48 protein-coding genes and 1 tRNA gene (2 of these 49 only partly in view) are annotated in these 57671 nt (G+C 59.7%); 26 read left to right on the top strand and 23 right to left on the bottom strand.

From position 1 onward, the window contains the following. Positions 1–1956: the 3' portion of an ATP-binding protein gene (locus FNT36_RS11540; RefSeq protein WP_144847708.1), read on the top strand. 243 nt of this gene lie to the left of the window's left edge; the window shows 1956 of its 2199 coding nt (coding positions 244–2199); the start codon falls outside the window, past its left edge; the stop codon is at positions 1954–1956. A gap of 35 nt (positions 1957–1991) precedes the next feature. Here the strand turns inward: FNT36_RS11540 and FNT36_RS11535 are convergent, their stop codons facing one another. Next, positions 1992–3107, bottom strand: a complete 1116-nt coding sequence (locus FNT36_RS11535) for a BT_3928 family protein (protein WP_144847706.1) — start codon at positions 3105–3107, stop codon at positions 1992–1994. A gap of 154 nt (positions 3108–3261) precedes the next feature. Further along, complete coding sequence (locus FNT36_RS11530) at positions 3262–3804, bottom strand: DUF1599 domain-containing protein (protein ID WP_233635851.1); 543 nt, start codon at positions 3802–3804, stop codon at positions 3262–3264. Positions 3805–3988: 184 nt separating this feature from the next. Here FNT36_RS11530 and folP point away from each other — a divergent pair, with 184 nt between their 5' ends. The 5 genes from folP (at position 3989) to FNT36_RS11505 (ending at position 11703) form a co-directional block, all read left to right on the top strand. After that, positions 3989–4867 (top strand): dihydropteroate synthase, encoded by an 879-nt coding sequence (gene folP / locus FNT36_RS11525; RefSeq protein ID WP_144847702.1) that lies wholly within the window; start codon positions 3989–3991, stop codon positions 4865–4867. A 76-nt stretch (positions 4868–4943) separates the two neighbouring features. Further along, positions 4944–5756 (top strand): diadenylate cyclase CdaA, encoded by an 813-nt coding sequence (gene cdaA, locus FNT36_RS11520; protein ID WP_144847700.1) that lies wholly within the window; start codon positions 4944–4946, stop codon positions 5754–5756. An 82-nt stretch (positions 5757–5838) separates the two neighbouring features. Next, on the top strand, positions 5839–7851 hold the full coding sequence (locus FNT36_RS11515) for an FAD-dependent oxidoreductase (RefSeq protein WP_144847698.1): 2013 nt from the start codon (positions 5839–5841) through the stop codon (positions 7849–7851). Positions 7852–8110: 259 nt separating this feature from the next. Continuing rightward, the gene (locus tag FNT36_RS11510) at positions 8111–11095 is read left to right on the top strand and encodes a response regulator (RefSeq protein WP_144847696.1); all 2985 of its coding nucleotides are present in this window, start codon (positions 8111–8113) and stop codon (positions 11093–11095) included. A 176-nt stretch (positions 11096–11271) separates the two neighbouring features. Next, positions 11272–11703, top strand: a complete 432-nt coding sequence (locus FNT36_RS11505) for a hypothetical protein (protein ID WP_144847694.1) — start codon at positions 11272–11274, stop codon at positions 11701–11703. 192 nt (positions 11704–11895) lie between these two features. Here the strand turns inward: FNT36_RS11505 and FNT36_RS11500 are convergent, their stop codons facing one another. Next, positions 11896–13341, bottom strand: a complete 1446-nt coding sequence (locus tag FNT36_RS11500; protein ID WP_144847692.1) for an aldehyde dehydrogenase family protein — start codon at positions 13339–13341, stop codon at positions 11896–11898. Between the two features lie 195 nt (positions 13342–13536). On the opposite strand from FNT36_RS11500, the gene FNT36_RS11495 reads away from it, so the two are divergent. After that, the gene (locus FNT36_RS11495; RefSeq protein ID WP_144847690.1) at positions 13537–14718 is read left to right on the top strand and encodes a phosphatase PAP2 family protein; all 1182 of its coding nucleotides are present in this window, start codon (positions 13537–13539) and stop codon (positions 14716–14718) included. Between the two features lie 98 nt (positions 14719–14816). Continuing rightward, positions 14817–15200, top strand: coding sequence for a hypothetical protein (locus FNT36_RS11490; protein WP_144847688.1), 384 nt, complete (start codon positions 14817–14819; stop codon positions 15198–15200). A 92-nt stretch (positions 15201–15292) separates the two neighbouring features. On the opposite strand, the gene FNT36_RS11485 is transcribed toward FNT36_RS11490, so the two are convergent. The 4 genes from FNT36_RS11485 to FNT36_RS11470 all read right to left on the bottom strand — a co-directional run bounded on the left by FNT36_RS11485 (position 15293) and on the right by FNT36_RS11470 (position 19276). Further along, positions 15293–15955, bottom strand: coding sequence for a hypothetical protein (locus tag FNT36_RS11485; protein WP_144847686.1), 663 nt, complete (start codon positions 15953–15955; stop codon positions 15293–15295). Between the two features lie 132 nt (positions 15956–16087). After that, on the bottom strand, positions 16088–16957 hold the full coding sequence (locus tag FNT36_RS11480; RefSeq protein WP_144847684.1) for an SDR family oxidoreductase: 870 nt from the start codon (positions 16955–16957) through the stop codon (positions 16088–16090). Positions 16958–17230: 273 nt separating this feature from the next. Beyond that, complete coding sequence (locus FNT36_RS11475; protein WP_144847682.1) at positions 17231–18340, bottom strand: toxin-antitoxin system YwqK family antitoxin; 1110 nt, start codon at positions 18338–18340, stop codon at positions 17231–17233. Between the two features lie 108 nt (positions 18341–18448). Then, on the bottom strand, positions 18449–19276 hold the full coding sequence (locus FNT36_RS11470) for a cyanophycinase (RefSeq protein WP_233635850.1): 828 nt from the start codon (positions 19274–19276) through the stop codon (positions 18449–18451). Between the two features lie 158 nt (positions 19277–19434). On the opposite strand from FNT36_RS11470, the gene mgtE reads away from it, so the two are divergent. Together mgtE and xrtX are read left to right on the top strand one after the other, a co-directional pair. Then, complete coding sequence (gene mgtE / locus FNT36_RS11465; protein ID WP_144847678.1) at positions 19435–20817, top strand: magnesium transporter; 1383 nt, start codon at positions 19435–19437, stop codon at positions 20815–20817. 103 nt (positions 20818–20920) lie between these two features. Beyond that, entirely contained in the window at positions 20921–22000 is a 1080-nt protein-coding gene (xrtX, locus tag FNT36_RS11460; protein ID WP_233635849.1) for an exosortase X, read from the top strand. On the opposite strand, the gene arfB is transcribed toward xrtX, so the two are convergent. Both arfB and FNT36_RS11450 read right to left on the bottom strand, forming a co-directional pair. Beyond that, positions 21997–22401: an alternative ribosome rescue aminoacyl-tRNA hydrolase ArfB gene (gene arfB / locus FNT36_RS11455; RefSeq protein ID WP_144847676.1), complete on the bottom strand. Its 405-nt coding sequence runs from the start codon at positions 22399–22401 to the stop codon at positions 21997–21999. The genes xrtX and arfB overlap by 4 nt on opposite strands. Before the next feature lie 56 nt (positions 22402–22457). Then, positions 22458–23417, bottom strand: coding sequence for a 3-oxoacyl-ACP synthase III family protein (locus FNT36_RS11450; protein ID WP_144847673.1), 960 nt, complete (start codon positions 23415–23417; stop codon positions 22458–22460). 197 nt (positions 23418–23614) lie between these two features. On the opposite strand from FNT36_RS11450, the gene FNT36_RS11445 reads away from it, so the two are divergent. After that, positions 23615–24100, top strand: coding sequence for a hypothetical protein (locus FNT36_RS11445; RefSeq protein ID WP_144847671.1), 486 nt, complete (start codon positions 23615–23617; stop codon positions 24098–24100). Between the two features lie 303 nt (positions 24101–24403). Continuing rightward, complete coding sequence (locus FNT36_RS11440) at positions 24404–29251, top strand: reprolysin-like metallopeptidase (RefSeq protein ID WP_144847669.1); 4848 nt, start codon at positions 24404–24406, stop codon at positions 29249–29251. Between the two features lie 135 nt (positions 29252–29386). Here the strand turns inward: FNT36_RS11440 and FNT36_RS11435 are convergent. After that, a tRNA-Phe gene (locus FNT36_RS11435) sits at positions 29387–29459 on the bottom strand. Positions 29460–29633: 174 nt separating this feature from the next. Between FNT36_RS11435 and FNT36_RS11430 the strand changes: the two genes are divergently transcribed. The 5 genes from FNT36_RS11430 to FNT36_RS11410 all read left to right on the top strand — a co-directional run bounded on the left by FNT36_RS11430 (position 29634) and on the right by FNT36_RS11410 (position 35761). Beyond that, on the top strand, positions 29634–31016 hold the full coding sequence (locus tag FNT36_RS11430) for a (Fe-S)-binding protein (protein WP_144847667.1): 1383 nt from the start codon (positions 29634–29636) through the stop codon (positions 31014–31016). Between the two features lie 30 nt (positions 31017–31046). After that, the gene (locus tag FNT36_RS11425) at positions 31047–31955 is read left to right on the top strand and encodes a (Fe-S)-binding protein (RefSeq protein WP_144847665.1); all 909 of its coding nucleotides are present in this window, start codon (positions 31047–31049) and stop codon (positions 31953–31955) included. Positions 31956–32185: 230 nt separating this feature from the next. Further along, positions 32186–32683 (top strand): hypothetical protein, encoded by a 498-nt coding sequence (locus FNT36_RS11420; RefSeq protein WP_144847663.1) that lies wholly within the window; start codon positions 32186–32188, stop codon positions 32681–32683. A gap of 98 nt (positions 32684–32781) precedes the next feature. Further along, on the top strand, positions 32782–34704 hold the full coding sequence (locus FNT36_RS11415; protein WP_144847661.1) for an OmpA family protein: 1923 nt from the start codon (positions 32782–32784) through the stop codon (positions 34702–34704). Positions 34705–34822: 118 nt separating this feature from the next. After that, positions 34823–35761: a DUF4476 domain-containing protein gene (locus tag FNT36_RS11410; RefSeq protein ID WP_144847659.1), complete on the top strand. Its 939-nt coding sequence runs from the start codon at positions 34823–34825 to the stop codon at positions 35759–35761. A 97-nt stretch (positions 35762–35858) separates the two neighbouring features. Here the strand turns inward: FNT36_RS11410 and FNT36_RS11405 are convergent, their stop codons facing one another. Then, positions 35859–36332 (bottom strand): DUF4293 family protein, encoded by a 474-nt coding sequence (locus FNT36_RS11405; RefSeq protein WP_144847657.1) that lies wholly within the window; start codon positions 36330–36332, stop codon positions 35859–35861. 97 nt (positions 36333–36429) lie between these two features. Here FNT36_RS11405 and FNT36_RS11400 point away from each other — a divergent pair, with 97 nt between their 5' ends. The 3 genes from FNT36_RS11400 (at position 36430) to FNT36_RS11390 (ending at position 39728) form a co-directional block, all read left to right on the top strand. Then, the gene (locus FNT36_RS11400; RefSeq protein ID WP_144847655.1) at positions 36430–37632 is read left to right on the top strand and encodes a thiolase family protein; all 1203 of its coding nucleotides are present in this window, start codon (positions 36430–36432) and stop codon (positions 37630–37632) included. Positions 37633–37707: 75 nt separating this feature from the next. Next, a complete protein-coding gene (gene kynU / locus FNT36_RS11395; RefSeq protein ID WP_144847653.1) occupies positions 37708–38982 on the top strand; it encodes a kynureninase in 1275 nt (424 codons plus the stop codon). An 86-nt stretch (positions 38983–39068) separates the two neighbouring features. Beyond that, a complete protein-coding gene (locus FNT36_RS11390; protein ID WP_144847651.1) occupies positions 39069–39728 on the top strand; it encodes a hypothetical protein in 660 nt (219 codons plus the stop codon). Between the two features lie 81 nt (positions 39729–39809). On the opposite strand, the gene FNT36_RS11385 is transcribed toward FNT36_RS11390, so the two are convergent. The 4 genes from FNT36_RS11385 to FNT36_RS11370 all read right to left on the bottom strand — a co-directional run bounded on the left by FNT36_RS11385 (position 39810) and on the right by FNT36_RS11370 (position 44036). Beyond that, positions 39810–40472 (bottom strand): phosphatidylserine decarboxylase family protein, encoded by a 663-nt coding sequence (locus FNT36_RS11385; protein WP_144849209.1) that lies wholly within the window; start codon positions 40470–40472, stop codon positions 39810–39812. A 236-nt stretch (positions 40473–40708) separates the two neighbouring features. Continuing rightward, a complete protein-coding gene (locus FNT36_RS11380; RefSeq protein ID WP_144847649.1) occupies positions 40709–41998 on the bottom strand; it encodes a Glu/Leu/Phe/Val family dehydrogenase in 1290 nt (429 codons plus the stop codon). A 151-nt stretch (positions 41999–42149) separates the two neighbouring features. After that, positions 42150–43088 (bottom strand): phosphatidate cytidylyltransferase, encoded by a 939-nt coding sequence (locus tag FNT36_RS11375; protein WP_144847647.1) that lies wholly within the window; start codon positions 43086–43088, stop codon positions 42150–42152. Between the two features lie 15 nt (positions 43089–43103). Continuing rightward, a complete protein-coding gene (locus tag FNT36_RS11370) occupies positions 43104–44036 on the bottom strand; it encodes a CPBP family intramembrane glutamic endopeptidase (RefSeq protein ID WP_233635848.1) in 933 nt (310 codons plus the stop codon). Between the two features lie 130 nt (positions 44037–44166). On the opposite strand from FNT36_RS11370, the gene dusB reads away from it, so the two are divergent. Next, positions 44167–45156 carry a tRNA dihydrouridine synthase DusB gene (gene dusB, locus FNT36_RS11365; protein WP_144847643.1) on the top strand — a complete coding sequence of 330 codons (990 nt, stop codon included), beginning with the start codon at positions 44167–44169 and terminating at the stop codon, positions 45154–45156. A gap of 46 nt (positions 45157–45202) precedes the next feature. Here dusB and FNT36_RS11360 read toward each other — a convergent pair whose 3' ends face one another. Then, positions 45203–45646, bottom strand: a complete 444-nt coding sequence (locus FNT36_RS11360) for a DUF4174 domain-containing protein (protein ID WP_144847641.1) — start codon at positions 45644–45646, stop codon at positions 45203–45205. An 86-nt stretch (positions 45647–45732) separates the two neighbouring features. Between FNT36_RS11360 and FNT36_RS11355 the strand changes: the two genes are divergently transcribed. Continuing rightward, the gene (locus tag FNT36_RS11355; protein WP_144847639.1) at positions 45733–46722 is read left to right on the top strand and encodes a DMT family transporter; all 990 of its coding nucleotides are present in this window, start codon (positions 45733–45735) and stop codon (positions 46720–46722) included. A gap of 23 nt (positions 46723–46745) precedes the next feature. On the opposite strand, the gene FNT36_RS11350 is transcribed toward FNT36_RS11355, so the two are convergent. From FNT36_RS11350 to FNT36_RS11335, 4 genes are all read right to left on the bottom strand, one after another. Continuing rightward, the gene (locus FNT36_RS11350) at positions 46746–47570 is read right to left on the bottom strand and encodes an AraC family transcriptional regulator (RefSeq protein WP_144847637.1); all 825 of its coding nucleotides are present in this window, start codon (positions 47568–47570) and stop codon (positions 46746–46748) included. 71 nt (positions 47571–47641) lie between these two features. Beyond that, a complete protein-coding gene (locus FNT36_RS11345) occupies positions 47642–48523 on the bottom strand; it encodes an SDR family oxidoreductase (protein ID WP_144847635.1) in 882 nt (293 codons plus the stop codon). Between the two features lie 310 nt (positions 48524–48833). Beyond that, the gene (locus tag FNT36_RS11340) at positions 48834–49169 is read right to left on the bottom strand and encodes a hypothetical protein (RefSeq protein WP_144847633.1); all 336 of its coding nucleotides are present in this window, start codon (positions 49167–49169) and stop codon (positions 48834–48836) included. A gap of 15 nt (positions 49170–49184) precedes the next feature. Then, positions 49185–50948, bottom strand: a complete 1764-nt coding sequence (locus FNT36_RS11335) for an amino acid permease (protein ID WP_144847631.1) — start codon at positions 50946–50948, stop codon at positions 49185–49187. A 114-nt stretch (positions 50949–51062) separates the two neighbouring features. Here FNT36_RS11335 and FNT36_RS11330 point away from each other — a divergent pair, with 114 nt between their 5' ends. The 4 genes from FNT36_RS11330 to FNT36_RS11315 all read left to right on the top strand — a co-directional run bounded on the left by FNT36_RS11330 (position 51063) and on the right by FNT36_RS11315 (position 54454). Continuing rightward, entirely contained in the window at positions 51063–51872 is an 810-nt protein-coding gene (locus FNT36_RS11330) for a carboxypeptidase-like regulatory domain-containing protein (RefSeq protein ID WP_233635847.1), read from the top strand. A 24-nt stretch (positions 51873–51896) separates the two neighbouring features. Further along, on the top strand, positions 51897–52439 hold the full coding sequence (locus FNT36_RS11325) for a carboxypeptidase-like regulatory domain-containing protein (RefSeq protein WP_144847629.1): 543 nt from the start codon (positions 51897–51899) through the stop codon (positions 52437–52439). A gap of 38 nt (positions 52440–52477) precedes the next feature. Continuing rightward, positions 52478–53572, top strand: coding sequence for a lipocalin-like domain-containing protein (locus tag FNT36_RS11320; RefSeq protein WP_144847627.1), 1095 nt, complete (start codon positions 52478–52480; stop codon positions 53570–53572). A 255-nt stretch (positions 53573–53827) separates the two neighbouring features. Continuing rightward, positions 53828–54454 (top strand): superoxide dismutase, encoded by a 627-nt coding sequence (locus tag FNT36_RS11315; RefSeq protein WP_233635938.1) that lies wholly within the window; start codon positions 53828–53830, stop codon positions 54452–54454. Between the two features lie 102 nt (positions 54455–54556). Here the strand turns inward: FNT36_RS11315 and chrA are convergent, their stop codons facing one another. The 3 genes from chrA to FNT36_RS11300 all read right to left on the bottom strand — a co-directional run. Continuing rightward, on the bottom strand, positions 54557–55849 hold the full coding sequence (gene chrA, locus FNT36_RS11310; protein WP_394348941.1) for a chromate efflux transporter: 1293 nt from the start codon (positions 55847–55849) through the stop codon (positions 54557–54559). Between the two features lie 159 nt (positions 55850–56008). Beyond that, positions 56009–57418, bottom strand: coding sequence for an aspartate ammonia-lyase (aspA, locus tag FNT36_RS11305; RefSeq protein ID WP_144847623.1), 1410 nt, complete (start codon positions 57416–57418; stop codon positions 56009–56011). Positions 57419–57557: 139 nt separating this feature from the next. Further along, a protein-coding gene (locus FNT36_RS11300) for an isopenicillin N synthase family dioxygenase (RefSeq protein WP_144847621.1) crosses the window boundary here: on the bottom strand, positions 57558–57671 show its final stretch. Its footprint extends 861 nt past the window's final position; only the last 114 of its 975 coding nucleotides appear in the window; its start codon lies off the right edge, out of view — the gene reads right to left on this strand; the stop codon is at positions 57558–57560.

The following is a 57671-nucleotide window of genomic DNA, read 5'->3' as shown; positions in this document are numbered from 1 at the left end:
GAAGGAAACATCTTAATTAGCTTGGCTACGGCCGCGCGGCGGCAAACTAACTATGCGCTGGCCCGGCGCTACACGCAGCAGGCCAAAACGTTATTTACGCGTAGCGCCGATAAAACCGGTTTGGCTAAAACGTACTTACAGCTGAGTGCCATCGAGATGGTGCAGGGCGTCTACACAGCGGCCATGCGTGCGGCCTTACAAGGGCTAACCTATGCCGAGCAAACGCCCGACCACACCACGAAAACGCAGTTGCAGATAATATTAGGCAGCATCTATGTGCAGCTCAATAACTACACGGATGCACTGCCAGTGCTGCGGGCAGCCCTCGGCAATGCACAGGCAATACACGATGAATATGCGATAGCCTCAGTACTCAATCTACTGGGCAACAGTTACAAGTCGTTAAAGAGGTGGCCACAGGCACTGACTTTCTTCCAGCGCTCGGCCAAGCTAAACCGCAAATTAGGTGATACTGAAAGTGCGACGATTGATGAAATAAATATTTCTGAACTCTACGCTAAGCAGCAGGCCTACTCACAGGCACTGCAACACGGCCTAGTAGCCCGCACCCTAGCAGCAGCCCACCAGGATGCTTACAATCTGCCGGGCGCCGAGCTTGCTCTGGCTCACGTGTATGTCAATTCGCAGCAGTTGGACAGCGCCATTTATTTAGCGCAGCACAGCTTTGAGCTAAGCAAACGCACGCGCAGCAACGAAAACCTCTACAATGCCAGCACTATACTAGCCCAGGCCTACGCCCAACTCGACTCGTTCAAGCAAGCCTACCGCTACCAGCAGCTGAGCATCGGCTACCGCGACTCGCTCTCGGGTGAGGAAACGCAGCGGCGCACCAGTGCCCTACGCTATGGCTACGAGCTAGACAAAAAACAGAGCCAGATAACGCTGCTCACGCAAGCGCGGCAGCTGCAACGGCAGCAGTTGGTCGGCCTGTTGGCGGGGCTGCTGGGCACAGTACTGGTGCTAGGCTTGCTGGGGCGCAACATCTACCTCAAGCAGCGCACCAACCGCGATTTAAACCTTAAAAACGAGCATATTGCGCAGCAGCGCGACGACCTCAACACCACCTTGCTAGCGCTGAAAGCCACCCAGAGCCAATTGGTGCAAAGCGAGAAGATGGTGGCCCTGGCCGCCCTCACGGCCGGCGTGGCTCACGAGATTCAAAACCCACTCAACTTCGTCAATAATTTCTCGGAGGTGAGCGCCGAGCTGGTGGCCGAGCTGCAAGAAGAAATCCAGCAGCCCGCACGCGACCCCGCCCTAGAAGCTAGCCTACTGAATGACCTAGCTCAGAACCTGCGCAAGATTCATCAGCACGGCGCCCGGGCGGGCGACATCGTGAAGGGCATGCTGGAGCACGCCCGCGCCGACGCTGGCCAGCGCCAAGCTGTAGACCTGAATGCTATGGTGCCCGATTTTCTGCGCCTAGCCTACCACGCCTTGCAAACCAAGCACCGCAACCTGCAGGTGACGCGCACCCTCGACCTCGCCCCCAACCTAGGGCTGCTGCACGTGGTGCCACAAGAGCTGGGCCGCGTACTGCTCAATTTGTTTGCCAATGCCTTTTATGCCGTGCAGCAGCAGGCGGCGCACCTAGGGTCCGGCTACGCACCCGAGGTGCGCGTGAGCACCCGCCGCCGCGGCGAGCACCTAGAACTGCGTGTGCGCGACAATGGCACGGGCATTCCGGCCGCCGTAGTCGAAAAAATCTACAACCCCTTCTTCACTACCAAGCCCGCCGGCGAAGGCACTGGCCTGGGGCTGTGGTTTAGCTACGACATCATCACGAAGGGCTACGGCGGCACGCTGACCGTAGAAACGCGCGAGGGCGAATTCACCGAGTTTGTGGTGACCCTGCCCGCAGCAGCCCCGCAGGAGGAGCCTGCCGAGGACGACGCATTGCGCGGCGAGCCTACGCACGTGGCCTGGGGCGCCTAGGCTCGCCGTGTCACCCCAGGCCACCCTAAGGAAGCTTAGAGCGCCTTCTCGATTTGATAAAGCGCCGGAATATCGTGGTAATGGTACTTGGCCATCACGGTGCCATTGTGCAGCACGATGAGGCCAGGATTGGCCCGAATCATGGTTTTGAGCACCGTGGCATCGGCGAAGTAGTAGGGCGTAGCCAAGTTGATGTCGTGGCGGAAGGCGTCGAACTTGCCCGCACCGGTGCTGGTAATGGTCATCACCCCAATGTTTTTGCGCGACTTGGCCGCGGCCGCAAACAGGGCATTGAACTGCTCGAATCGCTCGCGGTCGGTCTTGTTGGTGTTTTGCACCACCAGTACCAGCTTGTTACCGGTCAGCAGCTGCTGGGTAGCGTCGTTGCCCTCGGGGTCGGTCAGGCGCAAGTCCGTGATGACCGGGCGCGACTCCTCGGGGTTGAGCACGGTCATAGACTTGTACTTCCAGGTCGAATCAGTCGGAAACTCATCAAACTCCTTGGTTTCGTCTCCCTTCGTGAAGGTGTAGCGGTAGCGAGCGGGCGCGGCGGGCTTCATCAACTGGCCGATGTTATTACCCACTTTGTAGGGCAGAAAATCGAAGTACGGCAGGTGCCCCAAAGCCCGCACCCCAATGCCAATGGCGAGGGCACTGGCAAAGGTCATGGTCATGAGCCCTGCGGTGCCTTGCACAAAGCGGTGGCGCAAGAAGCGCTGCCCCGCAAATACAATAACCCACAACACCAGCAGCAGCAGGTCCTTGACAAACGAAGTCCAGGGAGTGAGCTTGATGAAATCGCCAAAGCAGCCGCAGTCCGTCACCTTGTTGAAGGCCGCCGAATAGAAAGTTAGGAAGCCAAAAAACACCAGCAGCGCCAGCAAAATGTAAAGCGTGCGGCGCAGGTACCAGCGCAGCAGCAGCGCCACCCCCAAAATGACCTCGAGCGAGCTAAGCGCAATGCTCAGAAAGCGGCTTTGGTTTTTAAACCACTCAAAAATCCCACCTAGGCTCGGTAGGTCGACGGCAAAAACCTCGAAGTACTCTTCCAGCTTGATGGCCGTGCCTACGGGGTCGTTGAGCTTGACTAAGCCGGAGAAGATGAAGACGATGCCAAGCAGCGCCCAGCAAATGCGGGTGAAGAGGCGCATGGGGTAAGTAGAAAGTAAGTAAAGAACAAGTGTGCGCGGCGGAAGAGCGAGGAAGCAACTTAGCCCAGCCGTTAGCTTACGTCAAAAGAGCCAACGCAAAGGAAAGGTTGCTTCTTTGTTTTGCCTCACCCTAACAGCCCTAGGGTTGCTTCTTTCAGCTGCCCGTCTTCCCACGCAAAATGAGCGCAAACACGGCGTAGTTCAGCATGTCGCGGTAGCCGCCTTCCACGCCTTCGCTCACGCGGGCCGCCCCACCTAGGTCTTCGAGCTGCTTGATGCGGTGCAGCTTCATCAGGATAAGGTCGGTGATGCTCGATACCCGCATCTGGCGCCAGGCTTCGCCGTAGTCGTGGTTTTTGGCCAGTAGCAGGTCGCGGTTGCGGGCGTTTTCCTCATCGTAGCTGGCGGCCACTTGGTCGGCGGGCAAGTCGAGCGGCGCATCGGCGGGCAGGCGCAGCTGCATGAGGGCAATGAGGCAGTAATTGATGATGGCCACAAATTCGCCGTCCACGTCGTCGGCTATCAGTTGCTGGCCCACTTCCTGAATCGTGCGAATGCGGTTGGCCTTGATAAAAATCTGGTCCGTGACCGAGGGCAGGCGCAAGATGCGCCACGCCGTGCCGTAGTCGTGGGTTTTGGCCAGGAATAGCTCGCGGCAGCGGGCCAGGATAAGGTCGTAGTGGGCAGCGGTGGTCAAGAGCGTGAAAAATGACGTAGTGAAGCAGAAAAGGCGTGCCGAGTAGGCTCCGGCGGCCTTCCGCGAGTGCTTTCGCGCCCTTGATAGGCGTAAAACCATCCGGCGCGAAGCGAGTACTCTTAAAGAAAGCTCCGGCAAGTTCGGCCCCAAAATCGGATATTTGGCCTGCCGTGTACCGCCGCCCATGCCCAACCCCACCCTGTTTCCTAGCTTCACCCACACCCTGCGCAGCCCCCACGGCCGCCTGCTCGACCTGCGCCAGCCGCAGATAATGGGCATTCTCAACCTCACGCCCGATTCGTTTTACCCCGGCTCGCGCCTCAGCCCCACCGACGAAACCGCGCTGCTGCACCGCGCCGAAGCCATGCTAACCGCTGGCGCGGCAGCCCTCGACGTGGGCGGCTACAGCTCGCGCCCCGGCGCCGAAGACATCGCGCCCGCCGAGGAGCTGCGGCGCCTGCTGCCCGCCATCGAGGTGCTGCGCCGCGAGTTTCCAGTCGCGTTTATCTCCGTCGATACCTTCCGAGCTGCCGTGGCTGCCGAGGCCGTGGCCGCTGGCGCCGACCTAGTAAATGACATCGGCGGGGGCACCCTCGATGCCGATATGCTGGCCACCGTGGCGCGCCTACGAGTGCCTTATTGCCTCATGCACCTGCGCGGCAATCCTCAAACTATGCGTACCCTCACGCACTACGACGAGGACTTGGTGCTGACCATCCTGCGCTTTTTCAGAGACCAGCTCGCGCGCCTGCGCCAGGCCAACGGCGGCCAGCCGCATCCCGATGTGCTGCTCGACCCTGGCTTTGGCTTTGCCAAAAACGCACCCCAAAACTTCGAGCTTTTGCGCCGCTTGCCCGAGCTGGCGCCCCTAGGGCACGGCCTGCTAGTGGGCCTATCGCGCAAGGCCATGGTGCACAAATTTTTGAACCTAAGCCCCGACACTGCCCTCAATGGCACCACTGCCTTGCACGCCTGGGCGCTGCGCGGCGGCGCCCGCCTGCTGCGCGTGCACGATGTGCCCGAAGCCCGGCAGGTGGTGCGGCTGTACGAGATGGTAGGATAAGCGTTTGGTATTGCCTGGGGCGCCCTCGGCAATACCAAACGCTTACCCACTGGCCTCCTTACTTCTCAACCTATCCATGGACCTCCCTTATCCCTTTCGCTTTCTGCATGTTGGGCTCGTCGATATAGCTGATGTGCTGCTGGTTACGGTGCTGCTTTACCAGCTCTATAAGCTGCTGCGCGGCTCGGTGGCGCTCAATGTAGCGCTCGGGGGCCTCAGCGTGTACCTCGTGTACTTGCTAGTGAATGTGCTGGGGCTAGGGTTGCTGTCATCCATTCTGGGTGAGGTGATGGATGTGGGCGTGCTGGCCAGCGTCATCCTGTTCCAGCAAGAAATTCGACGGTTTTTGGTGAATGTGGGCAAGGTGGCGCTGGAGGGCGGTGGCCCCCTAGGCTGGTGGCGCCGCGAAACCAACTCCGACACCCGCCTGCCCCTGGTGCCCTTCGTGGAAGCCGCCAAAACCCTGGCTACTCAAGAAACCGGCGCGCTCATCTGTTTTGCCCGCGCTTCCGACTTGAGCGCCTACGCCGAATCGGGCGACCTGCTAGACGCGGAGGTGAGCAAGCGCTTGCTACTGGCTATTTTTCAGAAAACTAGCCCTTTGCACGATGGCGCCGTCATTATTGCGCAGGGCCGGCTGCGGGCGGCGCGCTGCATCTTGCCCGTGAGCCAAAACCCCGAGGTGCCCGCAGCCCTAGGGCTGCGCCACCGGGCGGCCCTGGGCCTCACCGAAGCCACCGACGCCATTGTGCTGGTAGTGAGCGAAGAAACCGGCCAGGTAAGCCTCGTGCGCCAAGGTGAAATTTACCGCAACCTGACGCCAGTAGAAGTCAAGAGCCGCTTGGGCGAATGGCTGCACCCCGGCGGCCTGGCCGCCACGGCCACCTAAGAAGCCTACCTAAACTATTCGGCACGCCTACTACTTTGGGCACTACGCCGTACCTTTTGGGCTGTTTAGTAGCACCCAAAAGATGTTCACGCTCACGCCCGCTCGCCAAGCCACACTCAGTGCCGTTGCCGACACGTTTATCCCGGCCAGCGCGGGGCCACTAGCGCTGCCAGCTGGTTCGGTGCTGCTTGACTTTGAGCAGGCTACGCAGGCCATTCAGGCGCAGCCCCTAGGTACGCAAGCAGAGTTTGGTAAGCTGCTCGACCTACTCGATAAGCCCCTGTTGGGTTTGAGTTGGCTAGGGCCGCTGCGGCCGTTTGGGCAACTGGCGCCGGCGCAACGCGAGCAGGTGCTGCTGAGCTGGGCCCGCTCGCGGTTGCCCGCGCTGCGCAAGGGGTTTCAGGCCCTGCGCAAGCTCTGCATGTTCTTGTACTACGGCAGCAGCCCAGCCGATGGCCGCCCCCACCCAGCCTGGGCGGCGCTGGGCTATCCTGGCCCGGGGCTACCGCTGGGCAGCAGCGGCCCACCGGTATCCCCGGCTCGGCCCCTCCCAACGCTGGCGCCGCTCGCCGATACCACCTACGACTGCGAAGTGCTCGTCATTGGCTCGGGGGCGGGCGGCGGCGTGATGGCAGGCGAGCTGGCCCAAGCCGGCCACGACGTACTCGTACTGGAAAAAGGCCCTTACTTCGACGCAGCCGACTTTACGCAGCGCGAAGCCGACATGCTGAGCCAGCTTTACGAAGCGCGCGGCGCTCTCAGCACCCAAGATGGCGGCATCAGCCTACTAGCGGGCGCGTGCCTAGGGGGCGGCACCACTGTCAACTGGGCCGGGGCTTTTCGCACGCCCGATTACATCTTGGAGGAATGGGCCCGCGAGCACGCCGCCCCACACTTCTTGTCGCCCGCTTTTCAGGCCAGCCTCGATGCGGTGAGCCAAGCCTTGAGCGTCAATACTGACTACCCGCGCCACAACGGCCAGAACCAGGCACTGCGCGACGGCTCGGCCCAGCTTGGGCAAGCCACGCATCTCATTCCGCGCAACGAGAAGGGCCTTACCGATTCCGACGCCCATTTTCAGAACCTAGGGTACTCCTCCTTGGGCGACGCGCAGGGCACCAAACAAGGCACCCTAAATACCTACCTGCGCACGGCCGTGGCGCACGGCGCGCGCCTCTTGCCCAGCACGCAGGCCGTGCGCGTAACCACGGCCGCCGGCCGGGCCACTGGCGCCGAAGCCGTGCATACTACGGCCACAGGCCAGCCGGTGCGTGTGGTGGTGCGGGCGCGGGTAGTAGTAGTGGCCGGGGGCGCCGTGCACACGCCCACCTTGTTACTGCGCAGCGGCCTGCGCCACCCGCACCTAGGGCAGCACCTGCACTTGCACCCCACGGTGGTAGTGGCCGCACACTACCCGCACGCCATGCACTCGTGGCACGGCCCCAGCATGAGCATTGTCAACGATACCTACACCCGGCTGCACGGCACCAACTTTGGCGTAAAGCTCGAAACCCCGCCCACGCACCCCGGCCTGCTGGCCATGGTGCTGCCGTGGCGCGGCGGCCAGGCCCACCGCCAGCTGCTGCAAGGCGCCGACCACCTAGGCTCGTTTATCGTGCTCACCCGCGACCGCGATGGGGGCCGCGTGCGCATCGATAAGCACGGCGCCCCGCTGGTAGACTACACCCTGTCGGACTTCGACCGCGCCAATATGCTGGTGGGCGTGCAGGCGGCCGCCGACATCCACGTGGCGGCTGGGGCCCACACCGTGCACTTGCCCCACAGTACCCTGCCCACACTACGCGCCACCGCTGGCGTGCCCCACAACCCCGAGGTGCTTGCCCAACTGCCGCAGCTTGGGTGGCGGCCCAACCAGTTTGGCCTCTACAGCGCCCACCAGATGAGCACTTGCCGCCTAGGTGGCCAAGCCGCCACCCACCCACTGCGCCCCAATGGCGAAACGGTAGAGGTACGTGGCCTTTTCGTGGCCGACGGCTCGGCTTTTCCGGCCTGTAGCGGTGCCAACCCCATGCTCACTATTATGGCACTGGCGCACTATTTAGCGCAGGATTTAAAAAATAATTGGCCCTCTTAGGGCTTCTAGGGGCTTTTTATTGTGCTTGCCACCTAGGTGGCACTAGCGGCGCTATGGCTGCCGCACCGCTGCGCCACCACTTCACTGCCAGCGAGTAAGCTAATGGGTCTAACTAAAAAGAGGAAAAAGAGGGCTTATTTTATTTAAAATTTTATCTTAAAAGTGCAAATTGCATTATTTTTAAACGTAAGAAAACTAGTACGTTAACTTTAGTACTGCTACTTATATTTGCTATTCATACGCCTATGCTATAATTTTTATGTCTATTGATTCTGGTACTGTTATCCCTGCAGCTTTGCCTACCCCACCCGATGAGGAGCACGCCCGGCAGGCCTATGCCGAGTTGCAACTAGCAGAACTTCAGCAGGCCTTAGCGCAAGCGCAGGCTCAGGTTGCTTTCCAGAATAATCGCTACCGAGCACTGCTCGAGCAGCTGCCGCCCGGCTCGGGGCCGCCGCATCCTAGCAGCCAAGTGCTGTGCTATCCCATGTACAACCCCGAGGCGGCGGGGCCAGTGGTTCCGGCACCTGGGCCATCCTTGGCGAGCAGCTCCGCACACATGCCTTTGCTCACGCGCTTGCTCGAGCAAAACCCCAACCCCGTGCTGCTGCTAACGGCCACCGGCGAAACCCGCTACGCCAATGCCGCCGCCCAGGCCCTAGGTCCAGCCCTGCGGCACGAGTCGCAGCCCAACGGCTATCTGCTGCCGCTGGTGCGCAAGGCCCTGCGCACGGGCAGCGCACAGCAGCAAGAGATAGCGCTAGCCGACCGCTGGTATTTGCTACAAGCTGTGCCCGGCCCCGGCGAAACCTGCGCCACCCTATATTTAACCGATTGCACTTCAGTATATTGCGCCGAGCAGCGCTTGGCTGAGCAGCGCGAGTTTTACGAGACCATTCTGCACGAGCTACCCATTGATGTAGCCGCCCTCGATGCCGAGCGTCGCTACCGCTTTGCCAATGCCAGCGAGGTGCCCGACCCGGTGGTGCGCGAGTGGATGATAGGCAAAACCAACCAGGCTGCCTGCACCCACCGCCAACTGCCCGAGGAGCTAGCCGCCGAGCGCGACCGACGCTTCGACCTAGCCGTGCAGCAGCGCAGCGAGGTGCAGTGGGAAGAGCTGCTTATGACCCCCACAGGTACCCAACGCATACTGCGCCAGCTGCGGCCGGTGTATGGCCCAGGCGGCGAGCTGCGCCTGCTGGTGAGCATGGGCCTCAACGTAACCGAGCGCTACCAAGCTGAGAAGCAGCTGGTAGAGCAACGTGCCTTTTACGAGTTCATTTTCAACCAGCTGCCCTGCGACATCGGCATTTTCGATGCGCAGTTCCGCTACCTATTTGTTAATGAGCGCGGTATCTCCGACCCCGCAGTGCGCGACTGGGTTATCGGGCGCGATAACTTCGAATACTTTGCCCGCACTGGCCGGCCTCGCAGCATGGCCGAAGAGCGCCATGCCCGCTTCGAGCAGGCCGTGCGCGAGCGCCGGCTCGTGACCTATGCCGAAAGCTTTACCCGGCCCGAGGGCACGCGCCACCTCATGCGGTTTTTACAGCCGGTGTTTCATGCCGATGGCTCGCTGTATTTGCTCCTAGGCTATGGGCACGACATTACGGAGCAGGTGCTGGCTGAGCAAGCACTCACGCAAGCCAAGCTGGTGGCCGAAGAGTCGGTGCGGGTGAAGGAAACCTTCTTGGCCAATATGAGCCACGAAATCCGCACGCCCATGAACGCCATTCTGGGCATGAGCCAGCTGCTGGCCAAAACGCCGCTGAGCCCCACGCAGCTCAACTACCAGCAAGCCATTGCCACCTCGGCCGATAACCTCTTAGTTATCATCAACGATGTGCTGGATTTATCGAAGCTCGAAATGGGCAAGCTCACGCTCGAAACCATTGGCTTTGCGCCCACCGAGCTGCTGTCGCAAATAGAGCAAACCTTGCACTTTAAGGCCGCCGAGAAGGGCCTGAGCCTTGTAATGGAGCTGGGAGCGCAGGTGCCACCTGTGCTGCTGGGCGACCCCTACCGCATCCGGCAAGTGCTGCTCAACCTGGCCGGCAACGCGCTCAAATTCACTGAGAAAGGCAACGTTACCATCACGTGCGCGCTGCAGGCAGCTGACTTCAACGGCTCGCACGGCATGGTGTCGGTCGAGTTCCGGGTGTCGGACACGGGCATTGGCATCGAGCCAGAATACCTAGAAACGATTTTCCACGAGTTTAGCCAAGCCGACTCGTCGGTATCGCGCAAGTTTGGCGGCACTGGCCTAGGGCTCAGCATTTGCCGCAACCTAGTGGAGCTGATGGGCAGCGAGATAAAAGTGGCCAGCCGCAAACACAAGGGCACGACTACGCGCTTTACGCTGCGCTTGCCCGTGGGCGCCGCCCACGACCTGCCGCAGCCCGAGCACCCCACCGCCGAAGCGGCCATCCTACGCGAGCACCTGCGCCACAAGCATGTGCTGCTGGTAGAAGACAACTTATTCAATCGTCAGATTGCGAAATCGTTCCTGGCCCAGGCCGACGTGCAGGTAACTGAGGCTGAACACGGCAGCCGGGCCGTAGAGCTGGTCCGCCGCCAAGACTTCGACCTTATTCTGATGGATGTGCAGATGCCTGTGATGGATGGCTACGCCGCCACCGCCGTACTGCGCCAGCAGCTGGGCATCACTACACCTATCATCGCTCTCACGGCCAACGCCATCAATGGCGAGCGCGAAAAATGCTTGGCGGCGGGCATGAATGGCTACCTCGCCAAACCCTTCCAAGAAGCGCAACTCCTGCACGTGTTGAGCGACTGGCTGCTGCCCGGCGAGTACGCCGGTTCGGTAATGCTGCCTTCTCTGGGTGGCCCTGAGCGCCTCGCTGGGAACGCACCTAGCCTCTACTGTATCAATGACTTGCTGCAGGCCGGGCAGGGAGACCCCGAATTTGTGGTATTTATGCTGCACACCTTCTTGGAAAGCTGCCAAGAAGCCTTGCAAGAGCTGCACCAAGGCCTGCGCGAAGCCAACTTGGCGCTGCTCAAAGGCACAGCCCACATGCTCAAGCCCAGCTTGCAGCACCTCAATGCCTGGCAGGCCCTGCCTCCAGTGGAGAAGCTCAACAAGTGGGATGGTGAGTTTCAGCCTGAGCCCTTGCAGGGCCTTGTAAAATCAGTAGAAGGTCTCCTAGGTGAGGTAATGGCCCAAATCAACCTCGACCTGCAAGAAGAGCGGGTGCTGACGCGCACGATAGCCGCGTAGCTGAGTTTAGTAGGAGTGGGTAGTAAGCAGCTTTGTAGGAGCCCGCACAACTAGCAACTACCCATTAGCCAGCACCCATTAACTACTCAATAACTAGCTCGACCTAGGTACTACGCAAAAAGCCGGCGCGCCATGCGCCGGCTTTTTGCGTAGTAGTGCTTTTACCTCGCTCTTCCATGCTTACACCTCGTCTATTCGGCCAGTTTGGCTACGCAACCCTGCTGCTATTTGCTAGCAGCTGCGCCATCTTTCACCGCCACCGCGATGATGCTCCGGTCCCGCCACCCGTAGTGGTCGAAACCGTGCGCACGCCTGACTCGCCCACCCCACCTAAAGCTGCCCGCGACCTTGCCGACGCCATGACCACGGTGCTGCACCTGCCCGCCGATAAAACGGGCCCGCTGCGCCAAGTGCTTAATTCGACAGTAGAACAGGCCAACGCCGCTCGCCAACAATACCCCGCCCAGTCGCCCCAGCTCACTGCGGAGCTTCAACGCATCAATGCGAAGTCGGCCAGCCAGTTGCGCACTCTACTTGGCCCTGCCAAATACAAAGAATTGCAAACCAAGCAGCCCCAGATTCAGGCCGAGATGCAGCAGCGGCAGTAACTAGCCTACAGGCGGCACCAGACGTAGCGGCGCTACGTCGGTGTCGTCGTACAGCTCGTGCAGCGGCAGCCTTAACTTTAGAATTGCTAGTACGCTGTCGGAGCCGGTGGGCAGAATGTAAAATCACTGCCTTCGTCTAATGCCATACTAGCTGCTTTTCAAGCAAATATACTCCCCCTGCTAACCTAGGGGTTACAGATACTTCAGTAGCCAGCCTATCAGGCGCTTCACTCTTGAATTGTAGGGCGGGTACATTGTTTTGATGCCCGTGCGGCCAATGCGCTGCTGTAGCACCGATTTCTCATTGCTGAATGCCAAGAAGCCTGCGTGGCCGTGTGCCTTGCCTAGGCCTGAGTTGCCAACCCCACCGAAGGGTAGCTCGGGGTGCGCCAGCTGAATGATGGTTTCGTTGACCGCCGCACCACCCGCCGTGATGTTATCCAGCAGGTAGCGGCGGTTTTTTTTACTGGTTGTGAACACGTACTGCGCTAGCGGTTTCAGGCGAGCATTGACGTAGGCGGCCATATCGGGCAGGGTGGCGAAGGCAATAATCGGTAGAACGGGACCAAAAATTTCCTCTTCCAGCACGGCCGCGCCCATCGGTACATCGGTTAGGATGGTGGGTTCGATGTAGTATTGGTTTTCATCTACGCCGCCGCCCGTGGCCACGGTGGCACCGCGCATCTCAGCGTCTTCGAGCAAGCGAGCCACGCGGACGTAGTGGTGCTGATTTACGAGGCGAGCGTAAGATTCAGACTGCTTTACTCCTTCACCTTCAGCATTATAATACCTGGCGATAGCCGCCTTCATCTCGGCTACCAGGTTGGCCTGGACGCTGGCCTGCACCAGCACGTAGTCGGGCGCCACGCAGGTTTGGCCCGCGTTGAGAAACTTACCCCACACTATCTTTTCGGCCGCATCGCGCAGGTTGGCGGTGTCATCTACAATGGCCGGGCTCTTACCACCTAGCTCCAGCGTCACGCTGCTGAGGTGCTCGGCAGCGGCGCGCATCACAATCTTGCCTATTTGGGGCGAGCCGGTGAAGAAAATATGGTCCCAGGGCAGGCGCAGCAGCTCGGTGGCTACTTCTTTACCACCTTCGGCTACCCACACTTCATTGGCCGGAAACAAGTCTTCGCACAGCCGGCGCAGCAGCGCCGAGGTAGCCGGTGTTTGCTCGGCGGGCTTGATAACCACAGCATTGCCGGCCGCTATGGCCGATATCAGTGGGTCGATGGCTAGGTAAAACGGATAGTTCCAGGGCGCAATGATGAGCACTACACCTTTGGGCTCGACCTGCACCCAGCTCTTAGTACCCATCAGGGCCAGCGGGGTGCCTACGCGGCGCGGCGCCAACCACTGCCCTAGGTGGCGGCTGGTGTGCTTGAGCTCGACCAACGATGCCCAGATTTCGGTAACGTCGGTTTCGGCCGGTGGCTTACGAAAATCCTGGTACAGCGCCTGCTGAATATCGGCGCGGTGCGCCGTGAGCCAATCGGTCAGCCGCTGCAGGCGCTGGCGACGGGCGGCCGCGGCTTCGCGGCGCAGGGCCGGGGCCTGCGCCCGTAGCGCGTCGAACTGGGCTTGAAAGCGATTGGGAGCGCCGGCGAGCGCGGTAGCAGGGAGAGCAGCAGTCATCTTCACAAAGCTACCTAACGGCGAAAACTCAGCAGTAGTTGCCTGTCTAACTGGCTACTACACCCAATTTTCATCTTTGCCATTACGCCCAGACATTATGCCTAAGTTATCTTTGCCAAAATATTATACGGCCGAGTTCGTCACTGTTCTGGCCCGAAGCAGCGTGCGGGTGAGTAGCTATTTATTCTAAAAGTTTTGGTCAAGTTTACGTTTTCCCACCACCCTGGCCGGTGGTTACTGGGAGTTTTTTGGGTGCTGGCGCTGTCGGCCAGCGCCACGCCTAGGTTGGTAGCAGAGTACCCCACCGATTCGAGCCAGGTAGCCGCATCTGATACGACCAGCCGCCTCGCGGCCGACCTAGCCGCCCCCGCCGACTCGGGCAAGCTGAAAGTAAAAGTGAAACCGGGGCACCGCCCCTGGCGCACCGACTACACAGTGGCGCCCGGCGTCACGTACCACTACGAGCGGCCGGGGCAGCTGCGCTGGCTGCTGCACATTCCGCGCGACCTAGTGCAGTTTCCGGGCACTTATTTCAAGCGCGACAACGTACCGGCGTTCGTGGCCATTGCCTTAGGCTCAGCGGCGCTGTACGCTTTCGATGACCAGATTATTCGTGGGTCGCAGCGCTTTGGGCGCTACATCGGCCTCGACAACGCCGACATCAAGCGCGACTTGTTTTACATCCCCGTACGCCTGGGTAGTACCAAAGTACCGCTGGAGATGCAGGTGCCCGACAACCTCAATACCACGTTTTATTTCCTGGGCGATGGCTGGACGCACCTTAGCATTGCCACTTCGTTTTTGGCCTACGGGATAATCAAGAAGGATAACCGGGCTTCGCAAACGGCTTCGCAACTCGGCGAAGCCATCTTGAGCACGGGCTTGGTGGTGCAGGCGCTCAAGCGCACGACAGGCCGCCAAAGCCCCTTCCGCTCTACCCAAGACCGGGGCCGCTGGTTTTTCCTACCGTCCTACAACACGTACCAAAACAACGTGTCGAACTACGATGCCTTCCCGACCGGGCACTTGGCCACGGCCATGGCTACGGTCACGGTTATCGCCGAAAACTACCCCGAGTACAAGTTTATTCGCCCGGTGGGCTACAGCCTGATGGGGGTGCTCGGCTACGCCATGCTCAACAACGGCGTGCACTGGGCTAGCGACTACCCCCTAGGTATTGCGCTGGGCTACGGCTTCGCCAAAATAGCCGTGCGCAACGGTCGCACCCGCGTGCCCGAGCCCACCGCCCCGAACCCGGATGGCGGCACAGGCTGGCAGGCGCCCAAGCATCCGCGCCCCTGGTACCGGCAGCCGCAGATTAGCCCCTACAGCCTAGGGCCCTTCCAAGGCCTGAGCCTCAGCTGGATGCCTCGGTAGCATTTCAAATTCAGACGTTGGCGCAGCCTATAGTGTGCAACCATCGGCGGCCCGGCAAGCATCTAGAAAGAAGTATGTTCTAGCCTGCTTCTGAGTTTATGAAAAATGCTACGCTTTACTATCTCCTAGGTGCTTCGTTGCTCAGCGCTAGCAGCTGCACCAAGGATGCTGACCCTGGCGTTGAGCTACCCTCCGTGCCCTGCGCGCTTACCAGCAGCTATGCCAAGCCGATAGCTGACCTAGAAGGACTTATTAGGTTCGACCAAGTGCTCCAGCAATACGTGGTCTGGCGAGCCATCCCCGGCACCTACGATTCGGTAGACATCGGCGTGGTGTGCGGCGACCTCCCCAGCTACCTGAAAACGGCAGGCACCAAAGTGCGCTTCAGCGGCATTTATCGCGGACAGGGGCAGCCCGCTCCTTCATCGCCGGCCGGCACCACTTATTATTACCTAGAGCTAAGTAAAATAGCTACGCTTTAAGTCTGACGTGATGCTACGTCATTCTACAAAAAAGACCCCTAGGCTAACCTAGGGGTCTTTTTTGTAAGAACTGCGCTTGGCTAGTGGCTGGCTTAGAACAAGCCTTTTTTCACCGTCTTGTTGCCATCCTCGTCAATCTTGATTTTGGTGCCGTCAGCGCGCTTGATTTTTACCGAGCCATCGTCGCTCCGCTTGATTTTGGCGCCGTTGTTATACTTCACTTTGCGGTCGTCATCATCGTTTTCCAGCTTCTTGATGCCTGAGCCCTGGCCCACGCGGGCGCCTAGGCTAGGCTTGGTGGTGGTAGTCGTCGTCACGACCGTAGCCGTGTACGGGCCCTCATAGTACGTGCCTTGGCTAGCAGTGTAAGTCTTGTATTGCGCCGGGTCCACGATGGTTTTTACCTCGCTGGTGGTCTGGTCGTTCACAGCCTTCAGGGCAGCGTAGCGGCCGGTGGTATCGGTAGCGTAGCGCGTGTCGAGGTCGCGCAGGGCGCGGCCGCGGGTGTAGTACGCGTTTTGGAGGCGGGTTTTGATGGCCGCGTCAGAGGCTTTCAAGTCGGCGGCTACTTGGTTGGCTAGCGCATCGGCCGAGGTGCGGTAGGCAAGGGTGTCTACTGTCGTGGTCGTGGTGGTAGTGGTTTGCTCGCCACCGGGCACGGCAGTGGTTTCGGTGGTCTCGGTTTTCTTTTCTTGCGAGCAAGAGGCGGTAGCAAAGGCTGCAGCAGCGGCTACCAAGAGAAGCTTAGTGTTCATCGGAAAGAATAGTCAGTCGAAAGAAAGCGCGGCCTTAGGCCACAATAGCGCCTCATACGGCAGGCTGTAAGCGAAGTTGCCAGCCCGTTACTAACGAACTGGCAACCAAACTTCTTAGCACCTAAGTATGTACTAGGCGTTTACGACCGAGCCACCGTTGGGGTGCAGCGTTTGGCCCGAGAAATACGAGGCGTCTTCCGAAGCCAAGAATACGTAGGCGGGTGCTACCTCGGAGGGCTGGCCGGCGCGGCCCATGGGCACGTCCTTGCCAAAGAAAGGCAGCTTGAGCAGGCCGGCGGCCGTTACGAAGGGTGTCCAGATGGGGCCGGGTGCCACCGAGTTTACCCGAATTCCCTTCTTCACGAGTTGCAGCGACAAAGCTCGCGTGAATGCCTCGATGGCGCCCTTGGTAGAGGTGTAGTCGAGCAGTTGCTCGTTGCCTTTGTAGGCATTCACCGAGGTAGTATTGATGATGGCCGCGCCTTCCTTCAAGTGCTTCAGCGCCGTGCGCGTGATGCGGAACATGGCGATAATGTTGAGGTTGAAGATGCTATCAAGCTCCTCATTGGTGATTTCTTCGAGCGAGTCGTGCCAGTTTTGCTCGGCGGCGTTGTTGACGAGCACGTCGAGCTTGCCGTACTCGGCCACGGTGCGCTCCACTATTTCTTCGCAGAAGGCGGGCACTTTGAGGTCGCCGGGCAGTAGCAGGCAATGGCGGCCTTCGGCCTGCACTAGCTGCTGGGTTTTTTCAGCGTCTTCCTGCTCGCTAGGCATGTACACGATGGCCACATTGGCTCCTTCGCGGGCGAAGTGCACCGCTACAGCCCGGCCAATACCCGAGTCGCCGCCCGTGATGAGGGCAATCTTATTGAGTAGCTTATCGGCGCCTTTGTAGCCTTCACGGATGTGCTCGGGCTCGGGCGTCATTTTTGATTCGAGGCCGGGGTGGCCGGCGCCGGCATCCTGCTTTTGGGGCGGGAAGATGGTTGGTTTGTCAGACATAGAGAGGGAAAGTGAGTATTACCGAGGAGCTACAACGCAAGAATCTCCTTCAGGTTAGCTTATTGGTGCAATGGCACTGGTAGGCTTTGGCTACTACCTCTCTCCCTTTACCCGCATTTCATTTGGCACCTAGGCAAGCGCTATGTACATCCACAATGCTGCTATAAAGCGCTTTAAGCTGCTTCCTTCAGAAAGGCAAACTAAAAAGGTCATGCTTCGCTACGCGCTGCATGACCTTTTTGCTATTACCCGAACGCTTTGAACCTCAACAACCTAGGGAACGGGCGTAGTCGGCGAGGCGGGCACGGCGGGCGGCGTGGCTACGGGCGCCTTAGGGTGGTAGCCAGGGCGACGCTCCTGGGCCTTGCGCACGGGTGCGCGCTGGGCGGGCGGGCCGTGGCTGCCAGGGCGGCGCGGGTCGTTTTTGGTGGCGTCGGGGTCGGCCTCGCCGCGCTTGTCGAGGTTTTTCTCCTTGTCGTAAATAGGCGAGCCACCGTGGCTATATTCTCGGATGAGTTCGGGCTCGGCCACTTCGGGCTCGTAGCCCGTTTCGCCGTATTGAAACACGTAGTGGCGGTAGCCTTTGTAGTCCCAGTAGTTGGTCCACTCGCCCACGCGGCGGCCGTTTTCGAAGTGGCCGCTCCACTCGCGCTTACCATCGGCGGTATACTTCACGTAGTCACCTTCTAGCTTGCCATTTACGTAGGGTACCACCTCCTTTATCATAGTGTTGCCGCCATCGTAGTAGCTGATGTTGGCATCGCGCGGAAAGCCCATCTCGAAGTGCGACTTGGCCGTGAGATTGCCCTTGGCGTCGTAGCGCTCCCAGCGCAGGTGCTTGGTACCTAGGGCGTAATAGCCCGACTCAATGACCTGGTTATTGCGCATCCGCTTGAACGGGCCGTGCAGCACTTTGTCGGCGCTGGGGTCAAGCTCGCCGTTGGCAGCGAATATTTTGTGCTTGCGCGGGTTGTAGTAGTAGGCCGCCGGCGCCATTGCGCTAGGCTGCTTGAAGTTCTTGAGGTAGTAGAAGATGACGATTTCCTGGCTTTTGCCGGTGCCCGTCTTGTAGAAGCCCTTCTTGATGCGCTCGCCCAGAAAAAGCTTTTTCTTCTTGGGCGCCTTGTCCTTACGTTGGGCGGCTTTTTCCGACTCTTTGGCGGCGCGTTCCTCTTCTTTAGTCAGCACGGCCTTGCGGCCCGCGATGCTCAGCTTGGGGTTCTTCTTGCCAGTCGTGGTGAGGGTATCGCCGGGCGCAGCGGCTCCGGCTAGCAGCGGCTGGTCGAGTTTGGAGTTGAACGATACGGTTTTGCGCATGCAGGCCCCAGCCAGCAGCAGGACAAACAATACGGCCAGACGCGGCCCAAAACGGAGTAACGGCATTATCCTAAGCTTATTCGGCAGCCCAACGCAAATATATCCCTATTTGGTGCCCAGCTTTTTCTCAATGCGCAATTAGTAGGGAGCAATGAGCCGTTGGTTGCAGTATTCTTATTCTGCCGTTAGCTGCTCATTACTCACTGATAAGGTGTCGCCGGCCACTAGTAGGTCTACGGTGAGGCCGCGGGCACCTAGGGGGCGGCCTTTGGGCAGCGTGGCCACGTTGTTTGCCGTTACGTGGTGGGCATCCACTACTATCACTACTTCGGTACCAAACACTTCGGCGGGGCGACCGGGGTGCAAGAGCAGGCCAGTTTCCTCGCTCAAGCCCAGGCCCAGCAGGTGGGGGTGAGCCAATACGGCGTGCAGCAAGCGCGGGTAGCGCTCGCGCTCGATGAAGTGTTGGTCAATGAGCAAATTAGGTAGCAGCCCTAGGCCTGGTATTACCTCAATGCCGCCGCCCAGTAGGCTGCGCCAGCCGCGGCCGGCCACTAGCATTTGTCCGCCTAGGGCCGAGGCACCAGCGCTAGTGCCCGCCAGCAAAAAGCCCGCCTCGTGCTGGTAGCGCTGGCGCAAAATCTCTAGGAACTGCGTGCCGGCCAAGCACTCGGTCAGCCGTTCTTGGTTGCCGCCGGTCAAGAACACTAAGGCGGCCGCTTGTAGCCGCGCTAAGGTGGCGGGTGTGTCGGCGGGGTGCTCGCTATCTACCTGCAGGTGCGCCACGTGGGGGCACCCTAGGGTGCCTAGCACGCGGGCGTAGGCGGCATGCGTGGCAGCCGGCTCGTGGGCCGTGGCGGTGGTTAGTATCTCGATGGGCGCGTGGCGGTCGGTCAGCAGGCCGGCCAGTAAGGCCAGCGTGGGGTCGTCGTAGCCACCGCCCAGCAGCACGATAGTTCCTTGGGGCGCGGCAGCAGCAGAAGGCACAGAAACGGGAGTCAAAGCAGCGGAAGGGAGTGTTGCAGAGACGAAGTACGCCAAAATTGCCACCTAGGCCGTGTCTTACAACGTAACTGGGCCGTAATTTTGCCGGGCGCCCCAACTCTTGCCTAGCGAAACACTCATCCCTACCGACATTTTTCGGTTTTTACGCCCTGCCTATGACCTCGCCCGAAACCGTGGACCATATTACGTCGCTAATCCAGGAGGGCGAATTTTTTAAGCTGAAAAAGCTACTACGTTCTTTTCAGCCTGCCGAGCTGGTCGAGCTGATTGAAAACGAGGACGAGCGCGAGCAGCTTATTATTTTTCGGTTACTTCCGCTGCAGTTGGCCACCGAAGTATTTGAGTACCTCGACCTAGAGATACAACGCCACTTCCTGGACAACCTAGCCCAGGATAAGATTACGGACATCCTCAACGAGATGTCGCCCGATGACCGCACGGCGCTGCTAGAGTACCTGCCCGCCAACTTTGTGGCCGAGCTGGTGCAAAACCTCTCGGAGCCCGAGCGCCGCGTGACCTTGCAGCTGCTGGGCTACCCCGAGTACTCGGTGGGCCGCCTGATGACTCCCGACTACATCGCCATCCGCGAGAACTGGACCATTCAGCAGGCGCTCGACTACGTACGCCAGCACGGCGGGCAAAGCGAAACGCTGAACGTGCTCTACGTAACCGATGCCCGCGGCGTACTCATCGACGACATTCGCATCCGGGAGTTTTTACTGGCCAACCCCGCCACGCGGGTGCGCGACCTCATGGACCACCGCTTCGTGCAGCTCACCGTGGACCAAGACCAGGAAGAGGCCATCGACGTGTTTCGGCGCAACGACCGTGGCGCATTGCCCGTGGTCAGCGCCGACCAAGGCATTCTCCTAGGTATCGTGACGCTGGATGATATTCTGAATATTCGGGAGGAAGAAGACACTGAGGACATTCAGAAGTTCGGGGGCTCGGAGGCCCTAGACGAGCCCTATATGACTACGCCGCTGATGCGGCTAGTGCAGAAGCGCGCCGGCTGGCTAGTGGTGCTATTCTTGGGCGAGTTGCTGACGGCCTCAGCTATGCAGTTCTTCGAAGGCGAGTTGCAAAAAGCCATTGTACTAGTGCAGTTCATCCCCTTGATTATCAGCTCGGGTGGCAACTCGGGTTCGCAAGCCACCTCGCTCATCATTCGAGCTATGGCCCTAGGTGAATTCACCCTGGGCGAATGGTGGCGCGTGCTGCGCCGCGAGCTAGCGGGCGGCATCATGCTAGGGCTAATTCTGGGCTTGGTGGGCTTCGGACGCATCGCCATCTGGCAGACCATCAGCCCGATATACGGCCCGCACTGGCTGCTAGTGGCGCTCACGGTAGGCGTGGCGCTGGTAGGCATCGTGCTGTGGGGCAGCATTGCCGGCTCGATGCTGCCGCTCATACTGCGCCGCCTGGGCCTCGACCCGGCCACGTCGTCGGCACCTTTTGTAGCTACACTGGTCGACGTGACGGGGCTGATTATCTACTTCACCGTAGCCCTAGTAATGCTGCGCGGCACGCTGCTGTAAGTAGCTACTTTCTAGGTATTGCTCTGGCAGCCCCCGCACCGAAGCCGCTCTGGCAGCTTTGGTGCGGGGGCTGTACTTTTAGGCTGACCTTAGTTAGTGTTGCATGGCTGCACCCTCTACCGCTGTTTTTTCTTCTGCTATGGCGCCGGGCACGCGCCAACTCTGGCGCTTTGGCTTGGTAAGCGGTGGCTTTTTGTTGCTATGGGTTATTGGCTCGGCCTACGGCCTAGGGGTCAACAGCCCATTTGATGCCCTGCTGTGCCGCCAGCTGGCAGCCGGCAGCGTGTGGGGCCTGCAAGCTATGGGCTGGCAAGCCAGCGTAGCGACCAATATTCCTACGCTACTGCTACTAAACGGCCAGCCGACGGTGGTAGTGGGCGCGCCCTGCGATGGCCTAGTGCTATACGCTTTGCTGGCGGGCTTCGTGCTGGCTTACCCAGGCCCCACGAAGCGGCGGCTATGGTTTATACCGCTAGGTATTGCCGCGCTGTGGCTGCTCAACGTTATCCGCATTGTGGCGCTGGCGCTCAACCATCGCTATTCACCCGAGACCTTTGACTTTGACCACCACTACGCCTTTAGCGCGGTAGCCTACGCAGCCCTAGGTGGCCTGTGGCTCCTCTGGACGCGCCAATCGGCGGCAGTGGCGCCAGCTAAAGCTTCGCTCGCTACAGCGGCGCCAGCTACGCGCTCGTGGCTTACGGCGCGGGTGGCTGCTGGCGTGGCCTTGCTTGTGGTGCTCGCCCTGGTCAGCGCTTTCCAAAGCAATGTGGTGGCGGCCCTGAGTAGGGGCTGGGCCGCGCTGCTGATTACAGGTCCGGCCTGGCTGCATCAGGTGCCCGGTGCCTCGGCCGCCGATGTGCCAGCGGGTGTTAGCCACTTGGCATTGCCGGTGGGCGCAGCTTTTCTGGGGCTGTTTCTTATTATCAGCCTTTTGGGCCTATGGCTGCTTTTGCCTGCACGCGCTTGGCGGCAGGCGTGGCTTTGCTACGCGGGTATCGGGGCGGTTTGCTTGCTGTTGCTGGCCCTAGGGCGCGCTGGCGGGGGGCCGGGCACATACCGCCTAGGTCGCCTGCTGCTCGATTTTCTGGCCTCACTGCTGCCGGTGGTCGGCTTGCTGGTGCTGCTATGGCGGCCGACTACTACACCCACCACTAGTGTGGAGTTGAGTAGCGCCCGCTAATCGAATCGCCGGCGGTTAGCCTTCTTTTCGCCCTGACGCTTTTTGCTTTCTAGGCGCTGGCGCACGGCCCCAGCGCTGGGCCGGGTGGCGCGGCGCGGTTTGGGGCGGCGTAGGCTTTTTTGCAGCAGCTCCCGAAAGCGAGTTAGCGCAATTTCCTTATTGCGCAGCTGGCTGCGGTCGTCTTGGGCCACTACCAACAGGTAGCCCTCGGTGGTAAGCTGGCCGGCCAGCTTTTCCAGTATCAGTTGCTTCTGCTCTTCGCTTAACACCTGCGAGTTTTGCAAGTGCCAGCGCAGCTCTACCCGGCTTTCTACCTTGTTCACATTTTGCCCGCCCGGCCCGCTGGCTCGGCTGGTTTGAAACGTGATTTCGGGCAGAAAAGCGGCGGCAGGCGGTAGCATGCAGGTGAGCTATAAATTAATTGAATCGAGCTATGCTACTCGTACGCCACACCTACTCAGCTCGCAGCTGCCTTTTCCAGCAGCATGGCGCCGTAGGAGTAGCCGCCCCCAAATACCGTCACAATTAGCTTATCGCCTTCCTTGAGGGTGCTCCACACCTCGGCCACACCGATGGCCGAGCCGGCGCAGCCCGTGTTGCCTAGGCGGTCGATATTGTTGACGGCGCGGGCGGGGTCAAGGCCGAGCTGCTTTACCACGTTGGCCGAGATGCGCAGGTTGGCTTGGTGCGGTATTAGGTAGGTGAGTTGGTCTACGGTTAGGTTGTTTTTATCGAGCAATTGCTGGGTAATGCGCGTCATGTAGGTGCACGCCTGCTGAAAAACATCGCGCCCGAAGGGCATTACGATACCTTTCTCAACCGGCTTGAGCGTGACGGCCTCGTCGGCTTTGCCCACGGGGGCGGCGCCGCCAGTCATTACTTGCACCACGTGCAAGTCGCCGGGGGCTAGGCGCTCTTTGGTGAAGAGCAATGCCGCTGCGCCGTCGCCCCAGAGGTGGCCTGCAATGGTGTCTTCCTCGTTGTTGTAAGCCGTGTTGTGCTCGGTTACTACCACTAGCGCTTGGCTAGCCTTACCTAGGGCAAAATACCCTTCCACAATCTCGACGGCATTGAGCAGCGATGAGCAGGCCGACGAAATGCTTATCGTAGGTATCTCATTGATATTCAAATCGCGCTGCACAGCATGCGCGGCGGTATAGATGGTGTCGTGGGGCGTGTAGGTGCCCGCCACGATGAGGTCGATACCGGCCGGGTCGAAGGCTGGCAGCTCGGCTAGCAGGGCGCGGGTGGCGGCTACGCCCATGGTATTGGCGTTTTCGCCAGGGCCCGCCTTACGGCGCTCCCGGATGCCGGTGCGCTCGATTATCCAGTCGGAGGCCAACCCGTTGAGACGGGTAAAATGTTCGTTGGTAACAACGGCCGCCGGCAAGTAGGCAGCCACGTGATGCAAGTACACGCAGTGGGTAGTGGGTGGTAGAATATCAATACAAAGTTCCGGCTAACACGTGCTGGGCTCCGAATAAAACCCGCAAAAGCCGTAATCTTATACGTTAGCTGGATGCGAGCTCCGTAGAAATAGACACTAGGAGCGGCGGCACGACGTTGGCACCGTACTTGCCAAAACTACGGCAAGGCAGTTTTTTCTTTCTTTCTATGCACTTACGCTTTTTAGGGCTTAGCGGGTTGCTGAGCCTACTGGCGGCTCATTCGGCCACCGCCCAGAAATACAATACCGCTGCTGGCGTACGCCTCGGAGGGGGCAACTATGGCATCACGGTGCAGCAGCGGGTGGCTTCGCGCGTCACCATCGAAGGCATTGCCGGGCTGCGCGAGCGCGAGTACAGCGGCACAGTGCTGGGTGAGTATCATTTCGGCATTTTAGGGCCAAGCCTCAACTACTACTTTGGCGCGGGCGGCCACCTAGGGCACAACAAGGACTCGGGCAATTTTGGCGGCTTCGACGGTATAGTGGGCGTGGAGTATAAGGTGGCGTTCTTACCTATCGCGCTCAGCTTCGACTTCAAGCCCAGCTACGAAATCAATAGCGACGACTACGCCCGCTTCCCCACCGCATTTTCTATTCGCTATGTGTTCATCAAGCGCAAAACCAATCTTCTTGACCAAATCAGAGGCCGCTAGGTAGAAGCAAGCGGCGGCGCAGCTTGCCAACGCCAATCGGCAACGAATAGACTCGACGGCTACTTAGGCTAACCAGCTATAGTGTAAAAAGCTATAGCGGTGACCTAGGTAGCCGTTTTATTTTCAGCAAAATCAAACCGCACATTCACGGAATTTTACAAGCTCAACACAAGCAGATAACAAGTATAAGCCGTAGATTTGACAGTATTTGCCCTAGCGAATCATTTATTAATACAAATTTTTCCTGTTCATTTTATGCTGCATCATTACCTACGCTTACTAGCTGCTTATGCTAGGCGCCATATGGCTGCCTTGCGCCTGCCTCAGCTGCTGCTCGGCGCCTTAGGCCTGCTGCTCGCCTTTGGGGCCCACGCGCAGCAAGGCCCTGGACCGATAAGCTTTTTTACTGACGATGCGGCGGCGCGGCGCGTAGCCGCTAGCTCGCCCACGGCTGCTGCACTAACAGCCTCGCGAGCCCTTACCCTGAATGAACCGGGCCTACGCACGGCACTGGCCACAGCACCGCTCGAAAGTAAGGGTAGCGCCACTAAGCCCTTGGTAATAAGCCTCCCTTTGCCCGACGGCACCAACGCTCGCTTTGCCGTGCGCGAGTCGCCGGTAATGGCGCCCGAACTGGCAGCAAAGTTTCCAACTATCAAAACCTACGTGGGCGTAGGCCTCGACGACACCCACGCTACGGTGCGGCTCGACCTAACGCCGCGCGGCTTTCACGCCCAAGTGCTATCCAGCAAAACTGGCGATTTCTTTATCGACCCTGCTGCCAAGGCCGATATCCAGCACTACCTCAGCTTTTGGCGACGCGCCATGCCAGGCCGCAGCTTCGACTGCCAGGTGAAAGACAATGAGGGCGAGTCCCGCCGCGACGCGACCCCCGCTGGCGCGGGCCTGCGCACTAGCGGCCCAGTGCTGCGCACCTACCGTCTGGCGCTGGCAGCTACTGGCGAGTACACCACCTTTCAGGGCGGCACGGTAGCGGCGGCATTTGCGGCCATGGTCACTTCAGTAAACCGCGTGGTGGGCGTGTACGAGAAAGAACTGGCCGTGCGTCTGCTGCTGGTAGGTGGCACCACCGACCTTATATATACCGACGCCGCCTCCGACCCCTACACGAACGACAACGGCAGCGCAATGCTGGGCGAAAACCAAACCAACGTAGATAACATTATCGGCGCGGCTGGTTACGATATTGGTCACGTGTTCAGCACTGGGGGGGGTGGCGTAGCTGGCCTAGGGGTAGTGTGCCGCAATGGCAGCAAGGCTCGGGGCGTCACAGGCAGTTCGAGCCCAGTCACCGATGCCTTTGACATCGACTACGTCGCCCACGAGATGGGGCACCAGTTTGGCGGCAACCACACATTCAATAGCAATGGCGATGGTAGCGGCAGTTGCAACGGCAACCGCAATGCTTCGACGGCCTACGAACCCGGCTCGGGCTCGACCATCATGGCCTACGCTGGCATTTGCAGAGTGGCCAACAATCTACAGCCCAATTCAGACCCATACTTCCACGTCGTTAGCTACGAAGAAATTCAGGCCTACCTAGCTACCACTAGCTGCGCCGTAACGGCGGCCACCGGCAATGCCCCACCCCGGCTTACGCTGCCAGTCAGCGGCAAGGTGCTCCCCATCGGCACGCCGTTCAAGCTCACGGCCAATGCTTTTGACCCCGACAACGATGCCCTTACCTACTGCTGGGAGCAGTATGACCGGGTAGCAACGGGCGGCTCGCCCACGGCCGCACAGGTGGCTGGGTCGGCTATTCCGCTGTTTCGCTCTTTCAACCCTAGCGTTGACCCCACGCGCTATTTTCCGCGCCTGAGCAACCTAGTAGCCGGCACCACCGACATCGGCGAGCGCCTGCCCACGGTGTCGCGCGCGCTGACTTTCCGCGTGACAGTGCGCGACCAGAACAACGGTAGCCAAGGCATTATCGGGGGCGTAAACAGCAGCACCAACGTAACGCTGAGCAGCACCAGCGCGGCCGGCCCCTTCTTGGTAACGGCCCCCAACGCGGCTGGCCTCAGCTTGGATGGCGGCAGCAGCCAAACCATTACCTGGGACGTGGCCGGCACCACGGCAAACGGCGTGAACTGCGCTAGCGTCAATATCCGCCTCAGCACCGATGGAGGTCTCACCTATCCTACTCTGCTACTGAGCGGCACCGCCAACGATGGTACCGAGGCCGTGACACTGCCCAATGTGGCGACTACTACAGCCCGCATTATGGTGGAGGCCGCCGATAATTACTTTTTTGATATTTCGAATAACGACTTTACCATTACTACCAGCACGGCCTGCGCTGCACCCTTTAGCCCGGCCGTTAGCAGCATTACCCGCACCACGGCCAGCGTGAGCTTCACAGCCAGCGGGGCCGACAGCTACACCATTCGCACCGAGCCGGCTACTACTATCCAGACCGTAACCAGCCCTTCAGCCGACCTCACGGGCCTCACCCCCGGCACCAACTACAAGGTTTATATCCAAGGCACTTGCGGGGCCAACGGGCTCTCTGATGCTACGGTTATTGCCTTCAGCACGCTCTCGCCGCCGGTGTGCAACCCAGCTACCAACCTCCAGCTGACGACGGCCACCGCTACCTCGGCTACCATTACTTTCTCGGCCAGCACTTCGGGCCCGGCCGACTACACCGTCACGACTTCGCCGGCCACCCCTACCCAGACGATAACGGCTTCGCCCCTCACCCTTACTGGTCTCGCGGCTGGCACTACTTACACGGTGAGCATCCGCAGCAACTGCACCAGCCTAGGCCTCACCAGCACCGAAACGCTGACCTTCACCACGCGGCCCGTCAACGACGAGTGCGCCACTGCCCTAGGTATTACGCCTGGCGCTACTTGTGCTCCTATCAACGGCAGCGTGCTCGGGGCTACCGAGTCGCAGCCGGCTAGCATTTGCAGCGGGGCCCTCAGCTCTTCAGCCAATGATGTGTGGTACAGCTTTGTGGCCGGCGCCGGCCCCTACGGCATTACGGCCGCTAGTGGCTTCGATGGTGTGCTAGAAGTATTTAGCGGTAGCTGCGGCAGCCTTAGCAGCCTAGGGTGCGCCGACCTAATAGGCACCAACGGCAGCGAGTCATTAACACTCAATGGCTTGGTGGCAGGCAACACGTACTACGTGCGCTATTTCCCCTATAATGGCCAGGCAGGCACAGGTACGTTCAGCCTGTGCGTTGTCGCCCTCACCGACCTAGTCGTCAGTACGCCGCAGGCAGTGAGTGGCTACTACAATAATGTTACCGTGACGGGCACCGGCGCCGCCTCACTTAGCGGCAACCTAGTGGTGTACGGCACTATGACCGTACAAGATGGCGGCTCGGTGCGCACCGATGCCATTAGCTACTACGTGCAGGGCCCGGGCAGCTTCGTGCTGCAAGCCGGCGCTACGCTTATCGAGACCAACAACGTCGGTATCACGAACAATGGCTCTGGAGGCTTCTTTTTCAACTTAACGGCCCCTTCGTTCAGCCCCGACGCCAACTACGTGTTTGCGGGCGTGGGCGCCCAGGCAACGGGCACGCTGCTCCCGCGCAACGTGCGCAGCCTCACCGTTAATAATAGCGCGGGTCTTGCGCTCACTAACCCCGTGAACGTAGCGCAAGTAGTACGGCTGCAAAGCGGCAACCTGACGCTGAACAGCCGCCGCCTGCTGCTGCGTTCGTCGAACACAGGCACCGCCCTCGTCGATAACTCGGGTGGCGTTGTGAACGGGGCCACTGCCGCCATGCAGCGTGCCCTCACGGGCGGCGCCACCGGGCCCGGCTACCGTCACCTCAGCTCGCCAGTGGCCGCGGTACCGTTTGACAGCCTACGCACGAGCGGCACAGTACCGGTCGTGAATTCGGCCTACAACACCAGCGCCACACCAAGCACGAGCACGCCCTTTCCTACTGTGTTTGGCTACGATGAAAGCCGCATTACTAGCGTCACGTCCAACTACAGCGACTTTGATAAGGGCTGGTTTTCCCCCGCCGACCTTACCGAAAACATGCAGCCCAACAGGGGCTATACCGTGAATGCGCCAGCTACCGGCACCCCAGTACGCTTCACGGGCACATTTAATACGGGCAATCAAAACTCAGGCCCGCTCACCCGCGGCACCAGTGCTGATGCTGGTTGGCAGCTCCTAGGTAACCCCTACCCCTCGCCGCTCGATTGGAGCACTGTCACACCCGCCCAACGCCCTGGCATGGATGCGGCCATGTATGTTTTCCAAAGCACTGGGCAATACGCAGGTACTTACCGCACCTCCGTAAATAACATAGGGGGTCTGGCTACCCAAATTGAGGCTGGCTCGGGCTACTTTGTGCGCGTATCGACGCCCGGTACCAGTGGCGCCGTCAACCTCACCAACGCCAACCGCGTCACCACCTTCGGCAGCCAAAATCCGGTGGGCCGCCTCACCGCCGACCTGCGCCCACAGCTACAGTTGCGCGTGGCGGGCGCGGGCCGCAGCGACGATGCCTACCTCTATGTAGAGGCTGGCGCCACGGCCGGAGTCGATTCCGAATACGACGCAGTAAAGCTTCCCAATTCTACGGGCCTGAACTTGGCTTTGCTGGCCGGTACTACGCCGCTGGCCATCCAAGGCCTGCCCACGCTAGCAGGCACCACCGAGGTAGTGCTACCGCTAGCGCTGGCCGCACCTGCCGCTGGCAGCTTCACTTTTGAAGTAGCTGACCTTGCCAACTTCGGCGCCGCGACGCTGTACTTGCGCGATGCCGACACTGGCACTCAGCAGGTGCTAACTGCCGGCACACGCTACAGCTTCACGCTGGCTACTGCCACGGCGGGTCGCGGGCGCTTTGCCCTGGTGCTGCGCCCAGCAGCCACGCTAGCCACCCAAGCTCCTTTAGTACCCGCGCAAGTGGCCGTTTACCCCAATCCAGCCCGCGTGAGCTTCACGGTAGAGGTGCCAGCTGTGCCCACCGCCAACCGGGTAGAGGCCGAGCTACTCAATGCCCTAGGTCAAGTGGTGCGCCAGCAGTCAGCGGCCTTGCCCGCCAGCGGCGCGCACTTCACGGTATCTACCACTGGACTGGCAACTGGGGTTTATACCCTACGCCTGCAAGCTGGAGCCTCCATCATCACCAAGCGCGTGGTCATCGAATAGCTTAGCAATGGCTATCTAATGCTTAGATACAGAAACGTCCCGGCTGGTCAGCTGGGACGTTTTTAGTTTGCGTTAGGCGCTAATCCTGCGCCCTAGGCACACGAAAAAGCCCCACTGCTTACAGTGGGGCTTTTGTGGCAACAGTTGGAATCGAACCAACGACACCAGCATTTTCAGTGCTGTGCTCTACCAACTGAGCTATGTTGCCGGGGTTTTCCGTAGACCACCTGAGCGGCTTGGGAGCGCAAAGGTACGCTAGAATGGTTACGACGCAAGTTTTTGCGTAATAAATTTTTCAACCTGGCTGTTTGCACCCACGAAAGTAGTCGTCATGCCTACTAAATTGCAGCCTCATCCCACCCCGCTAGCTTACCTTTACTTCATGTTGCAACCCATCCTTTTCGCGCTGCTGCTACTGGCAGCGTTTGGCCTGTTTACCTGGCAGGTGCGCAAAATCAGGGCTAACATCCTGGTTGGCCGCGACCGGGACATGAGCGGCCACTTCTCCGAGCGCTTCAACAAAACACTGCTCGTCGCCTTTGGCCAGCAAAAAATGTTTAAGCGCCTCACGCCGGCCCTACTACACCTAGTAGTCTACGTGAGCTTTTTGGTCATCAACGTTGAGGTGATTGAAATTATCATTGATGGCCTGTTTGGTACGCACCGCGTGCTGCGCTTCCTAGGTCCGGTCTACGACGTGATGATGGCAACTAATGAGCTGCTGGCGGTGCTTGTAATAGTGGCAGTAGCAGCCTTCTGGTGGCGCCGCAACCACAACCCGCCGGTACGGCGCTTCACCGGGCCTGAGCTGCGCATGTGGCCCAAGCTCGACGCCAACATCATTCTCTACATCGAGGTAGCCCTCATGGTGGCGCTGCTCTTCATGAATGCTGCTGACATTCGACTGCACGAGCTACGGCGCGAAGAGCTGCCAGGTACCTTCCCAGTAAGCCGGTTTTTGGCGGGCCTATTGCCAGCCGGCAGCGAAACGGCCCTGGAAGTATTGGAGCGCACCGGCTGGTGGATTCATATCATTGGCATTTTATTGTTCCTCAACTACCTGCCTAGCTCCAAGCACTTCCACATCATCATGGCGTTCCCTAATGTGTGGTACTCGCGCCTGGTGCCGCAAGGGCAGTTCTCCAATGTGGAGAGCATCACCCACGAGGTGAAAGCGATGATGGACCCCAGCTACGAAGTACCTGCCCCGCCTGTGGGCCCTGATGGCTCGGCCCTAGCGCCTACGCCGTTTGGCGTGAAGGACGTGGAGGACTTGGCCTGGACCAACCTGATGCAGGCATACTCGTGCACCGAGTGCGGGCGCTGCACCTCGGTGTGCCCCGCCAACCTGACGGGCAAGCTGCTGTCGCCGCGTAAAATCATCATGGATACCCGCGACCGGGTCGAGGAGAAGTACAACTCGCCGCTCATCTTCCACCCCAACGTGTACGGCGAGGAAGCCAAGCACGAGCCCATTACCGACCTCGCCAATGCCACGCTGCTGCGCGGTAAAGTGACGCCCGAAGAGCTGTGGGCCTGCACCACCTGCAACGCCTGCGTGGAAAGCTGCCCGGTGAACATCAATCCGCTGGAAAGCATTGTGGAGATGCGCCGCTTCTTAGTGCTCGAAGAATCGGCCGCACCTAACTCGCTCAACATTATGTTCTCGAACATTGAGAACAATGGCGCGCCGTGGGCTTTCTCACCCTCCGACCGCCTCAACTGGGCCGATGACCTCTACGTGGCAGAGAAAGCGACTGTATAGTTTTTTTGATTTATAGCATCCTATAGTTTTATGACGCCTACCTCCTCCCCCGCTGCCCCTGCCAAGCGCCAGCTCACCGTGCCCACCGTGGCCGACCTCGCGGCGCAGGGCAAGACGCCCGAAATCCTGTTTTGGGTGGGCTGCGCCGGGGCTTTCGACGACCGCTACAAGCGCGTGACTCGCGCCTTTGCCCGCATCCTGGAGCACGTGGGTACCGACTACGCCGTGCTGGGCCTAGAAGAAAGCTGCACCGGCGACCCCGCCAAACGTGCTGGCAACGAGTTTCTGTTTCAGATGCAGGCCATGCAAAACATCACCACGATGAATGGCTACGGCATTAAGAAAATCGTGACGGCCTGCCCCCATTGCTTCAACACGATTAAGAATGAGTACCCCGCCCTAGGTGGTGAGTACGAGGTTATTCACCACAGCACCTACCTGCAGCAGCTCATCAACGAGGGCAAAGTAGCGGTGAAGGGTGGTGAGAGTTTTCAGGGACGTCGCATCACGTTCCATGACAGCTGCTACCTAGGGCGCGCCAACAACATCTATGAAGCCCCACGCGACGTGCTGGCGGCCCTCGATGCTGACCTGGTAGAGATGAAGCGCAGCCGCGCTAATGGTCTATGCTGCGGCGCAGGCGGTGCCCAAATGTGGAAAGAGCCCGAGCCCGGCAAGAAGGACATCAACATCGAGCGCACCGAGGAGGCCCTAGCTACCCTCAGTGGACAAGCTGCGGCGCTAGACAACCTGCGCGGCGTCGAAACCGAGCGCACCGCCCCGAGCGAGCATAGCCTGCAGGGCGCCATCATTGCGGTGAGTTGCCCCTTCTGCATGACCATGATGAGTGATGGCGTGAAGAACAAGGAGCAGGAAAGCGCGGTGCAAGTATTTGACTTAGCTGAGCTGATTGCCAGCGCTGAGGGCATCAACGCCTAGGACCGTAGATTTAACAGATTGCGCGGCTACGCTTTTAGCTGAGCTGACTGACATTTCTGGGTACAGGTCACAACCCTTTACCTTCAAGGCTACTTTTGCGGCTAGCAATAGAACTAGCCGTTATCAAGGCGCGCGCTGGTACCTTAGTTCGCCTTCACAGAAGTAGAAAAATAGTCAGCCACGCCAGAGGCGTAGCCGCGCAATCCGTTGAATCCATTAACTCTGCGGTTATGTATGTAGCTTTTGACCATCTACCCCCTCGGGCCCGCGTGTGGATTTACCAGGCCAGCCGCCCGCTCGATGAGGCCGAGCTAGTGCAGGTGCTGCCGCGCCTCGCCGCCTTTGCCGAGGAGTGGACCAGCCACGGCCAGCAGCTAGCGGCCTCAGCGCAGTTTCTGCACCGGCAGTTTTTGGTGATTGGGCTGGATGAGGCCGTGGCCGGCGCCAGCGGCTGCTCAATTGATGCCTCGGTGCGTTTTGTGCGCGAGCTGGAACAACACCTAGGCATAGACTTGTTGGAGAAGTCGCGGATGGCTTTTCTTACCGAAGGCCAGTTGCAGCTGCTTAATCGGCGCGAACTGCGCGATGCTATTACTGCTGGCCAAATAACCGCCGACACGCCTTACTTTAACAACACCTTGACTACCAAGGACGAGCTCACTACTAGCTGGCCTGCCCCGGCCGGCCAGACTTGGCTGGCTTCCTATTTCCAGCAGCAGCCTTCTTAGGTAGACTATTTGGCTGCTCTAGTGCGTTGTATTATTGCCTACTAAATTATACTCTCGCCCATTCCGGCTGCATGGCTTTTCTAATTACTTATTCGTCAATGCGTAGTTTTTCAGTTATTGGAGCGGCGGCTAGCGCGGTAGTTTTGCTCGGCAGTTGCGCCACCTCGGGCAGCATGAGCAAGGCCGACAAGCGCTTTGCGCGGGGCGAATATGAGCCAGCCATTGCCCTTTACAAGGCTGATGTAGCCAAGGGCAAAGGCGCCGCCAGCGCCAACTTTCGCATCGGCGAAGCTTACCGCCTCTCCAACCGCCTCGACCAAGCCGAGCCTTTTTACAAAGCGGCCCTCGATGGGGGGCTACGCAATGCCGACCTAGCCTTTCGCTACGCTGAGGCGCTGAAGGCTAATGGCAAGTTTGACGAAGCTGCCAAGCAATTCACAGCGTACGCCCAAAACGGTACCAACCGCACCCTAGGTGCCCGCGCCGAAGCCTCTGCCCGGAGTGCCACGGCCAGCAAGGCGCTAGTAGGCACGGCCGCTAGCTACGACGTGAAACCGCTTGATGCGCTGAACACGCCCGATGCTGACTTCTCGGCCTCGCGCATGCCCAGCAGCGGCGAGTTGGTATTTGCCTCGGGGCGCGACGGCAAAACCTACCTAGGCAATGGGGAGAAGTTTCTGTCGCTCTACGCCCAGAAGTTCGACGACCCCACGGCCATGACCGGCGGCACTGCCCGCAAGCTCGAGCCTATCTTCAACAATACCAAAGAGCATCAAGCCAGCGCCACTTACACGCCCGATGGCAAGACGATGGTCTTTGCGCGCTCGAACGATGGCTCTAAGAAAGGCTACCGCAGCGTCGATTTGTGGATTTCCTACTTCCGCGATGGCGCCTGGACTACGCCCATTTTGGCTAATATCAACGACCGCACGGCCGACGACTTTGCGCCCGCTTTTGCGCCCGATGGTACTACGCTTTATTTTTCCTCGGCTCGCAAAAGCGGCCTAGGGGGCAATGACTTGTACAAGGCCACCCTAGGAGCCAACGGCCGCTTCTCGCCCGCCGAGAACCTAGGTGACCAAGTAAATACTGTAGGCAACGACAACTTTCCTGGTATTGCGCCCGACGGTACGCTGTACTTCTCCTCCGATGGACACCCGGGCTTCGGCAAGCTTGATATCTTTAAGTACCAGGGCGGCAAGGTGACCAACCTAGGCGCGGGCGTGAACTCGGCGGGCGATGACTTTGCGCCCTTCTTCACCGGCCCCGACCTAGGTATCTTCTCCTCAAACCGTGAGGGAGGCAAGGGCTCCGACGACCTGTACACGTTCAAGAAGAACCCGCGCAAAGTGGTGACCTTCTACGCTGACGTGACCGTGGTGGAGCGCGACGACAAGGCCAAAACGACTACGCCGATACCGGGCGAAACGGTGACTATCACCGACGGCCGTGGCCGCAAGCAGGATGTGCCTACCGGTGCTGATGGCAAGTTCAGCATCAAGCTCGACTCGGCGCAGAGCTATGCACTATTTACTGACCGGCCGGGCGACTTCACAGCGCGGGGCTCGTTGAGCACCGTGGGCCGCTACCCTACCCAAGAGTCGCTAACGCAGCCGCAGACAGATATTCGATTGCCGATTACCCTGACGCTTAACAAGATTATTGTCAACAAGGCCATCGAAGTCAAAGACATTTTCTACGACTACGATAAGTACGCCATCCGCCCCGATGCTGCCGTGCGCCTCGATACGCTGGTGCAAACCTTGCAGGATAATCCCAAGATTAACATCGAGCTAAGCTCGCACACCGACCAGCGCGGTAAAGACGCCTACAACCTCAAGCTGTCGCAGCAACGGGCCGAATCGGCCGTGGCCTACATCGTGAGCAAAGGCATAGCTAAGAGCCGCATCACGGCTAAGGGCTACGGCGAAACTCGCCCTATCGTGAAAGACCCCAAGTCGGAAGCCGACTACCAGCGCAACCGCCGCACCGAGTTTAAGGTGACACGCATCGATAAGTAACCGCCTTCTGGCAAGACCTAGGCCCCCGCACTGCGGGGGCCTTTTTTGTTGGCACGCCATTTGGATTTAGCTAGTGCACGCCTCCGAAACACCTCGCCGGCCTTCCTCCTCTTTTAGTATGAAAACGCTCTTTACGCTTGTGGCCGCTACACTGCTAGCCTGGGTGGCTGGCACCCCGGCTATCGCCGCCCCGCCCGCGCCACCTGCCGGCGCCACATTCGTTTCGGAGCGGGGCCAGGTCTTTGGTTTGGCGCTAGATGGCCAGCCCCTCACGCGGCCGGTAGCCCGGCAGGTGCGCGTGGCCCGCCTAGTGCCGGGCCAGCACTGGGCCGACTTTAGCGTGCCCACGCGCTACGGGCCGCCGTTGCGCTTTCGCACCGCCGTGTGGCTGCAGCCAGGCCTCGAAACCAATTATGTACTTGTGCTGCGCCCTGGCTACGGGCCGCAGTTGCGCCAGCTAGGTGCCGTGCCGCTGGGCCGGCCGGTCTATGGCCCCCAGGGCAGCTACCCTGGTAGTTACCCACAAGGGTACCCCGCGCCGCAGCAGGGCCCCGCCCCCTATAACACTCCCGGCAATTATGACGAGGACAACGACTATAGCCCACCTGCCGGCCCTCCCTATGGCAACGACCCACGCAACGGTGGCAGCTATGGAAATAATGGCGCACCTGCCCCCGGCTACCCTGGTGGCTACAATCCGGGTGGCGCACCCAGTGCGCCCAATGGCAACTATTACCCCGGCTCGGCCGCTGGCAGCTACCTGCAGCCCCTAGCGCCCGCCGAGGTGGCAGACCTGACCCAGGCCCTGCGCAACCGCTCGTTTGACGATGCGCGCCTGCCCATCGTGAAGCAGGCCCTGGCCCAAAGTGCTGTGCGCGCCGACGAGCTAGCGCAGCTCATCAGCACGCTGTCCTTTGATAAATCGCGCATCGAATTGGCTGAGTACGGCTACGCTCACCTTAGCGACCCCCAAAATTTCTACCGCGTGTATGATGTGCTGCGCTACCCAACGAGTATTAGGGAGGTGCAACAAGCCCTAGGCTTACCGCAGAATTAACTATAGCAAAAACAGAAGGCCCCGGCAGCGCGCAGCTACCGGGGCCTTTTAGTATGGATAATCAATTGTTACTTCTATTATCCAGTACCCACATTACTTACCGCAGGCGGTCGGCGCTGCGTACTAGCTGCTCGTCGCGCCGGATGAAGCGGTTGGCGAGCAGGTTCAGCATCAGGGCCAGGGTAGGCAGATAGAAAGCAGGCTCAAACTGGCCTTCTAGCTTAGGATTGAGTAGGGCCTCACCTTTGTTGGAGAAATAAAACTGCAGGCCAAACGTAGCCACGATGAGCAGCAGGTTTAGCATGCCCAGCTTGAGCTGGCCGAAGCGATTGCGGAACAGAAAAATTTCGCGCACGGCAACAAGTGCCGAAGCAATAGCAGCCGAAGCAATCAGAAAAACGGGACCTAGGCCCTTGGGCGTTGGCATCCCGACGGCGTCGAAGCCGAAGGCGTTCATCGTAAGTTCTTGATGCGTAAGGCCATCGACCTTGTGCCACAGCGGCAGCGCCAGCATACTCAGCATGCACAAGGCCAGCAAGAGTAAAAACACGCTTTGGATTCTTTGTATCATCTTTGTGGTTGTGAAAAACGGCCGACGGCGATGCTGCGCGGCCAGGCCAAAATTAGCCCTCAACCGGCGGACTCGCTCTGCCTCAACGCTACCCAGAATGCCCAATGCGTATATCGTGGATGCCGTGCGCACCCCGATTGGAAAATTTGGCGGCTCGCTCAGCAGCGTCCGCCCCGACGATTTGGCGGCCCTCGTGCTGCGCGAGTTGCTCCGTCGCAACCCTGGCCTCGATAAAAGTGCCGTCGAAGATGTAATTATTGGCGCCGCCAACCAAAGCGGTGAAGACAACCGCAACGTAGCCCGTATGGCGGCGCTCCTAGCGGGCTTGCCCGTCACCGTGCCCGGCGTTACAGTCAATCGTTTGTGCGCCAGCGGCCTGCAAAGCATCATGGACGCCGCTCGCGCCATCAAGGCCGGTGAGGGCGACGTGTACCTGGCCGGTGGCGCCGAAAGCATGACCCGCGCACCGTTCGTCATGGCTAAGTCGGAAACCGCTTTTGCCCGCGACTTTACGGCCCACGACACCACCCTAGGGTGGCGCTTTGTAAACCAGCGCTTGGCTAAGCAGTTCTTCCCTTATACCATGGGCCACACGGCCGAGAACGTAGCCCGGCAGTTTAATATCAGCCGCGAAGACCAGGACGCTTTTGCCTTCGAAAGCCAGCGCAAATACCACCGCGCGGCCGAAAAAGGTCGCTTCCGCAAGGAGCTGGTGCCGGTGTTCGTACCCCAGCCTAAGGGCGACGCCGCGCTGTTTGACACCGATGAGCAGCCCCGCGTGTCGACCCTCGAAAAGCTGGCCACCCTTAAGCCTGCCTTCCAGCCCGATGGCGGCACTGTGACGGCCGGTAATGCCGCTGGTATCAATGACGGCGCCGCAGCGGCACTGCTAGTAAGCGAAGACGCACTGCAGCGCTTTAACCTCAAACCATTGGCCCGCATTATTTCGTCGGCCGTGGCAGGCGTTGACCCAGCCATTATGGGCATGGGCCCGGTGCCGGCTACGCGCAAGGCGCTGGAGCGCGCGGGGCTGTCTCTAGGTGACATGGACCTCATCGAGCTCAACGAAGCCTTTGCTTCGCAGAGCGTAGCCGTTATTCGGGAGCTGGGCCTCGACGTGGCTAAGGTGAACGTGAACGGCGGCTCCATTGCCATGGGTCACCCCCTCGGGTCGAGCGGTGCGCGCATCGTGGCTACACTGGTGCACGAGATGCAGCGCCGCGAGGGCGTGCGCTACGGCCTAGCTACCATGTGCGTGGGCGTAGGCCAGGGCGTAGCCATGGTTTTCGAAAAAATGTAACCTAGGGCGGGCCCTAAGGCCGCTTATTCTCGTTAGTGATTGCGCGGGCTCGTTGGGTCCGCGCTCCTTATTTACATGACCTACGACGCTTCTCCCGCCTTTGCCGCTGCCCAAGATGCGGCCGACCCGCTCGCCCGCTTCCGGCAAGAATTTCACTTTCCGCCCGGCCCCGATGGGCAGCCGGTGGCTTATTTCTGCGGCAACTCGCTGGGCCTGCTGCCTAAAGCGGCCCGCACTGCGGCCGAGCGCGAGTTTAAGGCCTGGGAAGAGCGCGCCGTAGAAGGCCACTTCACCGGCAGTCGGCCCTGGCTGACCTACCACGAGACGCTAGCTGAGGCCACGGCTCATGTGGTAGGCGCCCGACCCGATGAAGTGGTGGTCATGAACACGCTGACTGTGAACCTGCACCTGCTACTGGTCACGTTTTACCGCCCCACTGCCACCCGCTACAAGGTGCTGATGGAGGCCGGCGCTTTCCCCTCCGACCAATACGCCTTGGAAAGCCAGGCCCGCCTGCACAATCTCAATCCCGACGATGTCATCGTCGAAATCGCTCCTAGGTCTGGCGAGCACACACTGCGCACCGAAGACATCGAGGCCAAAATAGCTGAGCTTGGCGACTCGCTGGCCACGGTGCTGTTTGGGGGCATTAATTATTACACCGGGCAGGTGTTTGACATAGCGGCCATCACGCGGGCGGGGCATGCGGTGGGCGCCACCGTGGGTTTCGACCTAGCTCATGCGGCCGGCAACGTCGTGCTGCACCTGCACGACTGGGATGTGGATTTTGCCTGCTGGTGCAACTACAAGTACCTCAACTCGGGCCCCGGCGGCTCGTCGGGCATTTTTGTGCACGAGCGCTTTGCCCACCGACCCGACCTGGTGCGGCTGGCCGGCTGGTGGGGCCATGACCAGGCCGCGCGCTTCCAGATGAAAAAGGGTTTCCAGCCTATGCCGGGTGCGGCGGGCTGGCAGCTTTCCAATGGTCAGATTATTACGCTGGCCATCTACGACGCCAGTGTTGACCTTTTTGAGCAGGCGGGCGGCATGGAAGTGCTGCGCGCCAAGAGTGAAAAGCTCACGGGCTACCTCGAGTTTCTAATTAAAAACATAGGGCTGCCCCAGAGCAAGTTGGAGATAATAACCCCGGCCAACCCGGCCGAGCGGGGCTGCCAGTTGTCGCTGCTGGTGCACGAGCGCGGGCGCGAACTATTCGATTATTTGGCTGCTCAAGGCATTATTGCCGACTGGCGCGAGCCGAATGTCATTCGCCTTGCACCCGTTCCACTCTATAATTCGTTTGAGGAGGTGCGCCGGGCGGGCGCGGCCTTATCTCAATTTTACAGTTAACAAGGAGCAGTGAGCCGAGCTTAGCAAGCAGCCTAGTCGCCAGCTTCCTATTGGCTCATCATTCCTTGTCAATTGCTTATTACCCTATGGAAGACTACGCGGCCAAAATGGCCCTCAAGCCCGATGCAGCCCTGCGCGAATACGTAGTCGGCTACGCCCAATACCGTGAGGAGGCCGTGCTAGCGGCGCTCGACGAGCTGCGGCGGCGGGGCCAGCCCGCGCCCGAAGATGCGACCCTGCGCCCCACCCTCGAGGCAACCGTACAGCAGCAAGCTGCCGCTACGCAAGCAGCTCGCGAAACAACCGCTGATACTGCCGAAGAGGAACTGACTCCGCTTTACTCGCCAGCGAGCATTGTCGTCATCTCGGCAGTGGTATCAGTGGTAGCGGGGGCGTTTTTGCTAGGTATCAACATGTACAAGCGCAAGCGTGGCAATGCCATCTTGGGCTTAGTATCGTTTGTGCTGCTTTACCTCATCGGCGAGGCGCTGCTACTGCGGCTGCTGGTGGCGCAGCATTTGTTTTCGCCGTTCATGGCCTTTCTGCTCGACTTGCCTTTGATTTTGGCTTATATCTGGTGGTTTTGGCCGCGCTATGTGGGCACCTACCAGTTTCAGCCGCGCAACTGGCTGCTGCCCCTAGGTATCTGCTTGCTACTGAAATTTAGCCTTGCTTACCTGCTCTTGCTCAACCCTACTGTTGCGCAAATGCTGAAGCAGCAAATGGAGCAAATGCAGCAGCGCTAACAAGTTCGTAGTCTGCTTCTAACATAAGAAAGCCGGTATTCTCCAGGTGGAGAATACCGGCTTTCTTATGTTAGAAGCAGGTTAACCTTTTAATTGGCACAGTACGGTTTCCCCGCCTTTTACTTTTTGGCCGAGGGTTACTTTGATATCTGCATCGAGAGGCACGAAAACATCGACGCGCGAGCCGAACTTGATAAAGCCAAACTCTTCTCCCTGGCTTACTTCATCGCCTTCGTTCACGTACCACACAATGCGGCGAGCCATGGCCCCGGCTATCTGCCGGAACAGAACCAGGGGGCCAGCATCGCTTTCCACCACCACCGTAGTGCGCTCGTTGTCGGTACTGCTTTTGGGGTGCCAGGCTAGCAGGTACTTGCCGGGGTGATACTTGAAGTAGCGCACAATGCCCGACACTGGGTTGCGGGTAATGTGCACATTGATGGGCGACATAAATACGCTTATCTGGCGGCGCGCATCCTCAAAATACTCAGACTCATACACTTCCTCAATTACTACCACCTTGCCGTCGGCTGGGGCCAGCAATAGGTCTTCGTGGGTGAGCAAGCGGCGAAAAGGCGAGCGAAAAAACTGAAGCAGCGTGAGAAACGCAATAACCGAGATACCCGCAAAAATGCGATTAAAGGCCACGTTGGGGCCATTATAACGGTTTAGCAGCAGGTTGAGGGCCAGCAACACCAGCAGCGTCACGAACAAGATGCGGCGGCCTTCTTTATGTATCTTAATCACGGAATAGCACGGATTTTAAAAGGATTTCACGGATTTCACGGACGCGGAGTCACTTATCCAGTTAACACGCAAATTAACGGCAACAGTTGCCAAGGTTAGTTATTACGCATCGTGGACGACCTCAGGCAAAGCTATACGCAATGCTGCCGGTAATAGCAGCAAGCCAGAGCCCTGCTCAAAGTCGTCCACAAAATCCGTGAAACCCCTTTTAAAATCCGTGCTACTCCGTGGCTTTAGTAGCCGCCGCGGAACTTATAGGTCTGGGCTACTTTGTCGATGGCGACCACGTAGGCAGCGATGCGAAGCGAGCAGTTGTATTTCTGGCTCACGGCATACACCTTCTCGAAGGCCTCGGTCATGATGCGGTCGGCGCGCTCGGTCACCATGTCTTGGCTCCACTTAAAGCCTTGCTTGTTCTGCACCCACTCGAAGTAGCTCACCGTCACGCCGCCCGAGTTGGCCAGAATGTCGGGCACTACCGAAATGCCTTTGCCGTAGATAATAGGGTCGGCTGAGGCAGCTGTGGGGCCGTTAGCACCTTCCACAATCAACTTGGCTTTGATATATGGCGCGTTGTGCTCCGTGATGACATCTTCCACGGCAGCGGGTACCAGTACATCAACCTCCGAAGTCAGGAGTTCGTTGGGGTCCATCGGCGTAGCACCGGGGAAGCCATCGAGGCGGCCTGCGTGCATGTTTTTATAGGCAATCGCTTCGTCGATATTGATGCCGTTGTCGTTCCAGTACGCGCCCGAGATGTCAGATACACCTTTAATCTTTAGGCCTTTGTCAAACATCAGCTTGGCCGTCCACGAGCCTACATTGCCGAAGCCCTGAATGGCAACCGATGTATTTTCTACTTCCATGTCCAGCTTGCTCATGGCAGCTAGGCACGATACCATTACGCCGCGGCCAGTGGCCTCAGTGCGACCTAGGGAGCCGCCCATTACGAGGGGCTTGCCCGTTACCACGGCCGAAGAGGTTTGGCCTACGGTCTTGGAAAATTCGTCCATAATCCAGGCCATCTCGCGGGGGCCGGTACCCATGTCGGGAGCCGGAATGTCGCGGTCGGGGCCGAAGACATCCTTCATCGAGTTGGTATAGGCGCGGGTCAGGCGCTCTAGCTCGCCGGCGCTCATGGTGCTGGGGTCGCAGATGATACCGCCCTTGGCACCGCCGTACGGGATATCAACTACGGCGCACTTCCAGGTCATCCAGGCCGCTAGGGCTTTTACCTCGTCGAGGTTTACGTTCTTATCGTAGCGAATACCGCCCTTGCTCGGACCTAGGATAGTATTGTGCACCACGCGGTAACCCTCAAACACGCGCACGTGGCCATCGTCCATCGACACGGGCAGATTCACAATTACTTGCTTGTCGGGCGCCTTTAGTACTTCGTAAGTGGTATCGTCGAGCCCCAGGATTTCAGCCGCAACATTGAAGCGCGACATCATGGACTCAAGCGGGTTTTCGGTGTGGCCTACTTTGGGGGCGGGCTCTTTGTACACAGTGGTGGCTGCCATCTGAGAAAAAATTGGTGAGGGTGGGTGGGAAGGGAGATAAAACGCGCTTTACGAAAAAGCGCCGCAAAGGTACGATATCCGTAGGTGCGCGGACTTTGCAAAGCTTGCTTTCCCAGCCACCGTGCCGCCTACAAAGTCCGCGCCACCTTCCTTACCCAGCCAGTACTTGCAGCAGCGCCAGCACCGGCAGCACCAACAAAAACGCGTCGAAGCGGTCGAGCAGTCCACCATGGCCAGGCAGGAAAGTACCCGAGTCCTTGACCCCAGCGCTACGCTTCAGCATCGACTCGGCCAGGTCGCCTAGGGGGCCGAAAACGGCCACCACACCCGCGGCTACTAGCCGGTGGCTCAGCGGAATATCGGGCAAGAAATAACCAGCGGCCCAGCCCACGGCCAGCGTCAGCAGGGCGCCGCCAGCCCAGCCTTCCCAGGTTTTGCCGGGCGAGATGCGGGGAGCCAGCTTGTGCTTACCGAAGTTTTTGCCCGCGAAGTAGGCACCCGTGTCGGCCGCCCACACAAAGAAAATAAGGCAAAAAACACGACCCGGCTCAAAGTGCCCCGAGCCAAACGCAATGAGGCTCAATAAAGCCATAGGCAAGCTGACATACAGCAAGCCCGTAATGGTAGCGCCGATATTGACGAATGGATGATTGTTATCAGGCCACAGTAGCACTTCGCGTAGCACCAAGAGCACCAGCATTACGAGCAATCCGCCCAGCCAGAAAAGCCCTGACCGTATGGCGGAAGCAATAAACGAAGCGCCTGATTCGCCATTCGCCCAGCCAAAGAGCTGCGTGTAATACGAGTAGCCAACCGTGAAATTGATAGCTGCGAAAACGAGCAGCCCGATGATAATCCCAATCCAAAAAGCGGGCTTGTGGCCGCTAGCGCGCATGATGCGGTAAAACTCCTTGAGTATCACGGCCTGCACCGCCGCAAAAAACACAGCGAAAGAGATAGGTCCACCGAATGTGCAGCCAGCAAGTAACACTGCCGCCAAAGCGCCCCAAATGGCACGCAAGCGTAGGTTGCTAGGTCCCTTTTTGGGCTGGGGGTCGGGCGAAGGGGCGGAGTCTATGGCTGGGTTCAACGGCGAAAAGGAAAGTTAGCGCAAAGGAGAGGTAGAGTCGGGGTCTGCTACTAGCGGAGGGGTAGCCGCCATGCGCTGGTGCAAGGTGTAAAGCAGCGCGGCGCTGAGCACGGTTGAGAGCAACACCGCGGGCCAGGGCAGCGCCTGGTTGGCGTCGGGGTCAAAGGAGCTGGGCAGCTGCCGGCCCTGCGCCAGATAAAGCAAGAGGAGTTGAAAAGCATTTTGGGTAAAGTGCGCGGCCATCGGCACCAAGATGTTGCCGCTCCACTCATACAGATACCCTAGGATGAGCCCTAGCAAAAAGCGCGGCACAAATCCAAAAAACTGCAAGTGCGCGGCCGAAAACAGAGCCGCCGTGAGCCACACACCCACATGCTTGGAATTAAACCATCGCACCAAATTGCGTTGAATGACACCTCGAAACACCAATTCTTCGGCAATGGCGGGGGTTACGGCTATCACGAGTAGCCCCACTAGCAGACGGGCAGACGTCGTAAACTCGGTGAGAAACTTCGTGAGGGCGGCAGCCTGGTCTTCCTTATCGCGGGCCCACTGCTCAAAATCGCGTAGGAAAGCGGGGAAATGCACCTCGGCGTTCCACGATACTAACGCCGACTGCATCGGCGCCGACACGAGTATTAGTAGCGCGGCGGCACCCAGCCACCAGGCTTGCCGCAACGGGCGCGGGGCAAAATAGCGCTCGGCGGGCTGCGTGCGTGTGCGCAGCACTAGCGGCAACACAGCCGCCCCGGCACCTAGGCCCGCCAGCGATAGGCCTTGCAGCAGCATCGACACGGCCCAGCCATTGGGTACGCGCTCGGGGGTGGTAGCCAACTCGCCAAACTGCGCCATCGACAACCCAAACACCGAAGTAGCCAGCACTAGCGCCAGCAAGCTGGCTAGGCACAGCCCCGCCACGGCTAGCCCCACCAGCAGCAAAATTTGCAAAAGGGGATGCAGCGAGCGGGAAGGCAAACCATTCATAAGGGCGAAGGTGTTCAAGGGGGTGTAAATTTGCGCAATAAAAATTCTTCGGGCGGGCAGAAGCCGCTCAAACGCTTTATTCTACCTTATTTCCGTGCCCAACATCCGCAATATCCAACTGCCCGATTTTCCGCTGCTCCTGGCCCCGATGGAGGACGTGAGCGACCCGCCGTTTCGGGCCGTGTGCAAGGCCAATGGCGCCGACCTCATGTACACCGAGTTTATTTCGAGTGAGGGCTTGATACGGGCAGCGGCTAAGAGCCGGCAGAAGCTTGATGTGTTTGACTACGAACGGCCTATTGGCATCCAGCTCTTCGGCTCCGACGTGGAGACGATGGGCGAATGTGCGGCCATCAGCACCGAAGCCGGTCCCGACCTTATCGACATCAACTATGGCTGCCCGGTAAAGCAGGTGGCCATGCGGGGCGCGGGCGCGGCATTGCTGCGCGACATTCCGAAGATGGTGGCCATGACCGCCGCAGTGGTCAAGAACACGCCCCTGCCCGTGACCGTGAAAACCCGCCTAGGGTGGGACAACGACACCCTGAACGTGGAAGAGGTGGCCGAGCGCCTGCAAGACGTCGGCATCGAAGCCCTCACAGTGCACGGCCGCACCCGCGTGCAGCTTTACAAAGGCGAGGCCGATTGGCGCTTGATTGCCAAAATCAAGGAAAACCCCCGCATTAAGATTCCGATTTTCGGCAACGGTGATATCGACTCGCCCGAAAAGGCGCTTGAGTACAAGACCCGCTACGGCGTAGATGGCGTCATGATTGGCCGCGCGGCCATCGGCTACCCTTGGATTTTCCGCGAAGTGAAGCATTACGTGACTACGGGTCAAAAGCTGGCCCCGCCCACGCTGGAAGAGCGCATTGCCATGTGCCGCATGCACTTTGATAAGAGCCTGGAGTGGAAAGGCCCTAAGGCTGGCATCTTCGAGATGCGCCGCCACTACGCGCACTATTTCCGCGGCCTCGAAGGCGCCAAGCAGTGGCGCACCCGCCTAGTCGACGCCGAAAATGGCGAGCAGGTGTACGCTATTCTGGAAGAAATCGCGGCCAGCGATGCTGTCTTGGTAGGGTAAGCTTTTTTTGAAGCACCTAGGAATAAAGCTGCCCGCTGGGGTGGCTTTATTTTTTTGTCCGCCGCGCCTCTTGCCGGCGCATGGGCATCTTATCGACGGTACCGAACAAGTCGGCCGGCGCGAGCGGCTGGGTTTCGACGCGCTTCACGCCGCCGTCTTTGCCGATGAGCACGGCCGCAAAGCTAGTGAGCGGCTGCTTCAGCTCTTGCGTCCAGTAATGGCGGTCGGCGGCCGAAAACTGGTCGTAGGGCAGCGCTAGCACCACAAAATCACGCTCCCGGAGCTGGTTGGGCACGGTGGCGAGCAGCTTTTGCTGCTGCAGGAAGTCGGCCTGGTCAGCCGTGGGGGCGCCCACAAGTAGCACGCGCTTTTGCCAGTGGCTAGCTCGCAACTGCTGGGCCAGGCTGGCGGGACGCGGTGCTTGGGCCGCAGCTCCCCAAGCCGCTAAGACCAGAAGGGCCAGCGGCAGAAATTTTATTACGCGCTTCATACTAGCAGCCTAACTCTACTTCCGGGTGCCGGGTTGCCTAGGTAGCTGCCAGGGCCACCCGCCTGGGCAAGGCGTATTTTTGCCGCATGTCCGCTCACTCCCCCCTTTCACTTTCACCCTTACCAGCTGCTAGCACTGCGCCGCCCGCCGTGGCAGCCACGCCCGAGGCACGGACCGCGCCCGGCATCCCACCCTCGGCCTGGGGCCTGCTGCTGGTGCTCTCGCTGATTTGGGGCACGTCTTTCATCTTGATGAAGAAAGGCTTAGTAGTGTTTTCGGCCATGGAGCTGGGCGCCACGCGCGTGAGCGTAGCGGCGGCGCTGCTGCTCCCCTTTGCACTGCGCGAAATAGGGCGCGTCGAGCGCAGCCGGCTCAAGTGGCTGGCCCTCAGTGGCACGGTGGGCACGCTCATTCCGGCGTTCCTGTTTGCCTACGCCGAAACGCGGCTGGCCTCGGGACTAGCGGGCGTGCTCAATGCCCTCACGGCGGTGTTTGTGCTGCTGATGGGTGCGCTGCTATTTGGGCAGCGCCTCACGGGGCTGCGCGTGCTGGGCATCGTGCTGGGCTTGCTGGGCACGGTAGTGCTGATGCTACTGGGCGGCAGTGGTGGCGACGAGGCCACCCCGGCCGGAGGCGCGGGCAATGCTTGGTATGGCCTCTACATTGTGGCGGCTACGGTAGGCTATGGCCTCAGCGTCAATGTCATTAAGCACCGCCTACACGCCATGACGCCAGTGGCGGTCACATCGCTGCTACTGCTGCTCATCGGTGGGCCAGCGCTGGCTTACCTGCTCCTGGGTACCGGTTTTGTGCATAAGCTGGCCACGGTGCCGGGCGCCTGGACTGCGTTTGGCTACATCGCCCTGTTGGCTACGCTGAGCACGGCCGTAGCCACGGTCCTCTTCAATATGCTCATCCAGCGCTCTACGGCGCTGTTTGCCTCATCTAGCACTTATCTCATCCCGATAGTGGCGCTGGGCTGGGGCGCGCTCGACGGCGAGGCCTTTAACCTGTGGCACGCGCTGGGCATGGTCATTATTTTGGTAGGCGTGTTTGTCATTCACCGGGCCAAGTAGGCCACTTGCCCGCTATTTACGGCTCAGGATGCACCTAGGAGCTTGGACGGGGCAACGCCGTAGGCTTTCTTGAAAGCAAACGAGAAGTGCGACAAGTCCTCAAAACCTACTTCTAAGTACACTTCCGAGGGAGTTTTGCTTTTCTCTTTCAGCAGATAATAAGCCTCCTGCAAGCGCCGCTGCACCAGCCAGCGACTGGGCGACGTGCGAAACAACCGCTCAAAATCGCGCTTAAAGGTGGCCAGGCTGCGGCCCGTGAGATAGGCAAAGCGACTGATAGCCACATTAAAGCGAAAGTTCTTTTGCATAAATGCCTCTAGGTCAATCTTGCCGGGCTCGCTGAAGTCAAACAGCACATCGCGCAACTCGGGGTTGACTTGCAGCAGTACCAGCACCGCCTCGCGCGCTTTCAGAGCCAGGAGCGCCGCGTGGTCGGGCAGCGCCAGCTGCTCGTAGGGCCGCAGCGAGGCCAGGTAGCTCTGATACAGCGGGTGGTCGGGCAGGGCTAGCACGGCGGTGCCGGGCGGCTGGCGGGCCGCGGCTGGGTAGCCGTACTCCTGGGCCAGGGCGCGCAGCATATCCTGGCTAAACGACACTGACAGCGACCGAAATTCGCTGCCATCGGCGGGCAACTGCTTCTGAAATTTCACCAGGTGGTTGCGTCGCAAAAACCGAAATGTGCCGGGCACCAGCGCGTGGGTTTGGCTGCCCTCGTCGAGCAGTAGCGTACCCGCCAGCTGGTAGCTAAACACGTGCTCAGGCACAAACTGCTCGCCCTCGCGGCTGTAGTTGGTGTAGCACGAATATAAAATTTGGGGCCGAGCGGGTGCTTCTGAGCGGGTGAGCATTGCTTGAATGTAATGCCAAGCTGGCCGGCCACCTAGGGGCAACCGGCCGGCTGTGGACAAGTGAAACGCGGCTAGCGGCGCTGCAAATACGCCTTGCCCAACTCCGTGTCTAGAAAATTAGGGATGCCATCGCGGTCGGTCGATACGCTCACCGGCCGCCATTTCTCTAGCTCGGCGCGGCGGGCATTCTCCACGTGCTCTACAATGGCGACGGCCTCGCTACCCAGCAGCAGGTGCAGCGGCGGCTCGGGGTTTTCGACCAGCGCCAGCAGCACTTGGGCGGCTTTATCGGGGTCGCCCATGGGCTCGAAGGTACCGTTTTGGAACATGGCCACGCGGGGCCCCACGGTAGTTTCGTAGCCCGGCACTTCGGGGGCAAAGGTCATTGACTCGCCGGCCCAGTCGGTGCGAAAACCGCCCGGCTCCACGCACGTGACGCGAATGCCTAGTGGCGCCACTTCCTGGGCCAGCGCCTCGCTAAAGCCACCTATGCCAAACTTAGCGGCTTGGTAAATGCTCACGCCGGGGTTGCCGACGCGCCCGCCCGCCGAACTGATTTGTAGAATGTGCCCGCTACGCTGCTGGCGCAGGTGTGGCAGCACGGCCCGCGTCACGGCAATGGGAGCGTAGAGGTTGGTTTCGAGCTGGCTGCGCACCTGCTCGTCGGTGTAGCCCTCGGCCGCCCCCGTGATGCCAAAGCCAGCATTATTGACCACCACATCGAGGCGACTAAAGTGCGCCAGGGCATCAGCTACCGCTTTGTTAATCTGCGCCTTGTCTGTGACATCTAGGGCTAGCGGCAGAATGCGGTCGCCGTACTGCGCCACCAAGTTGGCGAGTTGCTCGGGGCGGCGGGCAGTGGCGGCCACGCGCTGGCCAGCGGCCAGCACGGCAGAGGTCAGGCTGCGGCCCAGGCCCCGCGAGCTACCAGTGATAAACCATACGTTGTCCATGTCTTAAAGGGGTTAAGTTTAAGACAAAGGTCCGGCGAGCAAAAACCGCTGACTTTGTTGAAAAGCTCAAATTGACTTTGCTAGAAAGCTCGCTTTCTTATTTGCCGCCGCAGTTGCCGCAACTGCCACCATTGCACCAGCCGCACCCCAATACCCACCGCCAGCAGCGCAGGAATGAGTAAAAGCAATACCCAAGTATTAGCTTCATCATAGCTAGTATGGGTGAGATTAGCTAGGTTCACCATAAAGTCGCAACAGTACCAATATGCGAAGTGAACCAGGCGGGCCAACGAAGACAGCAGGGTACTCATCATTGCTTTTTAAGCCGCCGAATGACGCTGGCATTGTGCAACACACCATAAGTGAGCCACAGCAGTAACGCCGGAAGCAAACCTAGATAAAGGCCGATATTGAATGCTGCGTAGCGCGCCTTTCCTCCCAGCATTAGCCCCCGAACAGTGGCCACATACACAGGCCGCAACTGAAAGTAAGCCGGGCTATTGGCCCGTGTGGCGTGGCGGCAGCCATGCGCTGCGCAGTAGCGCGTGCAGCGAGTCGGGGTATATGCCCGCGTGGGCGGGTGCGGAGCTGTGCCATTCACCCAGATGCCAAATAGCAAGGGAACAAGGGCTAGGCTGAGCGTCAAAAGCAAGGATTTCACCTATGCTGCTGGCGGGCGGTTTAGCTTCGAGTGCTTGTAGCCATAGCCGAAGTAGATGCCCAGGCCAATGAGCAGCCAAGCGAAGAACATGGCCCAGTTACGAACGCCAAGCTGCGTCATCAGGTAGAGATTGATAAGCAGACCTAGGACGGGCAGCAGCGACAGGCTGCGCACGAACGTGACCACGGCCAGCGCCAGCGTGGCCAAAATGAACACCAAGTATGGAATCTGGTGGGCAAAACCACCGGTAATCTTACCCGTTTCGTCTTCGCGCAGCCAGCCGCGCGCGCCGCTCACGTCGAGCCACAGTTCGTGGTTGCTGTCGGCATTGTACACGTACACCAGCACTGCTACCACGAGCAGCAGCACCGGCACCAGCCATCGGCCATTGATATAAGGCACTGTGAAGCGGGCCGTAGACTTGCCGTAGGGGTCAAGGATTAGAATACCTCCGCACACCAGCGCAAAGGCGAACAGCGTACCAATGCTGGTGAGGTCCACCACGAGGTCAATATTTAAAAACAGAGCTGGCACGCCCACGAAAATACCCGTGATAATGGTGCTAAATGAGGGCGTATGAAACTTGGGATGCACCTTAGCAAACAGCGGCGGCAGCAGCCCATCGCGGCTCATGGTGAGCCAGATGCGCGGCTGGCCCAGCTGAAACACCAGCAGCACCGAGGCCATGGCAAACACGGCACTCACGGCTACCAGGCCTGAAAACCACCCTAGGCCCACCTTGGCAAACACGAACGAGAGCGGGTCGCCCACGCCCAACTCTTTGTAACTTACCATTCCGGTAAGCACCAGCGTAATAAGCACGTAGAGTACGGTGCAAATAATGAGCGCCCACATCATGGCCTTAGGCAGGTCGCGCTGCGGATTTTTACACTCCTCGGCCGTGGTCGAGATGGCGTCGAAGCCGATATATGCGAAGAACACCGCTGACACCCCTTTGAGCACGCCGCCAATGCCATTGGGGGCGAAGGGCGACCAGTTGGCGGGCTTCACGTAGAACACGCCTACGGCAATAACTACGGCCACTACCACCAGCTTGAGGAGCACTAGCAGGTTGCTGGCGTTCTTGCTTTCCTTGATGCCCACGTACACCAGTGCCGTGATAACTACGGTAATGAGGAAGGCCGGCAGGTCGATAACCAGGTGAAAATCACCAAATAGCTTGGGAGCATTTTGCCACAGCACGTAGCTAGCCTCTTGCGCGGCCGTGAGCTTGCCACCGTCCTGCATGGTAGCCAGCGCTTGCTCGTAGCCGCTGTAGGCACTTTGGGTGCCGGTGGTGAGCCAGCTAGGCATGTGCATTCCTATCCCGTCGAGCAAGCCGGTGAAGTAGTCGCTCCACGAAATGGCCACTACGATGTTGCCCACCGCGTATTCCATGATGAGCGCCCAGCCGATAATCCAGGCCGCGAGCTCGCCAAACGAAGTGTAGGCGTAGGTATAGGCCGAGCCGCTGACCGGGATAGTGGCCGCAAACTGCGCGTAGCACAGCGCCGAAAAGGCGCAGGCCACCGCCGTGAACACAAACAGCAGTGACACGGCCGGCCCGCCATTGAGGCTGGCCTGCCCGATGGTGCTAAAAATGCCGGCCCCGATGATAGCCGCGATGCCTAGGCCCGTGAGGTCGCGCACGGTGAGGTGGCGAGCCAAGCCCCCGCCGCCGTGGCCATCGGCATCGGCGGGCGGGTTGGCTAGGATAGACTCAATGGTTTTGCGGCGGAAGAGCGAGTGATTGGTGGGGGGCATTTGGCCAAGAAAAATGGGAGCGGCAAAATAGCAAACTGCCAAGTTACGGCGGGGCCGTGTGCAATCGGCGCCCGGCCGGCATCTGGGAAGAGAGCTGTTCCTTCTTTCTGAGCTATGCCCCAGCCTTCTACCGCTATTCGCATTCCGCAGCCCTGCGCCGAAAATTGGGCCGCCATGACGCCCACCGCGATGGGCCGCCACTGCGCGGCCTGCCAAAAAACAGTGGTGGATTTCACTCAAAAAACCGATGCCGAAATTCTGGCTGTGCTCCGCCAGGCAGCCGGCGGCACCTGTGGCCGCGTGCGCACCGACCAACTTGGCCGGCCGCTGGTAGCCCCCACCCCGCCCTCGCGCTGGCGGGCCTGGCTCGGGGCGGTGCTGGCTGCTGGCAGCATGCTAGGGGCCAGCCGAGCCGCCGCCCAATCGGCCCTAGGTGACTACCACGGGGGCCCAGTGCCCGCAGCCTACCCCACAGGCGCCGGGCAGGCGGTGGCACCACCCAGCCCCTTGCGGCCCGCCGAGCAATCCCTCAGCCCCAACCTAACGGAGCCTGGTGGCCCCTTCGTGATACGAGGCACGGTCACTGATTCCATCACCCACGAAGGACTACCAGGGGTAACTATCTTGCTGGCAGGTACTACTACCGGTACTTCGACCGATGCCACTGGAAATTTCACCCTGACCGTAGCTACTGGCGCGACTTCGGTGCAACTCGACATTCGCTACATCGGCTACGTGGGCCAGCAGCTTATGGTGCCGGCTGCTAGCAGCCAAGCGGTAGTAGTAGCGCTACAGAATGATGTAAAGGGCATGCTAAGCGGTGAAGTTGTCATCTGCACAGTGAGCAAGCGCCCCTGGCCCTGGCACCCTAAGCGCTTTTTCAACTGGAGCAAATACTGGCTCACGCGGCCTTTTCGGCCTTAATCAAGGCTACCCACTAAGCTTACCATGCTTTCAGCTACTAAGGCTCATTTTAACGACCTAGGCGGGCAGTTGTCACCGTGTGCTAGCCCCGGGCGGTGGGGCCGCGCACGGCATGGGCTGGTGGCCGTGGCCCTATGTGGGTGGCATGGTGCTGCGGCGCAGTTACCTACCGCTACTCCAGCGGCAAGGTACGAGACGATTACGGTTAGCGGAGTAGTGCTGGATGACTCGCTAAATGTGCCAATACCTCGGCTTTGGCTTTATCTCAACGACACAAAGTACGGAGCTATCACGAACGAGCAAGGTGAGTTTGCTTTCACCTTTCCGACAGCGTGGAAGCACGTGCGCGGTGGCGTACTCACTATTAAAGTCGCCACTGCTCCTTTTACCTTCAAGATGATGCGCCGGTCGCTCGATTGGCGCACCTACGACCCGGCGCAACCCCTCGTACTACGCCTAGCCTCGGCGCCAGGACGTGGGCGGCCCAATCTGCATGGGTACATCTGGATGGCCCCGCCCGTACCGCCGCCAGTGTATCCTTCGCGCTCGCATACTGGCCGACCCTAGGGCAAACTTTTTGCCCTACAAAACCCTTGTGTGAGGGTATGATGAGATTACCCCTTGCGCTGCTAGTTACGCTGCTTTTTACCGCTTGCTCTACTTTTAAGCCGGTACCCACTACCCGCTTCAACCCCACCGCCACCCGCGCCGAACTGCCCCACGAGGAGGCCGTTCACCCCAAAAACTCGCTGGAGTGGTGGTACCTCACTGGCCACCTGCGCGACCAGGCCAGCGGCGAGGAGTTTGGCATCGAGTACGTCTTTTTTCACTTCAACCTGAAGGATGGCAAGGACGACTACCAAATGGTGAACGTGGCTATCACCGACCCCAAAGGCCAGAAATTCAACTACGATTACAAGCTCGGCAAGCTGCCGCACCTGCTCACCGACTCGCTGCCGCTACGCCTGCGCGAGCGTAAGGACGGCCAGGTCTGGAAGTTTGACGGCCAGGAAGGCAAGTACCAGTTTGAAGCCGCCCTCACCGGCAAGGAAAACACTGGCTACGCTCTCAACCTTAGCACCACGCCCACCAAGCCCGTGCTGCTGCACGGCGGTACCGGCTACGAAAACTACGGCCAAGGCATTGTGGCGGGCTACTATAGCTACCCGCGCCTGGCCACCACCGGCACCCTCACGGTGGCCGGCAAAACCCACCAGGTAACTGGCGAGCTGTGGTACGACCGCCAGTGGAACTGCACCAGCATCGTGGCCAAGGGTGTGGGCTGGGATTGGCTCAGCATTCAGCTCGACGAACAGCCTAGGGCCGAAGTGCCGCAGCGCACCGAGCTAATGCTGAACACGCTGCGCAACAGTGAGACCGGCCAGAGCCTCAACAATGGTTCGTTTTTCAGTGCCAACAATGAAAACGTGCACCTAGGCGGCACCGACTTTACGCTCACGCCCCTCACCTACTGGACCAGCCCTAAGTCAAAGAAAAAATACCCCGCCAAGTGGCGCGTGCAGGTGCCCACTCAGGGCTACGACCTAGTAGTAGAACCGCTGGTGCCGCAGCAAGAGCTGGCGCTCAAGTTTTTCCACGCCTTCACGATGTACTATTGGGAAGGCATGTGCAAGGTGACCGGCACCCACAATGGCCAGCCCGTAACGGGCAAAGCCTATGTGGAAATCACGAATAAATAGCGGGCGCTTTCCATTTGCAGTCCTAGGTGCGTAACCAGCACAGCAGCCCCAGCGCGGCGATGTGTTTAGCTTCGCGAACTGAAAGTCCGCGCTACTGCGGGCCAAACCATTCCTCTGCCTGTAGGTATATAACTCATGCTCAAACGCGATTTTATCAAGAACGCCGCCGCGTTCGCGCTCAGCGCCCTCGTTAGCCCCGCTGTGCTGGCCCGCGCCCAAGAAGAACGCTTCCTGCGCGATGCCCGCGCCATGCCGATGGCTGACGGGCCATTTACGCTGCCGCCGCTGCCCTACGCTTTCAATGCGCTGGAGCCGCACATCGACGCCCGCACGATGGAAATTCACCACGATGCGCACCACAAAACCTACGTCTCGAAGCTGAACGAGGCCGTAGCAGGCAAGCCCGAAGAAAAGCTGCCGCTAGCCGACCTGCTCGCCACCGCCAGCAAGCAGCCCGACGCCATCCGCAACAACGCGGGCGGCCACTACAACCACTCGATGTTCTGGACGCTGCTGGCCCAGAAAGGCGGCGGGCAACCCACCGGCGCGTTGGCCACGGCCATCACCAAGGACTTCGGCTCGTTCGATAAGTTCAAGGAGGAGTTCACAAAAGCCGCCACCACGCGCTTCGGCTCGGGCTGGGCTTGGCTGAGCGTGGACAAAGCCGGCAAGCTCTTCATTTCGAACACCCCCAACCAAGACAACCCGCTTATGGACCTGCCCGGCATTCAGCGCGGCACCCCCGTGCTAGGCCTCGACGTATGGGAGCACGCCTACTACCTCAAGTACCAAAACAAGCGCCCCGACTACGTAGCCGCCTTCTGGAACGTGGTGAACTGGCCTGAGGCCGATAAGCGCTTTACCTCGGCGAAGAAGAGCTAAGTAAGCCTTCGTTCTTGAGTAAGATAACACGACAATGGCCCTCGAATGAGTTACCTAGATAGCTCGTTCGAGGGTCATTGTGTTGAGGCGAACTGTATCGTGCTACCCCACTAGCCAGCCGGCCAGCAGCGCCGCGCCAATAATGGCCACGCTCGGAATACGCTCCCAGAGTAGAACTAAAAAGGTGATGCCCACTAGCAATGGGTTGAGGGGCAGCCGCCAGCCGGGCGGGCAGCCGGGCATATCGAGCATCCGGTCGGCCAGCGGGTGGTAGAGCAGCAGCGCTGCCGCGCACACTAGGCCGGCGCTCACGGCGTTCACGCCTTCGAGCGAGGCTTTTACCACGCGGTACTGACGCAGGCCGTCCCAGAAGCGGATAGCAAAGAATATCAAGAATATACCGGGCAGAAAGATACCTAGGGCTCCCACTACAGCCCCTACGAGCTGCCCGGTAGTACCTAGGCCAGTCGGCCGCATGGCCAGCGCCCCAATGTAGGAGGCAAAGGCGAAATTGGGCCCCGGCAGGGCCTGCACCATTCCGAGGCCCGACAAAAACTCGGCGCTCGTGAGGTAGTGCTTAAACTCTACAAACTCAGCAAAAAGCAGCGGCGCTAGCACCTGCCCGCCGCCGAAGACCAGCGAGCCGTTGCGGTAGAAATTCTCGAATAGCCGCATGGGCAGCCACTCGGTGTAGTGGCCCAGTAATGCCGCCCCCAGGAAGATGCCCAGCCACAGCCCAAAGTTGGCCCACTCCACTTGTAAGGGCTTCTTATCTTGCACGATGGCGTGCTTGCGGTAGCGCAGCGTAGTAACACTGCCGCCGGCCAGCAGCAGCACCGGCAGCACCCACGGCAGCTGAAAGAAGTAGGCCACCATGGCGGCTGCCACCATCAGGGCCACCGAGGTTTTGGTATGAATGACTTTCTCGGCAATGCGGTAGGCCGAAAATGCCACGAACCCCACTGCCACGGGCTGCACAAACTGCACTATCTGGGCCGTGCGCCCGCCATCAACGTGGCTCAGCAGCAGGCCGGCTACTGTCATTATAATCACCGCCGGCAAGCACCATATCAGCAGGGTGAGGTACGCCAGATTGGGGCCACCTAGGCGCAGGCCGATGGCCGTAATGGTTTGGGTCGAGGTAGGGCCGGGCAGCAGCGCGCACAAGGCTTGTAGCTCTAGCAACTCGGCCGCGGTGAGGTAGCGGCGCTTGGCCACGAGCAGGCGCAGCATCATGGCCACGTGGGCCTGCGGACCACCGAAGGCCGTGCAAGCCAGGCCGGCTACGTCTTTGAGGAAAATGAAATTGCGGTTTCGGCGCATCCGGCGGCCCTCCCGCCGCAAAGGCGCCAGGGGCACGGTAGGAGTAGCACGAATGGAAGAATCGGTGGGCACGAATCGAGGAACATTACCTACGCCGAAGATAGGGCGAGTGGCACGTTAATCCGGTCATGCTGAACGCCGTGAAGTATCTCACACGATGCAGTAACCCTTACGTAAGGGGCTACGGCGCCACGAGAAACGCTTCACAGGATTCAGCATGCCGAACTAGTATTACTGAATAAACACCGGCCGAATGAGGTTTTCAAACGTGAAAATCTCATCCCACTTGGCTTGCGTGAGCAGGCCACGCTCGGTCACGGCGATGTCGTGCACCGACTTGCCGGTGGCCAGTGCTTCTTTGGCGATACTGGCCGAGGCCTCGTAGCCTAGTACAGGGTTGAGCTGCGTCACGATACCGATGCTGTTATACACCATGTTGGCGGCGTGCGCAGCATTGGCCGTGATGCCAAGCACGCACTTGTCGCGCAAGGTGTGGCAGGCGTTGGTGAGGTAGGAGATGCTGGTGAACAGCGCGAACGAAATAACCGGCTCCATCACGTTGAGCTGAAGCTGACCCGCTTCGGCGGCCATCGTCACGGTGAGGTCGGCGCCAGCCACGTAGAAGGCCGTTTGGTTGACTACTTCCGGGATGACGGGGTTGACCTTGCCGGGCATGATGCTGCTGCCGGGCTGCAAGGCGGGCAGGTTTATCTCATTGAGACCGGTGCGCGGGCCGCTGCTGAGCAGGCGAAGGTCGTTGCAGATTTTGCTGAGCTTCACGGCGGTGCGCTTGAGCACGCCCGAGAGCTGCACGTAGGCGCCCGTGTCATAGGTGGCTTCGATGAGGTCGCCAGCCAGTAGCAAATCGAGGCCTGTTACCTGGCGCAGGTGCTGGGTCACGAGGCCCGCGTAGCCGGGCGGCGTGTTTACGCCGGTGCCGATGGCAGTGGCGCCCATGTTGATTTCGGAGATGAGCCGGCGCGAGTCGTCGATGCGCAGCAGCTCTTCGCGTAGGTTGGTGGCGAAGGCGTGAAACTCGTCGCCCATGCTCATGGGCACGGCGTCTTGCAACTGGGTGCGGCCCATTTTGAGCACGTTCTTGAACTCTTCGCCTTTCTGGGCAAAGGCATCGGCAAGGGCACCTAGGGCCTGGCGGTAGCCCACCAGCTTGTTGTTGAGCGCGATGCGGAAGGCCGTGGGGTAGGCATCGTTCGTGCTCTGCGAGCAGTTTACGTGGTTGTTGGGGTGGCAGTAGTCGTAGTCCCCTTTCGCGTGGCCCATCATTTCGAGGGCCACGTTGGCGATTACCTCGTTGGCATTCATGTTCACCGAGGTGCCCGCGCCGCCCTGTATCATGTCGGTCAGAAACTGGTCATCGAACTCGCCCGTCGCCACCCGGTCGCAAGCCGCCACGATGGCATCGGCAATGTTGGCGGGCAGCACGCCCAGCTCTCTGTTGGCTAGGGCCGCACCCTTCTTCACGTAGGCCAGCGCCTGCACAAACAGCGGCTCATTCTTAATCGGAATACCCGTGATGGCGAAGTTCTCCATCGCCCGCAGGGTCTGGATGCCGTAGTAAACGTTGGAAGGAATATGGCGTTCGCCTAGGAAATCGTGTTCAATGCGGGTGGTTGGGTTCATTACAGGACGTATGTGGGGAGGAGCTTTTAGTACGAAAATCGACGGGATATAGCAATGCGACGCAGTGCCCCTGACGCTCGCTAAATAAAAAGCGGCTGGCCTTTTCAGACCAGCCGCTTCAATACAGTAACTTACTGATTTACTTTTTTTTCAAGCCCAGCTCAATCAGGCGCTCGTTCAGGAACTCGCCGGCCGTGATGTCGGCCTCCTTCTTGGGGTTGTCGGCCGTGACAAGGTGCGGCAGGGCCGCCAG

Source organism: Hymenobacter setariae (assembly GCF_007713685.1).
Lineage (GTDB): Bacteria > Bacteroidota > Bacteroidia > Cytophagales > Hymenobacteraceae > Hymenobacter > Hymenobacter setariae.
This window is presented reverse-complemented; position numbering and strand designations above follow the sequence as displayed.

What these genes read in the sequence shown, in the direction of transcription:
- FNT36_RS11535 (WP_144847706.1), bottom strand. Translation starts at nt 3,107, where the DNA reads ATGCGCCTCTTCACCCGCATTTGCTGGGCGCTGCTTGGCATCGTCTTC.
- folP (WP_144847702.1), top strand. Translation starts at nt 3,989, where the DNA reads ATGCCCAACCCCACCCTGTTTCCTAGCTTCACCCACACCCTGCGCAGC.
- cdaA (WP_144847700.1), top strand. Translation starts at nt 4,944, where the DNA reads ATGGACCTCCCTTATCCCTTTCGCTTTCTGCATGTTGGGCTCGTCGAT.
- FNT36_RS11515 (WP_144847698.1), top strand. Translation starts at nt 5,839, where the DNA reads ATGTTCACGCTCACGCCCGCTCGCCAAGCCACACTCAGTGCCGTTGCC.
- FNT36_RS11510 (WP_144847696.1), top strand. Translation starts at nt 8,111, where the DNA reads ATGTCTATTGATTCTGGTACTGTTATCCCTGCAGCTTTGCCTACCCCA.
- FNT36_RS11505 (WP_144847694.1), top strand. Translation starts at nt 11,272, where the DNA reads ATGCTTACACCTCGTCTATTCGGCCAGTTTGGCTACGCAACCCTGCTG.
- FNT36_RS11500 (WP_144847692.1), bottom strand. Translation starts at nt 13,341, where the DNA reads ATGACTGCTGCTCTCCCTGCTACCGCGCTCGCCGGCGCTCCCAATCGC.
- FNT36_RS11490 (WP_144847688.1), top strand. Translation starts at nt 14,817, where the DNA reads ATGAAAAATGCTACGCTTTACTATCTCCTAGGTGCTTCGTTGCTCAGC.
- FNT36_RS11485 (WP_144847686.1), bottom strand. Translation starts at nt 15,955, where the DNA reads ATGAACACTAAGCTTCTCTTGGTAGCCGCTGCTGCAGCCTTTGCTACC.
- FNT36_RS11480 (WP_144847684.1), bottom strand. Translation starts at nt 16,957, where the DNA reads ATGTCTGACAAACCAACCATCTTCCCGCCCCAAAAGCAGGATGCCGGC.
- FNT36_RS11475 (WP_144847682.1), bottom strand. Translation starts at nt 18,340, where the DNA reads ATGCCGTTACTCCGTTTTGGGCCGCGTCTGGCCGTATTGTTTGTCCTG.
- mgtE (WP_144847678.1), top strand. Translation starts at nt 19,435, where the DNA reads ATGACCTCGCCCGAAACCGTGGACCATATTACGTCGCTAATCCAGGAG.
- xrtX (WP_233635849.1), top strand. Translation starts at nt 20,921, where the DNA reads ATGGCTGCACCCTCTACCGCTGTTTTTTCTTCTGCTATGGCGCCGGGC.
- arfB (WP_144847676.1), bottom strand. Translation starts at nt 22,401, where the DNA reads ATGCTACCGCCTGCCGCCGCTTTTCTGCCCGAAATCACGTTTCAAACC.
- FNT36_RS11445 (WP_144847671.1), top strand. Translation starts at nt 23,615, where the DNA reads ATGCACTTACGCTTTTTAGGGCTTAGCGGGTTGCTGAGCCTACTGGCG.
- FNT36_RS11440 (WP_144847669.1), top strand. Translation starts at nt 24,404, where the DNA reads ATGGCTGCCTTGCGCCTGCCTCAGCTGCTGCTCGGCGCCTTAGGCCTG.
- FNT36_RS11430 (WP_144847667.1), top strand. Translation starts at nt 29,634, where the DNA reads ATGTTGCAACCCATCCTTTTCGCGCTGCTGCTACTGGCAGCGTTTGGC.
- FNT36_RS11425 (WP_144847665.1), top strand. Translation starts at nt 31,047, where the DNA reads ATGACGCCTACCTCCTCCCCCGCTGCCCCTGCCAAGCGCCAGCTCACC.
- FNT36_RS11420 (WP_144847663.1), top strand. Translation starts at nt 32,186, where the DNA reads ATGTATGTAGCTTTTGACCATCTACCCCCTCGGGCCCGCGTGTGGATT.
- FNT36_RS11415 (WP_144847661.1), top strand. Translation starts at nt 32,782, where the DNA reads ATGCGTAGTTTTTCAGTTATTGGAGCGGCGGCTAGCGCGGTAGTTTTG.
- FNT36_RS11410 (WP_144847659.1), top strand. Translation starts at nt 34,823, where the DNA reads ATGAAAACGCTCTTTACGCTTGTGGCCGCTACACTGCTAGCCTGGGTG.
- FNT36_RS11405 (WP_144847657.1), bottom strand. Translation starts at nt 36,332, where the DNA reads ATGATACAAAGAATCCAAAGCGTGTTTTTACTCTTGCTGGCCTTGTGC.
- FNT36_RS11400 (WP_144847655.1), top strand. Translation starts at nt 36,430, where the DNA reads ATGCCCAATGCGTATATCGTGGATGCCGTGCGCACCCCGATTGGAAAA.
- kynU (WP_144847653.1), top strand. Translation starts at nt 37,708, where the DNA reads ATGACCTACGACGCTTCTCCCGCCTTTGCCGCTGCCCAAGATGCGGCC.
- FNT36_RS11390 (WP_144847651.1), top strand. Translation starts at nt 39,069, where the DNA reads ATGGAAGACTACGCGGCCAAAATGGCCCTCAAGCCCGATGCAGCCCTG.
- FNT36_RS11380 (WP_144847649.1), bottom strand. Translation starts at nt 41,998, where the DNA reads ATGGCAGCCACCACTGTGTACAAAGAGCCCGCCCCCAAAGTAGGCCAC.
- FNT36_RS11360 (WP_144847641.1), bottom strand. Translation starts at nt 45,646, where the DNA reads ATGAAGCGCGTAATAAAATTTCTGCCGCTGGCCCTTCTGGTCTTAGCG.
- FNT36_RS11355 (WP_144847639.1), top strand. Translation starts at nt 45,733, where the DNA reads ATGTCCGCTCACTCCCCCCTTTCACTTTCACCCTTACCAGCTGCTAGC.
- FNT36_RS11350 (WP_144847637.1), bottom strand. Translation starts at nt 47,570, where the DNA reads ATGCTCACCCGCTCAGAAGCACCCGCTCGGCCCCAAATTTTATATTCG.
- FNT36_RS11345 (WP_144847635.1), bottom strand. Translation starts at nt 48,523, where the DNA reads ATGGACAACGTATGGTTTATCACTGGTAGCTCGCGGGGCCTGGGCCGC.
- FNT36_RS11335 (WP_144847631.1), bottom strand. Translation starts at nt 50,948, where the DNA reads ATGCCCCCCACCAATCACTCGCTCTTCCGCCGCAAAACCATTGAGTCT.
- FNT36_RS11330 (WP_233635847.1), top strand. Translation starts at nt 51,063, where the DNA reads ATGCCCCAGCCTTCTACCGCTATTCGCATTCCGCAGCCCTGCGCCGAA.
- FNT36_RS11325 (WP_144847629.1), top strand. Translation starts at nt 51,897, where the DNA reads ATGCTTTCAGCTACTAAGGCTCATTTTAACGACCTAGGCGGGCAGTTG.
- FNT36_RS11320 (WP_144847627.1), top strand. Translation starts at nt 52,478, where the DNA reads ATGATGAGATTACCCCTTGCGCTGCTAGTTACGCTGCTTTTTACCGCT.
- FNT36_RS11315 (WP_233635938.1), top strand. Translation starts at nt 53,828, where the DNA reads ATGGCTGACGGGCCATTTACGCTGCCGCCGCTGCCCTACGCTTTCAAT.
- aspA (WP_144847623.1), bottom strand. Translation starts at nt 57,418, where the DNA reads ATGAACCCAACCACCCGCATTGAACACGATTTCCTAGGCGAACGCCAT.